Source organism: Pseudarthrobacter sp. 10T415, from assembly GCF_056394175.1.
This window is the reverse complement of the sequence record NZ_JBFTHJ010000001.1, coordinates 281,526-337,822: the sequence shown is the minus strand read 5'-3', so window position 1 is coordinate 337,822 and position 56,297 is coordinate 281,526. Positions and strand designations below refer to the sequence as shown.

The 56,297-nt window shown below is 65.8% G+C and carries 53 protein-coding genes and 1 tRNA gene (2 of these 54 cut by a window edge); 33 read left to right on the top strand and 21 right to left on the bottom strand.

Going from position 1 to position 56,297, the window contains the following annotated elements:
* The 3 genes from AC1DBN_RS01600 to glgC form a co-directional block, all read right to left on the bottom strand.
* On the bottom strand, nucleotides 1-345 hold the 5' portion of the coding sequence (locus AC1DBN_RS01600; RefSeq protein ID WP_091720189.1) for a pyridoxamine 5'-phosphate oxidase family protein. The gene continues 123 nt to the left of window position 1, outside the view; the window shows 345 of its 468 coding nt (coding positions 1-345); it begins with the start codon at nucleotides 343-345; its stop codon lies beyond the left edge, outside the window.
* A gap of 18 nt (nucleotides 346-363) precedes the next feature.
* Complete coding sequence (locus AC1DBN_RS01595) at nucleotides 364-1,815, bottom strand: SDR family NAD(P)-dependent oxidoreductase (RefSeq protein ID WP_091720191.1); 1,452 nt, start codon at nucleotides 1,813-1,815, stop codon at nucleotides 364-366.
* 98 nt (nucleotides 1,816-1,913) lie between these two features.
* Nucleotides 1,914-3,320 (bottom strand): glucose-1-phosphate adenylyltransferase, encoded by a 1,407-nt coding sequence (glgC, locus tag AC1DBN_RS01590; RefSeq protein WP_091720194.1) that lies wholly within the window; start codon nucleotides 3,318-3,320, stop codon nucleotides 1,914-1,916.
* Nucleotides 3,321-3,422: 102 nt separating this feature from the next.
* Between glgC and glgA the strand changes: the two genes are divergently transcribed.
* Nucleotides 3,423-4,628 (top strand): glycogen synthase, encoded by a 1,206-nt coding sequence (gene glgA / locus AC1DBN_RS01585; RefSeq protein WP_477722472.1) that lies wholly within the window; start codon nucleotides 3,423-3,425, stop codon nucleotides 4,626-4,628.
* 105 nt (nucleotides 4,629-4,733) lie between these two features.
* Here glgA and AC1DBN_RS01580 read toward each other — a convergent pair whose 3' ends face one another.
* Together AC1DBN_RS01580 and AC1DBN_RS01575 are read right to left on the bottom strand one after the other, a co-directional pair.
* Complete coding sequence (locus AC1DBN_RS01580; protein ID WP_477722471.1) at nucleotides 4,734-6,848, bottom strand: acyl-CoA dehydrogenase family protein; 2,115 nt, start codon at nucleotides 6,846-6,848, stop codon at nucleotides 4,734-4,736.
* 1 nt (nucleotide 6,849) lies between these two features.
* Nucleotides 6,850-7,611, bottom strand: a complete 762-nt coding sequence (locus AC1DBN_RS01575; RefSeq protein ID WP_390896720.1) for a TetR/AcrR family transcriptional regulator — start codon at nucleotides 7,609-7,611, stop codon at nucleotides 6,850-6,852.
* A gap of 19 nt (nucleotides 7,612-7,630) precedes the next feature.
* Here AC1DBN_RS01575 and AC1DBN_RS01570 point away from each other — a divergent pair, with 19 nt between their 5' ends.
* Genes AC1DBN_RS01570 through AC1DBN_RS01560 form a run of 3 tightly spaced genes read left to right on the top strand, consistent with a single transcriptional unit; the run spans nucleotide 7,631 to nucleotide 11,349 of the window.
* A complete protein-coding gene (locus tag AC1DBN_RS01570; protein WP_091720202.1) occupies nucleotides 7,631-8,992 on the top strand; it encodes an acetyl-CoA C-acetyltransferase in 1,362 nt (453 codons plus the stop codon).
* A gap of 9 nt (nucleotides 8,993-9,001) precedes the next feature.
* A complete protein-coding gene (locus tag AC1DBN_RS01565) occupies nucleotides 9,002-10,342 on the top strand; it encodes a 3-oxoacyl-ACP reductase (protein ID WP_091720204.1) in 1,341 nt (446 codons plus the stop codon).
* Nucleotides 10,315-11,349, top strand: coding sequence for a MaoC/PaaZ C-terminal domain-containing protein (locus tag AC1DBN_RS01560; protein WP_477722470.1), 1,035 nt, complete (start codon nucleotides 10,315-10,317; stop codon nucleotides 11,347-11,349). The genes AC1DBN_RS01565 and AC1DBN_RS01560 overlap by 28 nt, the downstream gene beginning before the upstream one ends.
* 9 nt (nucleotides 11,350-11,358) lie before the next feature.
* On the opposite strand, the gene AC1DBN_RS01555 is transcribed toward AC1DBN_RS01560, so the two are convergent.
* The 5 genes from AC1DBN_RS01555 to AC1DBN_RS01535 all read right to left on the bottom strand — a co-directional run bounded on the left by AC1DBN_RS01555 (nucleotide 11,359) and on the right by AC1DBN_RS01535 (nucleotide 15,980).
* The gene (locus AC1DBN_RS01555) at nucleotides 11,359-12,477 is read right to left on the bottom strand and encodes an FUSC family protein (protein WP_477722469.1); all 1,119 of its coding nucleotides are present in this window, start codon (nucleotides 12,475-12,477) and stop codon (nucleotides 11,359-11,361) included.
* Between the two features lie 73 nt (nucleotides 12,478-12,550).
* Nucleotides 12,551-13,660, bottom strand: coding sequence for a serine hydrolase domain-containing protein (locus AC1DBN_RS01550; protein ID WP_477722468.1), 1,110 nt, complete (start codon nucleotides 13,658-13,660; stop codon nucleotides 12,551-12,553).
* 30 nt (nucleotides 13,661-13,690) lie between these two features.
* Entirely contained in the window at nucleotides 13,691-14,776 is a 1,086-nt protein-coding gene (locus AC1DBN_RS01545) for a glutathione S-transferase family protein (protein ID WP_091720215.1), read from the bottom strand.
* A gap of 9 nt (nucleotides 14,777-14,785) precedes the next feature.
* On the bottom strand, nucleotides 14,786-15,526 hold the full coding sequence (locus AC1DBN_RS01540) for a M50 family metallopeptidase (RefSeq protein ID WP_477722467.1): 741 nt from the start codon (nucleotides 15,524-15,526) through the stop codon (nucleotides 14,786-14,788).
* Between the two features lie 151 nt (nucleotides 15,527-15,677).
* Nucleotides 15,678-15,980 (bottom strand): DUF4193 domain-containing protein, encoded by a 303-nt coding sequence (locus AC1DBN_RS01535; RefSeq protein ID WP_015937093.1) that lies wholly within the window; start codon nucleotides 15,978-15,980, stop codon nucleotides 15,678-15,680.
* Nucleotides 15,981-16,186: 206 nt separating this feature from the next.
* Between AC1DBN_RS01535 and AC1DBN_RS01530 the strand changes: the two genes are divergently transcribed.
* From AC1DBN_RS01530 to AC1DBN_RS01510, 5 genes are all read left to right on the top strand, one after another.
* Complete coding sequence (locus tag AC1DBN_RS01530; protein ID WP_091720220.1) at nucleotides 16,187-17,332, top strand: glycosyltransferase family 9 protein; 1,146 nt, start codon at nucleotides 16,187-16,189, stop codon at nucleotides 17,330-17,332.
* Nucleotides 17,329-18,303 (top strand): glycosyltransferase family 9 protein, encoded by a 975-nt coding sequence (locus AC1DBN_RS01525; RefSeq protein WP_091720221.1) that lies wholly within the window; start codon nucleotides 17,329-17,331, stop codon nucleotides 18,301-18,303. Before AC1DBN_RS01530 ends, AC1DBN_RS01525 begins: the two co-directional genes overlap by 4 nt.
* 57 nt (nucleotides 18,304-18,360) lie before the next feature.
* Nucleotides 18,361-18,597 carry a hypothetical protein gene (locus tag AC1DBN_RS01520; protein WP_091720223.1) on the top strand — a complete coding sequence of 79 codons (237 nt, stop codon included), beginning with the start codon at nucleotides 18,361-18,363 and terminating at the stop codon, nucleotides 18,595-18,597.
* Between the two features lie 165 nt (nucleotides 18,598-18,762).
* Complete coding sequence (locus tag AC1DBN_RS01515) at nucleotides 18,763-19,275, top strand: DUF805 domain-containing protein (protein ID WP_314216454.1); 513 nt, start codon at nucleotides 18,763-18,765, stop codon at nucleotides 19,273-19,275.
* 120 nt (nucleotides 19,276-19,395) lie between these two features.
* Nucleotides 19,396-20,208, top strand: a complete 813-nt coding sequence (locus AC1DBN_RS01510) for an alpha/beta fold hydrolase (protein ID WP_091720228.1) — start codon at nucleotides 19,396-19,398, stop codon at nucleotides 20,206-20,208.
* A gap of 3 nt (nucleotides 20,209-20,211) precedes the next feature.
* Here the strand turns inward: AC1DBN_RS01510 and uvrA are convergent, their stop codons facing one another.
* Nucleotides 20,212-22,743, bottom strand: a complete 2,532-nt coding sequence (gene uvrA, locus AC1DBN_RS01505) for an excinuclease ABC subunit UvrA (RefSeq protein WP_091720231.1) — start codon at nucleotides 22,741-22,743, stop codon at nucleotides 20,212-20,214.
* 158 nt (nucleotides 22,744-22,901) lie between these two features.
* Nucleotides 22,902-22,984, bottom strand: a tRNA-Leu gene (locus tag AC1DBN_RS01500).
* 170 nt (nucleotides 22,985-23,154) lie between these two features.
* Here AC1DBN_RS01500 and AC1DBN_RS01495 point away from each other — a divergent pair.
* Both AC1DBN_RS01495 and AC1DBN_RS01490 read left to right on the top strand, forming a co-directional pair.
* On the top strand, nucleotides 23,155-24,459 hold the full coding sequence (locus AC1DBN_RS01495) for a M20/M25/M40 family metallo-hydrolase (protein WP_091720233.1): 1,305 nt from the start codon (nucleotides 23,155-23,157) through the stop codon (nucleotides 24,457-24,459).
* An 11-nt stretch (nucleotides 24,460-24,470) separates the two neighbouring features.
* On the top strand, nucleotides 24,471-25,631 hold the full coding sequence (locus tag AC1DBN_RS01490) for an acyl-CoA dehydrogenase family protein (protein WP_477722466.1): 1,161 nt from the start codon (nucleotides 24,471-24,473) through the stop codon (nucleotides 25,629-25,631).
* Between the two features lie 18 nt (nucleotides 25,632-25,649).
* On the opposite strand, the gene AC1DBN_RS01485 is transcribed toward AC1DBN_RS01490, so the two are convergent.
* Nucleotides 25,650-25,883, bottom strand: a complete 234-nt coding sequence (locus tag AC1DBN_RS01485; RefSeq protein WP_015937102.1) for a DUF5703 family protein — start codon at nucleotides 25,881-25,883, stop codon at nucleotides 25,650-25,652.
* 39 nt (nucleotides 25,884-25,922) lie between these two features.
* Here AC1DBN_RS01485 and AC1DBN_RS01480 point away from each other — a divergent pair, with 39 nt between their 5' ends.
* On the top strand, nucleotides 25,923-26,186 hold the full coding sequence (locus AC1DBN_RS01480) for a hypothetical protein (protein WP_015937103.1): 264 nt from the start codon (nucleotides 25,923-25,925) through the stop codon (nucleotides 26,184-26,186).
* Between the two features lie 18 nt (nucleotides 26,187-26,204).
* Here the strand turns inward: AC1DBN_RS01480 and AC1DBN_RS01475 are convergent, their stop codons facing one another.
* Nucleotides 26,205-27,140 (bottom strand): aldo/keto reductase, encoded by a 936-nt coding sequence (locus AC1DBN_RS01475; RefSeq protein WP_091720239.1) that lies wholly within the window; start codon nucleotides 27,138-27,140, stop codon nucleotides 26,205-26,207.
* A 52-nt stretch (nucleotides 27,141-27,192) separates the two neighbouring features.
* Here AC1DBN_RS01475 and AC1DBN_RS01470 point away from each other — a divergent pair, with 52 nt between their 5' ends.
* A complete protein-coding gene (locus tag AC1DBN_RS01470; protein WP_091720241.1) occupies nucleotides 27,193-28,026 on the top strand; it encodes an undecaprenyl-diphosphate phosphatase in 834 nt (277 codons plus the stop codon).
* Nucleotides 28,027-28,041: 15 nt separating this feature from the next.
* Nucleotides 28,042-29,319: a cysteine--1-D-myo-inosityl 2-amino-2-deoxy-alpha-D-glucopyranoside ligase gene (gene mshC / locus AC1DBN_RS01465; RefSeq protein WP_091720244.1), complete on the top strand. Its 1,278-nt coding sequence runs from the start codon at nucleotides 28,042-28,044 to the stop codon at nucleotides 29,317-29,319.
* A gap of 75 nt (nucleotides 29,320-29,394) precedes the next feature.
* Here the strand turns inward: mshC and AC1DBN_RS01460 are convergent, their stop codons facing one another.
* Entirely contained in the window at nucleotides 29,395-30,300 is a 906-nt protein-coding gene (locus AC1DBN_RS01460) for a PAC2 family protein (RefSeq protein WP_091720247.1), read from the bottom strand.
* A gap of 151 nt (nucleotides 30,301-30,451) precedes the next feature.
* On the opposite strand from AC1DBN_RS01460, the gene AC1DBN_RS01455 reads away from it, so the two are divergent.
* The 18 genes from AC1DBN_RS01455 (at nucleotide 30,452) to AC1DBN_RS01370 (ending at nucleotide 51,073) form a co-directional block, all read left to right on the top strand.
* Entirely contained in the window at nucleotides 30,452-31,189 is a 738-nt protein-coding gene (locus AC1DBN_RS01455; RefSeq protein ID WP_091720249.1) for an HAD family hydrolase, read from the top strand.
* A gap of 26 nt (nucleotides 31,190-31,215) precedes the next feature.
* The gene (locus tag AC1DBN_RS01450; protein ID WP_091720252.1) at nucleotides 31,216-32,379 is read left to right on the top strand and encodes a site-2 protease family protein; all 1,164 of its coding nucleotides are present in this window, start codon (nucleotides 31,216-31,218) and stop codon (nucleotides 32,377-32,379) included.
* A 134-nt stretch (nucleotides 32,380-32,513) separates the two neighbouring features.
* Entirely contained in the window at nucleotides 32,514-33,578 is a 1,065-nt protein-coding gene (locus AC1DBN_RS01445) for a tRNA (adenine-N1)-methyltransferase (protein ID WP_091720255.1), read from the top strand.
* Between the two features lie 82 nt (nucleotides 33,579-33,660).
* Entirely contained in the window at nucleotides 33,661-35,412 is a 1,752-nt protein-coding gene (gene arc, locus AC1DBN_RS01440) for a proteasome ATPase (protein WP_091720258.1), read from the top strand.
* Between the two features lie 50 nt (nucleotides 35,413-35,462).
* Entirely contained in the window at nucleotides 35,463-37,082 is a 1,620-nt protein-coding gene (gene dop / locus AC1DBN_RS01435) for a depupylase/deamidase Dop (protein WP_314216467.1), read from the top strand.
* An 88-nt stretch (nucleotides 37,083-37,170) separates the two neighbouring features.
* Nucleotides 37,171-37,374, top strand: coding sequence for a ubiquitin-like protein Pup (locus AC1DBN_RS01430; protein WP_015937113.1), 204 nt, complete (start codon nucleotides 37,171-37,173; stop codon nucleotides 37,372-37,374).
* An 81-nt stretch (nucleotides 37,375-37,455) separates the two neighbouring features.
* Nucleotides 37,456-38,277: a proteasome subunit beta gene (gene prcB / locus AC1DBN_RS01425; protein WP_091720264.1), complete on the top strand. Its 822-nt coding sequence runs from the start codon at nucleotides 37,456-37,458 to the stop codon at nucleotides 38,275-38,277.
* A gap of 1 nt (nucleotide 38,278) precedes the next feature.
* Nucleotides 38,279-38,989 carry a proteasome subunit alpha gene (gene prcA / locus AC1DBN_RS01420; RefSeq protein WP_091720267.1) on the top strand — a complete coding sequence of 237 codons (711 nt, stop codon included), beginning with the start codon at nucleotides 38,279-38,281 and terminating at the stop codon, nucleotides 38,987-38,989.
* An 8-nt stretch (nucleotides 38,990-38,997) separates the two neighbouring features.
* On the top strand, nucleotides 38,998-40,362 hold the full coding sequence (pafA, locus tag AC1DBN_RS01415; RefSeq protein ID WP_091720270.1) for a Pup--protein ligase: 1,365 nt from the start codon (nucleotides 38,998-39,000) through the stop codon (nucleotides 40,360-40,362).
* A gap of 112 nt (nucleotides 40,363-40,474) precedes the next feature.
* Nucleotides 40,475-41,443: an FKBP-type peptidyl-prolyl cis-trans isomerase gene (locus AC1DBN_RS01410; RefSeq protein ID WP_091720272.1), complete on the top strand. Its 969-nt coding sequence runs from the start codon at nucleotides 40,475-40,477 to the stop codon at nucleotides 41,441-41,443.
* Nucleotides 41,444-41,520: 77 nt separating this feature from the next.
* Nucleotides 41,521-41,916, top strand: coding sequence for an FKBP-type peptidyl-prolyl cis-trans isomerase (locus AC1DBN_RS01405; protein ID WP_056079214.1), 396 nt, complete (start codon nucleotides 41,521-41,523; stop codon nucleotides 41,914-41,916).
* Nucleotides 41,917-42,036: 120 nt separating this feature from the next.
* The gene (locus AC1DBN_RS01400; protein ID WP_091720275.1) at nucleotides 42,037-44,028 is read left to right on the top strand and encodes a helix-turn-helix transcriptional regulator; all 1,992 of its coding nucleotides are present in this window, start codon (nucleotides 42,037-42,039) and stop codon (nucleotides 44,026-44,028) included.
* 10 nt (nucleotides 44,029-44,038) lie between these two features.
* Nucleotides 44,039-44,395 (top strand): hypothetical protein, encoded by a 357-nt coding sequence (locus AC1DBN_RS01395; RefSeq protein ID WP_091720276.1) that lies wholly within the window; start codon nucleotides 44,039-44,041, stop codon nucleotides 44,393-44,395.
* A gap of 32 nt (nucleotides 44,396-44,427) precedes the next feature.
* Nucleotides 44,428-44,700 carry a Sec-independent protein translocase subunit TatA gene (tatA, locus tag AC1DBN_RS01390; protein ID WP_045731378.1) on the top strand — a complete coding sequence of 91 codons (273 nt, stop codon included), beginning with the start codon at nucleotides 44,428-44,430 and terminating at the stop codon, nucleotides 44,698-44,700.
* 48 nt (nucleotides 44,701-44,748) lie between these two features.
* Nucleotides 44,749-45,543, top strand: a complete 795-nt coding sequence (gene tatC / locus AC1DBN_RS01385) for a twin-arginine translocase subunit TatC (RefSeq protein ID WP_091720279.1) — start codon at nucleotides 44,749-44,751, stop codon at nucleotides 45,541-45,543.
* 20 nt (nucleotides 45,544-45,563) lie between these two features.
* Entirely contained in the window at nucleotides 45,564-48,518 is a 2,955-nt protein-coding gene (locus AC1DBN_RS01380) for a DEAD/DEAH box helicase (protein WP_091720281.1), read from the top strand.
* A 66-nt stretch (nucleotides 48,519-48,584) separates the two neighbouring features.
* Nucleotides 48,585-50,240 (top strand): amidohydrolase, encoded by a 1,656-nt coding sequence (locus AC1DBN_RS01375; protein ID WP_091720283.1) that lies wholly within the window; start codon nucleotides 48,585-48,587, stop codon nucleotides 50,238-50,240.
* A gap of 92 nt (nucleotides 50,241-50,332) precedes the next feature.
* A complete protein-coding gene (locus AC1DBN_RS01370) occupies nucleotides 50,333-51,073 on the top strand; it encodes a polyprenol monophosphomannose synthase (RefSeq protein ID WP_091720284.1) in 741 nt (246 codons plus the stop codon).
* Nucleotides 51,074-51,154: 81 nt separating this feature from the next.
* Here the strand turns inward: AC1DBN_RS01370 and AC1DBN_RS01365 are convergent, their stop codons facing one another.
* The 5 genes from AC1DBN_RS01365 to AC1DBN_RS01345 all read right to left on the bottom strand — a co-directional run bounded on the left by AC1DBN_RS01365 (nucleotide 51,155) and on the right by AC1DBN_RS01345 (nucleotide 54,904).
* Complete coding sequence (locus tag AC1DBN_RS01365; RefSeq protein ID WP_013600997.1) at nucleotides 51,155-51,502, bottom strand: RNA polymerase-binding protein RbpA; 348 nt, start codon at nucleotides 51,500-51,502, stop codon at nucleotides 51,155-51,157.
* A 254-nt stretch (nucleotides 51,503-51,756) separates the two neighbouring features.
* A complete protein-coding gene (locus tag AC1DBN_RS01360; protein ID WP_091720286.1) occupies nucleotides 51,757-52,704 on the bottom strand; it encodes an SPFH domain-containing protein in 948 nt (315 codons plus the stop codon).
* A 33-nt stretch (nucleotides 52,705-52,737) separates the two neighbouring features.
* Entirely contained in the window at nucleotides 52,738-53,202 is a 465-nt protein-coding gene (locus tag AC1DBN_RS01355; RefSeq protein ID WP_091720288.1) for an NfeD family protein, read from the bottom strand.
* 124 nt (nucleotides 53,203-53,326) lie between these two features.
* Complete coding sequence (locus AC1DBN_RS01350; protein WP_477722465.1) at nucleotides 53,327-54,205, bottom strand: methyltransferase domain-containing protein; 879 nt, start codon at nucleotides 54,203-54,205, stop codon at nucleotides 53,327-53,329.
* Between the two features lie 18 nt (nucleotides 54,206-54,223).
* Complete coding sequence (locus AC1DBN_RS01345; RefSeq protein WP_477722464.1) at nucleotides 54,224-54,904, bottom strand: peptide deformylase; 681 nt, start codon at nucleotides 54,902-54,904, stop codon at nucleotides 54,224-54,226.
* Nucleotides 54,905-54,960: 56 nt separating this feature from the next.
* Between AC1DBN_RS01345 and AC1DBN_RS01340 the strand changes: the two genes are divergently transcribed.
* Nucleotides 54,961-55,428, top strand: coding sequence for a nuclear transport factor 2 family protein (locus AC1DBN_RS01340; protein ID WP_231994274.1), 468 nt, complete (start codon nucleotides 54,961-54,963; stop codon nucleotides 55,426-55,428).
* On the opposite strand, the gene AC1DBN_RS01335 is transcribed toward AC1DBN_RS01340, so the two are convergent.
* On the bottom strand, nucleotides 55,394-56,297 hold the 3' portion of the coding sequence (locus AC1DBN_RS01335; RefSeq protein WP_477722463.1) for an FAD-dependent oxidoreductase. 299 nt of this gene lie beyond the right edge of the window; the window shows 904 of its 1,203 coding nt (coding positions 300-1,203); its start codon lies off the right edge, out of view; it ends in the stop codon at nucleotides 55,394-55,396. The genes AC1DBN_RS01340 and AC1DBN_RS01335 overlap by 35 nt on opposite strands.

Genomic DNA, 56,297 nt, shown 5'->3' with positions numbered 1-56,297 from the left:
CGCCTGCCAGGGGAAGAGATAGAGCCGCGACGTGTCCAGGACGTCTTCGGCCCTCTTCACCACTTCGGCGGTTCCCTTGACCACCACGCTCCAGGCCAGTCCGCTCTCCGGATCGACGCCGTCGGCCTCCACGGCCACGGCCGCGTCTCCAGACGCGGCCGACAGCTTGGTGCCCTGGCCGGTGCGGAACACCACCGTGCCGCCGTCCACCGTGTAGTTGATGGGGAAGATATCCGGGCGGCCGTCAGCCACGACGGCCAGCCGGCCAACGGAGACAGTGCGCAGCAGGGCCCAGCATTCGTGGTGCTCGAGGTTCTGGACGTCAGGTGATGACTCGTTGCTCATGCCGTGAGCATACGCCTTTCACCAGGGGCTGGGCTTGTAATCCTTGAGGAAGACGCCGTACTGGTCTTCGCCGTTTTCACCCATGACAATGGGGTCGTAAACCCGGGCTGCACCGTCCACCAGGTCAAGCGGCGCGTGGAAGCCCTCCTCCATGAGGCGGACCTTCGTGTAGTGGGGCCGCTCGTCGGTGATCCAGCCGGTGTCCACGGCGGTCATCAGGATGCCGTCGGAATCCAGCATCTCCTGTGCGCTGGTCCGGGTCATCATGTTCAGCGCGGCTTTGGCCATGTTGGTGTGCGGGTGCCCGGCGCCCTTGTAGGCGCGGGAGAACTGGCCTTCCATGGCGGAGACGTTCACGATGTATTTGCGGTGTGCCGTGGACCGCTGCATGGCCCCGCGGAGCCGGCTGACCAGCAGGAACGGCGCCGTGACGTTGCAGAGCTGGACTTCAAGCATCTCCAGCGGGTCCACCTCGTCCACCACCTGCGTCCAGCTGTTGATGGTGGCCAGGTCCGGGACCAGTCCGCCGGCGTCGATGGCCGTTCCCGCCGCGATGCGTTCCAGTGAGGCGGAACCGGTGGACAGTGCCAATGACGTCACGGCATCCCCGGCGAGGACGGGGTGCTCGGTGACGGTGCCTGCGATGGCCAGCGGATGCTTGTCATGTGCGTGGCCGAACGTCAGCAGCTCCGGTCCGCCGTTGGCCTGCTCCAGGGCTGCGGGCAGCGGTTCGTCCTCGGCATCCACCAGTGGTTTGTAGGCATTGCCGGAGCGGCGGACGGTCTGGGCGGCGTTGTTGATGATGATGTCCAGCGGCCCGGCCTCGTTGAGGGAGTCGGTCAGCGCCATGACCTGGGACGGGTCGCGGAGGTCGATGCCGACAATCCGCAGCCGGTGCAGCCAGTCGGCGCTGTCCTCCATGGCGGCGAACCGGCGGGCCGCGTCCTTGGGGAACCGGGTGGTGATGGTGGTGTGGGCGCCGTCCCGCAGCAGCCGGAGGGCGATGTACATGCCGATCTTGGCGCGGCCGCCGGTCAGCAGGGCGCTGCGGCCGGTGAGATCGGTGCGCGCATCTCGCTTGCTGTGGCTGAAGGCCGCACATTCCGGGCACAGCTGATGGTAGAAGGCATCCACCTGGGTGTAGTGCTGCTTGCAGATGTAGCACGGCCGGGACCGGATCAGGTGGCCGGCCACTTCGCCGGTGGCCGAGGGGGCGAGCTTGTTTCCGCGCGTCTCGTCGTCGATCCGGTCCGGGGCGGCCGTGGCCGTCAGGGCAATGACGGCACGGTCGGCGTCGGCAATCAGGTCGCGCTTGGTGACCCTGCGGTGGCGTTTGACCGCTTTGAACATCTTGCCGGTGGCCCGGCGCACCGAGATGTAGTCGGGGTGCTCCTCGTCATAGACGTGGATGGTGTTCAGGACCTTGAGGCAGGCCTGGATTTCCTCAGGGGTCAGGTCGGGGGAGCTCATTGGGTCAATTTTACAGCGTGGAAACAGGGCATCATGACTGAAGGACCGGAGGCGCCGTGCAGGCGCCGCCGGTCCTTCGACCAGATGTCAGCGGTGGGTCAGGAGACTCGTGCTCCGGGGGAAGCTTCGGCTGCGGCGGCGTGGGTCCGGGCCACCTTGTCCACCGATTCGCGCACCTCCGGGTACTGGTCCGCCGCGGCCTTCACGGCATTGGGAACCAGGTGCAGGTTCTCGGCTGCCAGCTGGCGTTCGTGCTCGCCGGGCTCGGGGACTTCCTGGTACTTGGACAGGACCGTGATGCCCGATTCCGTGACCTTGAAGCCACGTGCCCGGTCGAGGTCCGGGTCCAAACCGATGGCGGCGCCGGCCGGCACCTTGACGTTCTTGTCAATGATGGCCCGGTTGATCACGGCACCCTCGCCGACCTGCACCTTGTCCATCAGCACGGAGTCGATCACCCTGCTGCTGGTTGCCACATACACGTCGTTGGAGAGGACGGAGCCCTCCACCACGCCGCCGGAGATCACCACGCCGCTGGACACGATTGAATCCAGGGCGGTGCCTACCGTGTTGTTGAGGCCTCGGACGAACTTGGCAGGCGGGGAGATGCTTTGCCGCGTGTAGATGGGCCACTCGGAGTTGTAGAGGTTGAACACCGGCAGCGGCGAGATGAGGTCCATGTGGGCGTCGTAGAAGGAGTCGATGGTGCCTACGTCGCGCCAGTAGGTGCGGTCGCGTTCGGTGGAGCCGGGGATTTCGTTGAGTGTGAAGTCGTAGACCCCTGCCTCGCCCTGGTTGACGAAGTAGGGGATGATGTCGCCACCCATGTCGTGCTTGGTGTCGAGCCGTTCGGCGTCCACGTGCAGGGCCGCAACCAGGGCGTCGGCGTCGAACACGTAGTTGCCCATGGAGGCGAGGAACTGGGACGGATCCGCAGCGAGGCCGGGCGTGGTGGCGGGCTTTTCAACGAATGCCGCGATCTTCTGCGGATCGTTCTGGTCCACCTCGATGACGCCGAACTGGTCGGCCATGCTCAGTGGCTGGCGGACGGCGGCAACCGTTGCCTTGGCGCCGCTGTGGACGTGCTGCTCCACCATCTGGGCGAAGTCCATGCGGTAGACGTGGTCTGCACCGACCACGACGACGATGTCGGGGTTGGCGTCATGAATCAGGTTCAGGGACTGGTAGATGGCGTTGGCGCTGCCCAGGAACCAGCTCTTGCCCACGCGCTGCTGTGCGGGGACGGACGCGACGTAGTTCCCCAGCTGGGTCGACATGCGCCAGGCTTCGGAAATATGCCGGTCGAGGCTATGGGATTTGTATTGGGTGAGGACCACAATTTGCAGGTAGCGCGAATTCACCAGGTTGGAAATCGCAAAATCGATAAGGCGGTAGCTGCCGGCGAAAGGCACCGCGGGCTTCGCCCGGTCAGCCGTCAGTGGCATCAGTCTGTTTCCCTCGCCACCTGCGAGGACAATGGCCAGGACTTTTTTATTCAACGGCATAGTGGTCGCTCCTGTACGCCTTCGTAACTCCCCAAGACAGTCCGGTACGCCCGGACTCCTTCACACTAGAACAGTTATGCGTGAAGGACTACCTTGGGTCTTGTGCGAATAGATATTGTGACTAAAGAGTTCCCGCCGGAAATTTATGGTGGCGCCGGGGTGCACGTCGCCGAACTGAGCAGGGTGCTTAGTAAGCACGTTGACCTGCAGGTTCGTGCCTTCGGTGCTCCACGCGACGCCGACTATCACGGGGCAGCGGTGACTTCCTACGCTGTGCCGGAAGACTTGGGCTCCGCCAACGCCGCCGTGCAGACGCTGGGCGTGGACCTGAGGATCGTTCCGGACATCGCGGGCGCCGACCTGGTCCACTCGCATACCTGGTACGCCAACATGGCCGGCCACCTGGCCTCGCTGCTGCACGGAATTCCGCATGTTTTGAGTGCCCACAGCCTGGAGCCCCTGCGGCCGTGGAAGGCGGAGCAGCTGGGTGGCGGCTACGCCCTGTCCTCCTGGGTCGAGAAGACAGCGTATGAGGCTGCCGCCGCCATCATTGCCGTGTCCGAGGGCATGCGGCAGGACATCCTGCGCAGCTACCCCGACGTGGATCCGGAGAAGGTCCGGGTGGTGCACAACGGCATCGATGTCGAGATGTGGACGCGTGACGAAAACGACGACGCCATCCGTGCGCTGGGCATTGATCCCGCCAGGCCAAGTGTCGTCTTTGTGGGAAGAAACACGCGGCAGAAGGGGGTTCCGTACCTCCTTCGGGCAGCCGCGAAGCTTCCTGATGACGTCCAGCTCGTCCTGTGCCTGGGCGCGGCCGACACCCCGGAACTGGCCGCCGAGACCGCCGCACTCATCGAGGACCTGCAGAAGCAGCGGACCGGCGTGGTGCTGATCGAGCGGATGTTGCCCCGCCACGAGCTCATACAGGTTCTGAGCCACGCCACCGCCTTCGCCTGCCCCTCCATTTACGAGCCGCTCGGCATCGTTAACCTCGAGGCCATGGCCTGCGGTGCCGCAGTGGTGGCCAGCGCCACGGGTGGCATTCCCGAGGTGGTGGAGCACGGCCGGACCGGGCTGCTGGTGGACCTTGAGCAGGTCACCGACGGTACCGGGACGCCGCTGGACCCCGAAAAGTTCGTCAGTGAATTCGCGGCCGCCCTCACGGAAGTCGTGTCCGATCCGGCCCGCGCGAGGGCCATGGGCCAGGCGGGCCGCGAGCGTGCCGAAAAGCACTTCTCGTGGGAGTCCATCACGGAGACCACCCTCGAGGTGTACCGCTCGGTGCTGCCCGCCGTCAGCTGACGTCCCCCAGCAGTACGACGACGGCGCCGCTCCCCGTGGAAGGGAAGCGGCGCCGTCGTCATGCCAGGACTTTGCTCTGGGGCGGTGGTGGGCCGCTGGCGGGCTTTAGGCTTTGCGGCCGCCGGCTTTGCGGGCCAGCAGCACCTTTTCGTCCACGGGGGTCTGTCCGCTGGCACGTTGGCTGCGGAAGTACGCGCGGGCCTCATCCTGGCGTACCTTTTCGGCGCCGGTGGCGATGGTGGCGCGGACGTGTTCGTCGCCGTACCCGAACGCGTCCACCAGGTCCAGTGCGTGCGGCCTGATCTTCTCGAGCAGCCTGTTGATGTAGCCGCCTACGGTACGCGCCCGCTGCATGGAGAGCCTGCCGTTCATGAGGTACCAGGAGAGGTTCTTCTCGATCAGGGACAGCCCGAAGAGGTCACGCAGCCAGGTCAGGACCTTCTTGGTGCCGGGGTCGCTGACGTCGGCGAGCGCCTCGGTGAAGGCCTCCCACTGCAGCAGTTCGGCGTGGGCCTGCGCAGCGTCGATCAGTTCGTTCTGGTGGCGGTTGAAGAGGGCCGCGCCCTTGTCCTGGGGGAGCCGGTTGCTGCCCTTGAGCGCGGTGGCGGCCTCAGCGACCATGGTCTGCACCCGGTCGGTGAGGAGGGCCCGCTGTCCTTCCTCGTCCCGCAGGGCGATCGCGGCCTTCTGCACGGAGCCGGTGTCGGTGATGAACTGTGCCACCTGGCGCAGGCCGGTGCGGTGGATCGCCGCGCCGGTGGCCTGCCCCACCACATAGCGGGCCAGGACACCGAAGTCCACGTTGCGGAACTCCTTGGCGTAGTCGGCCAGCAGCCGCTTGGCAACGAGCTGCAGCAGCACGGTGTTGTCGCCTTCGAACGTGGCGTAGACGTCCAGATCGGCCCGGAGCGAGGCGAACCGGTTTTCAATCAGGAACCCGGCGCCGCCGCAGGCTTCGCGGCATTCCTGCAGGGTGTCCAGGGCATGCCAGGTGCTGAGGGGCTTGAGGGCCGCCGCAAGGGTTTCGAGGTCCTGGCGGTCCGCGTCGGTGTCCGCGGCGCCGGAGAAGACGTCGTCGAACTTCTGCAGCAGCTGTTCGTGCGCAAACCCGGCGGCGTAGGTGGTGGCGAGCCGGGTGAACAGGCGGCGCTGGTGCCGCTGGTAGTCCAGCAGCACTTCCTCGTCCGTGTGGGACGAAGCGTTGAACTGCCGGCGCTCGGTGGCGTACTGGATGGCGGCTTTCAGCGCCACCTTGGATGCCGCCACCGCTGCACCGTCCAGGGACACCCTGCCCTGGACCAGGGTTCCCAGCATGGTGAAGAAGCGCCGGCCGGGGTTGGCGATGGGGGAGCTGTAGGTGCCGTCGGCAGCGACGTCGCCGTAGCGGTTGAGCAGGTTGGTGCGCGGGACCCTGACATTGGTGAAATGCAGCCGTCCGTTGTCGATCCCGTTGAGGCCGCCCTTGATTCCGTCGTCCTCACCGCCGATGCCCGGCAGGAATTCCTTGGTGTCCGGGTCGCGGAGGTCCACATAGAAGGCGTGGACCCCGTGGTTGACGCCCTGCGTCACCAGCTGGGCGAACACCACTGCGCCGAGTCCGTCCGTTGCGGCGTTCCCGATGTAGTCCTTCCAGGCAGCGCGGAAGGGCGTGTGGATAACGAATTCCGCGGTGCCGGGGTCGTAGGTGGCAGTGGTGGCGATGCTTGCAACGTCGGAGCCGTGTCCGGTTTCGGTCATGGCGAAGCAACCGGGGATTTCAAGGCTCATGATTCCGGGGAGCCACTTGGCGTGGTGTTCTGCTGTGCCAAGGTGCATGACGGCTGAGCCGAACAGTCCCCACTGCACCCCGGCTTTGATCTGCAGCGACGGGTCCGCAACCACCAGCTCCTCGAAGCCGGCGATGTTGCCGCCGTGGTCGTCGGAGCCGCCAAGCTCGGAAGGGAAGGCGCGGTGGACCGCCCCGTTGTCAACGAGGTACTGCAACTGCCCGAAGACCCTGGCGCGGTGGTCCGTGTGGGTCTCGCCCTCGACCTTGTGCAGTTCGGGACGGGCGGCGAGCTCCCGCGCCTGGCGGCGGACATCCGCCCACTTGCCCAGGAGGTGCCTGCCCAGCGCTTCGGTGTCGACGGCGGGCAGGGGGCGGTCCGTGTGGGCAGGGACCCGGGCGGTTCCGGCCGGCCCGGAGCCCTTGGCGGCGGGGCGGTCCACTACTTCAGTCATGTCAATGTCCTTCGTTGGTGCTGACAGGTTGCTTGGTGGTGCTCGGAGTAGACAGTTCGGGTGCGATGCCGACGCAGAGCCAGTCGGTGATTTGGCGGGCCATGGCGTCCTGGCCCGGTTTGGCGGGGGAGTCAGGGGTGCTGAGCCACTGTTCGCCGGCGTTTCGCACGAGGCCGATGGCGGCCTTGGGCCAGAACCCGATGACCGCTTCCTTCCCGTCACCCAAGTGGGAGCGCATGGGGGTGGCGATCATCTCGGCCACTGCGTCGAAGAAGTGCCCCAGGGCGCCGGAGACGGCCGCCGCGCCGGACGCCTCGGCGTGGCGTGTCACGAAGGTGTAGACGTTCGGGCTGGTGGACGCCATCTGCAGGTAGGCGGAGACCATCGCGAACAGCCCTTCCCGCGGCGTCACAGCGCTCTGAGCGGCCTCGCGGATACGCCGCTGCATCTGGTCCAGGACCACCTCGCCCACCGCCTGCTGCAACCCGGCCTTGTCGCCAAAGTAGCGGTAGAACACGGACTTGGACGTTCCGGCAGCTGCGGCGATGTCCTCCATGGAGGCGTCGCTGCCAAGTGCATGTACCGCCCGCCGGGCCTGCTTGATCAGCTGCCGCCGGCGTTCTTCACGGTGGGACTCCCAGCGGGACGACCTGCCGTCCGGACTGGCTGCAGGGGAGTGCCCGTCGGCGCGTGCTTCAGTTACTGCTCCGGGGATGTTCACGATACCCAGCGTATCAGGTACGCTGGGTATCGGTAACTGCATGCGACCAGAGGAGATACCCATGTCCATTGACGGACAGTCAGCCACCGGCCCCGAAGAGTCAGCCCGCCCAACCGCGGGGGCCACCGCGCTCCGCCGGGCAGTCGTTGTGGGCGGCAACAGGATTCCCTTCGCCCGTGCCGGAGGTGCCTACGCAAAGTCCTCCAACCAGGACATGCTGACGGCGGCCCTGGACGGACTCATTGCCCGCTTCGGCCTCCAGGACGAACGCCTGGGAGAGGTGGCAGCCGGCGCGGTACTCAAGCATTCCCGTGACTTCAACCTGACCCGCGAAGCTGTCCTCGGCTCGGCGCTGTCAGCCGAAACGCCGGCCTACGACCTCCAGCAGGCCTGCGCCACGGGCCTGGAAACCGTGGTGGGCCTGTCCAACAAGATCAAGCTCGGCCAGATTGACTCAGCCATCGCCGGCGGGGTCGACTCCGCCTCGGACGCCCCAGTGGTGGTCAGCGAAGGCCTCAGGGAGGTCATCCTCGACCTCAACCGGGCAAAGACGCTGCCGCAGCGGCTGCAGATCCTCAGCCGCCTGCGCCCCAAGGACCTGGCTCCGCTGGCTCCGGGTACCGCAGAACCGCGCACCGGCCTGTCCATGGGGGAGCACCAGGCCCTCACGACAGCCCAATGGAAGGTTTCCCGGGAAGCCCAGGATGAGCTTGCCCTCAACAGCCACCGCAACCTTGCAGCCGCCTACGAGGCTGGCTTCTTTGACGACCTCATCACCCCCTACCGGGGACTGTCCCGCGACGGCAACATGCGCGCCGATACCTCGGCGGAAAAGCTCGCGTCGCTGAAGCCCGTCTTCGGCAGGAACCTTGGCGCCGACGCCACCATGACCGCCGGAAACTCGACGCCGCTGACAGACGGCGCTTCAACGGTCCTGCTGGCCTCGGACGAATGGGCAGACGCCCGCGACCTGCCGAAGCTCGCTGCCGTGGTGGGCGCTGAGGCCGCGGCGGTGGACTTCGTCCACGGCAAGGACGGGCTCCTGATGGCTCCGGTCTTCGCGGTTCCCAGGCTGCTGGCCCGCCACAACCTGACGTTGGCGGACATCGACTACTTCGAGATCCACGAAGCCTTCGCGGCCACCGTATTGAGCACGCTTGCTGCGTGGGAGGACGAAGAGTTCGGCCGCACCCGGTTGGGCCTGGACGGTGCCCTCGGCAAGGTGGACCGCTCACGTTTGAACGTCAACGGCTCGTCGCTGGCCGCAGGACACCCGTTTGCGGCCACGGGCGGACGCATCGTGGCGTCGCTGGCCAAGTTGCTGCACGCCAAGGGCAGCACGGACGGGCGGCCGGCCCGCGGACTGGTGTCGGTGTGCGCTGCCGGCGGCCAGGGCGTCGTCGCAATCCTGGAATCGGTGTAGGAGGCGGGCATGGCAGACAAATACACGCAACTGGTCAACCAGGGGCTCGGTAAGAACGTCGCCAAGAGGCTTGGACTGCCCCAGCCGGCGCTGCTGCGCCGGTACAACCCGGGGCAGCCCCTGATATCGGGACCGGTCGTCATCCAGGGCGATTCCGCGGCGGCCGACAAATTGGGCGCTGAGCTGTTGTCCTGGGACCTGGACATCCGCCGGCACGCAGTTCCAGGCGAGAAGCTCGGGGCCATCATCCTGGTGCTGGACGAGGTGGAACGGCCGGAGGACCTCGGCAGGACCGTCCTGGGCGCGGCAGCTTCCCTTCGGGACCTCGCGCCAAGCGGCAGGGTCCTCACGGTGTCCCGGCCCGCCGCTGAAGCCGGTTCGCCCGCAGTTGCAGCGGCCCGTCAGGGAATCGACGGGCTCCTGCGGTCCCTCGCGAAGGAACTGCGTGCCGGCGCAACCGGAAACGGCATCCTCCTGGCGGATGGCGTGGACATCATGAGCCCCAGCGCCCTGGGCGCCGTGCGTTTCTTCCTTTCCGGACGTTCAGCGTTCGTGGACGGGCAGTTCCTGAAGATTTCCGACGCCGGAGGCACGCTGCCGCAGGACGCTGGTACACCACTGGCAGGAAAGATCGCAGTCGTCACGGGCGCTGCCCGGGGGATCGGCGCGCAGATTGCCCGCACCCTGCATCGGGACGGCGCCACCCTGGTGGTGGTGGATCTCCCCGCGGCCGGGGACCACCTGGCGGCCGTGGCCAACGAAGTCAAGGGAACAGCCCTGCAGTTGGACATCACCCGTGCGGATGCCGGGCAAAGGATCATCGACCACGCCGTTCAACGCCACGGCCGGCTCGATATCGTCATCCACAATGCCGGCATCACGCGCGACAAGCTCCTCGCCAATATGGATCCGGCCCGCTGGGACTCGGTCATCAACATCAACATCGCTGCCCAGCTTCGGATCAACGAGACGCTCCTCGCATCGGAGCACTTCAGCCAGTCACCGCGTATCGTGACTGTTGCGTCCACCAGCGGGATTGCCGGGAACAGGGGGCAGACCAACTATGCGGCCTCCAAGGGAGGAGTCATGGGCATGGTCAGGGCAACAGCGCCACTGCTGGCAGAAGCCGGCGGCACCATCAACGCAGTGGCACCGGGGTTCATCGAAACAGAGATGACTGCACGGATCCCCCTGGCCCTTCGGGAAACAGCGAGGCGCCTGAACTCGCTCAAGCAGGGCGGCCAGCCCGCGGACGTGGCTGAGACCATCGCATTCCTTGCCAGTGACTCCGCCGGAGGCATCAGCGGTGAAGTACTCCGGGTATGCGGACAGAACCTGGTAGGCGCGTAGTGGCGGCGCAGCCCCTCATCCTGGGAGAGATGCCGTCACTGTCCAAGCTCTACATCAACGCCGCCGCGCAGGCTGCCCGGCGGCGGCTCCTCGGCACAGCCGATTCCTCCCACCTGCCCGAGGAAAGCCACGAGGTGCGCGGCGTCGCGGTGGACGTCGCAAACCTGACCGCCTACCAGCACCTGTTGGGCGAGACCGCCAGCGATGTGCTGCCCGCGGGGTTCGTCCATGCCTTGGCGTTTCCACTGGCCATGAGCGTGATGAACCGGGACGACTTCCCGCTCCCTCTGCTGGGCATGATCCACCTGGGCAACCGGGTGGAACAGCGCGTGCCGCTCCTCTTCACCGAGGCCCTCGACATCACTGCGCGGGTAGAGAACCTGCGGGGGCACCGGTCCGGCACGCAGGTGGACGTTGTGGCAGAAGTCCGCAAATCCGGTAGTGATGCCGTTTGCTGGCTGGGAGTCTCCACTTACCTGGCGAAGGGGATCTTCCTGCCGGGGATCGATAAACCTTCGGCCCATCACGGCAAGCCCGACTTCCGTGCGCCCGATCCGACGGCACTCTGGCAGTTGGGTGTCGACGCGGGCCGGGCCTACGCCGCCGTTTCCGGCGACTTCAACCCCATTCACCTCAGCGTGCTGTCTGCGAAGGCGTTGGGCATGCGCCGGTCGATAGCACACGGCATGTACCTGGCTTCCAGGGCGCTCGCCGACGTCGGCCCTGCCCGCGGTGATTCCTTCATCTGGGAGGTCGGGTTCGAAGCACCGGTGTTCCTGCCGGCGCGGGTTGCCCTGGACATCAGCACTGAACAGGACGGCACAGGCGGCTGGCACCGTTCGGATTTCGTTGCCTGGAACCCGCGGTCCGGGCGGCGCCACTTCACCGGCTCAGTTGCGGCGCTTGAACGCACGGCCGCCGGCACGGGTAGCGAAGGGTCCGGCAAGGCCACTCCCGGCCCCGCCGAAACCGGCGTTTCAGGGCTGGTGCAGGAAGAACGGGTCTAGGAACGCCCGCTAGTCTGCCGTTCGGACGGCCCGAAGGATGCGGTGCAGGCTAAGCAGGATGGATTCCGAAGCGGGTACCGTTCCCTGCTCGGCTTCCCTGGTGGAGGTGGCAGCCATGCACGCGTCCACCGCTGCCTTCGCGGCATCGAAGCGGTCCTGGTGCCCCTGCTTGTCATCATCCCCGTAGGACGTCAGCAGGTCTCCGGCGGCCGTCATCGCCTCGGACAGGGGTTTGCTGTCCTGAACCGGCACCTCGTAGGGGACGTCGCTTTCCCAAATGACATCGGTGAGCACGTCGGTCATGTCCTGGATGTGGAACGTCACCCGCTCCAGCTCCCGCAGGTGCCTGTAGTCCTCGTCCACGTCGCGGGGATGGAACCTCCGCCTCGGATTGCCCCGGCGGCTGGCATCGGCTTCCCTGACGAGGTGGCGTACGGAGCGTGTGGCAGCTGCCAGTTCATCGGACCGGCGGGACCATTCGGCATGGGCGGGCGGCCACTCCTCCCGGAGCGCCTTCCCCATGTCGGTCAGCTGGGTCCCGAGTGCACGCCGCAGTTCGTCGAGGCTGGCTGCGGCTGCGTTGAAGTGCAGCGGTGGAAATATCACGAAGTTCACGCCGATGCCCACGGCCACACCCACACCCATCTGCACCAGGTAACCGAACGAAAAATCGTCGGGGTGGCTGTTGCCCACCAGCAACACGAGGAGGGCCGCCGTCGGAATCCAATCACTTCCGGATCCGATGCCGGGCAGGCCGCCCAGGAGGACGCCGATGCCCATGAAGATCGCCACGGTAAGGGGTGAGGGATCGGTAAAGGCCACGAGGACGAATGCCAAGCCGATGCCGACGGCGAGGCCGGCCAATGCCTGCAGCCCCTGGCGGACCGAGCCGGCGATGTTGTGGTACATCGCCACCAGGGCTCCCAGCGGAGCGTAGTAGGGGTAGTCCGCAGCTGCCCCGGGCATCAGGGGTGCAATCAGGAAGGCAAGCCCGGCTGCGATGGCCGCTTTGGCGGCCAGCTGGAGCCGCTGGGCGGCGAAGGCGGCCGTGAGTCCGGAGACCGCCCGCTTCAGGATCTCGGTTCCCCGGCCCCATATGACTTGCGTTCTGGCTTGCGGCGTGCTCATCCGCCCAACCTTAGGGTGGTTTTACCCGCAACCCCAAAAGGCGCAGGTCAGGGCGCCGGATGGCTTGTGCGTTCTACGCCAGTGCGGCCGCCGAGCGCCGTACTGCGGCCGCCAGCCGATGGGCCCTGCCGGGCGTCCGGCCGTCCTCGGCCCGCTGCGGAATGTAACCGAAACCGAGGGAGTAGGCCGGGTCCGCGAAGCCAAGCGCGGCGTTGGCGCCTTCATGGCCGAAGGCCCGGTGGCTGCCAAAGTTGCGGGAGGGGTGAGGTTTCATGAAGACCACGGCGAAGGCGTTGTCCAGGCCTGACGAACGGTCCAGTCCCCAGACCTGTTCGGTGGACATCCGGCGGACTGTGTCCTCGCCGAGGAATGGTTCTGAGTTGTCCGCGCCAGTGGTGGCCGCAGCGTACAGGCGGGCAAGGCCGTCCGCTGAGCCCACGCCTCCGGCGGCTGACATTCCGGCTGCGCGGACACTCCGGATGTTCGGGAGTTCCATGATGGTGCTGACCGGTGAATTCGAGTTCAGCCCGTCCAGGCTCAGTGGATCGAGCCATGGCTGGTCAGGTTCAGCGGTGTACAGGACGTCCCTGTAGCGGTGTTCCTCTTCGTCGGGCAGCCCCAGGAAGAAGTCCACACCATACGGGATCCGGATCCGACGGTCGTAAAGGTCCTGCAATGACTCTCCCGACGTCCGCCGGCAAAGCTCCTCCATCAGGATGCCTATGGTGAGTGCGTGGTAGCCGAACTGCCGTCCCGGTTGCCACACAGGCCGGGCTGAAGCCAGCCTGGCCGCAGCCCCGGCTGTTGTGAACTCGGCCAACCCAAAGCCACCTTCGATGCCCGGCAGCCCCGCCTGGTGCGACAGGGCCTCACGTACCAACAACCGGTCCTTGCCGTGCACCCCAAACTCCGGCCAATAAAAGGCCACGGGCCGGTCGAGGTCAAGGACGTTCTCTTGCACCAGGAGAGCGATCACCATGGCGGCGACGCCTTTTGAACATGAGTAAGCCCCGGTAACGCTGTCCGCGGCCATGCCCGGGCCACCGGTCAACCCCACCACCCGCACACCGCCGTGGTACGCCGAGAGCTGTGCGCTGTAGTTCGGGTCTTCTGCCAGGAAGGACTCAAATAGGTCCAGGACGTCTTCGAAGCCGGCGGCTACCGCGCCGTGGGAAATCTGCATCCCCACATTGTAGGGGAAACCGCTTTCCGCCTAGCGGGCCGCTCCGTGCCCAGGCTCTACTTCCTCGCCCTTCCTTACTGGCCCTGGTGGCGTTCCGTCGCCGAAGGGCCGTCCGCCGAGCGCTTCCCGGCCGTGCGCTTCGAGCCACCCGGACAGGTCCGGCCCGGCCGGGACGATGCCGGTGGGATTGATGTCCTCGTGAACGATGTAATAGTGCTGTTTGATCTGCACGAAGTCTGTGGTGTCCCCGAAACCGGGAGTCTGGAAGAGGTCCCGGGCGTAAGCCCACAGGGCCGGCATTTCGCTGAGCTTTTGCCGGTTGCACTTGAAGTGGCCGTGGTAAACCGCGTCAAAGCGTGCCAGCGTCGTGAACAGGCGGACATCCGCTTCGGTGATGGTGTCGCCAACCAGGTAACGCTGAGCGGTGAGGCGGTCCTCCAGCCAGTCCATGGCTGTCCAGAGCCGGTCGTAGGCGGCCTGGTACGCCTCCTGGGATCCTGCGAACCCACACCGGTACACGCCGTTGTTCACTTCGGTGAACACCCGCTTGTTCACGGTATCGATCTCATCGCGGAGCGGTTCCGGATAGAGGTCCGGGGCGCCCGGCCGGTGGAATTCAGTCCACTCCGTAGAGAAATCCAGCGTGATTTGGGGAAAGTTGTTGGTCACCACAGCGCCGGTGGGCACATCCACCAGGGCAGGAACGGTAATACCCCGCGGGTAGCCGGGAAAACGCTTGAAGTAGGCCTCCTGCAATCGCTCAATGCCCAGGACCGGATCCTTTCCGCCGGGATCAAGGTCGAACGTCCAGGACCGGGAATCATGCGTTGGTCCAGGCTGCCCAAGGGAGATAGCTTCCTCGAGGCCCAACAGCCTGCGTACGATGACTGTCCGGTTGGCCCAGGGGCAGGCCCGTGCTGCAACCAGCCGGTAGCGTCCTGCTTCGGCGCGCCAGCCTGGCTCGCCGTGGTCCCCGGGCCTGCCATCCCGGGTCACCCGGTCCTCGATGTAATTGGTGTCCCGCGTAAACTCCTGGCCGCCGGTGACGTAGGCGCCCCGGGTGCTGTGCTCCCCGGTTCCGCCGGCGGTCAGGGTGCTCTCCGTGTCGTGGCTCATCTGCCCAGCCTATGCGCCAGCAGACAGGACGGCGGTGACAGGCTGCAGCGCGACGATCCACGAGCCGGCCACGATAGCCGAAAAAAGGAGAATCCATACACCGGAGGGAACATGGGTGGCCCTGTACAGCAGGTAGGCGTCGGAGGTGGCAAGCTGGCTCCGCCTGCGCAGGTGCACGTGGGCCAGTTTGATGAGGTCCCGCACCGCCCCAACCAGCAAGGCCAGTCCAAGGATGACGGCGACGTGCCCAGTGAATTCCCTGGGCACAACGAGGATCATGGCCAGGGTGGCGCCAATCGCTGCCAGCGTGATGAGGAATCCGGCAAGGTTGCGCAGAAACACCAGCGTGGCTGCAAGGGCGAGGCCTCCGGCGGCGATGGCAGCCGGCCCCCAGCCGCTGAATCCGCACACCACAAACACCGCGCCGGCCGCCGCGGGCACAGGGTACCCCCAGAAGCATGACCACACAGTGGCCAGCCTGCTGCGGCTGTATGTGGTGGTGGTGCCGGAATGATCGAGGCGCAAATGGATGCCGGAGAGCCGCTGTCCGCTCGTTACGGCGGCAAAAGCGTGTCCGAGCTCATGCGTAGCCGTGGTCAGGAGGCCAAAGTACTTCCAGGAGCGCCGGGGTACGGACAGCGCAGTCGCGGCCAGTAACGCCAGCACAAGTTCGGTCAGGGTGACGAGGGGCGGCGCCGTGCGGGTGAAGGATGCCAGCAGGACCTGCCACAGGTCGGCGGTCCCGTTCATCCGGGCGTGCCACGTCTAATGATTAAGGTGCCGTCCATGGCTCCAACGCTACCGGGCCACGCTGGACGTCCCCTTTAAAGCCGGAAGGCACGCCGGGTGGCGTGCCTTCCGTTGCGGCCGGATCCGGAAGGATCCGAAGGGTTCCTGGTGCCTAGCCTTCGCACTCGGTGCAGTAGCTGTGACCATCCTTCTGGCGGGCTATCTGGGACCGGTGACGGACCAGGAAGCAGGAGTAGCAGGTGAATTCGTCGTCAGCCTGCGGAATGACCTGCACCACGAGCTCTTCGGCAACGAATTCGCCGCCCGGTACGCCCGCGCTGTCGAGCCCGTCAGCCTCATCCAGCTCAAGGACGACACTTCGCGCATCGGGAGCATTCGCTGACTGGAGCTGCTCGAGCGAGTTGTCCTGCGACTCCTTGACGTCGGAGCGCAGTTCATCATAATCGGTTGCCAATTTAGGTGCTTCTCTTTTCTTTGGTTGGCCTGTCGCGTATGAAACGTACAGCATCAAGGGGGTATTCCCCAAGAGAGGGAGTATATTTGCCGCCGCCTGGGTACAGGTTCCATGACGCGGCCGGCCCACCACCACTGGATGGTTTCCGCGCCGGAAGCGGTGGGCGCACCAGCAGTTGTGCGCCCAAAGGATCCGAAAGGACGCACGTGGAACTACTCACGGCAGGTTTTGGCGGTGCCGCCCAGGTAGCAACGGGCGTTGGGCCCGTATTGGAGAAATTCGACGGCATCTCGCGGATTGCCGTCCTTCGCGGCGGCGGGCTGGGTGACCTGATCTTCGCTGTTCCCGCGATGGCGGCACTAAAAGCGGCCTATCCGGAGGCAGCCCTGACGCTCCTCGGCACGCCGGTTCATGAGGCGCTTTTGGCTGCTGTCGAAAGCCCGGTGGACGATTTTTGTCTGCTGCCGTTTGCCGAAGGCGTCCGGCCCGGTGTTGAAGATCACTCAGAGCTGGAAGGCTTTTTTGACCGGCAGCGGGCACGACGGTTTGATCTCGCTGTACAGCTTCATGGCGGTGGACGGTACTCGAACCCCTTCCTGCTACGCCTGGGAGCACGCCACACTGTGGGTACCCAGACGGCGGATGCCGCAGGCCTGGAGCGGACCGTTCCCTATATCTACTATCAGCATGAGCCCCTGCGTGCCCTGGAGGTGGCAGGGTTCGCCGGCGCCGTACCCGTGGACCTTGAAGCGAGGCTTGTCCCCGCGGCAGGGGTGCGGGGCACACGCCACGCAACCAACGACGACGGCGCGCAGCCCCTCGTGGTGATCCATCCGGGCGCAACCGACCCCCGGCGTCGTTGGCCCGTTGAGCGCTTTGCCCAGCTTGCCGGCGCATGCGCCGCGGACGGCTGCCGCGTCCTGGTCATCGGCGACGACAGCGAACGGGAGCTGGGAGAACAGATCGCTGCGACAGCCGCCTCAACATCCGTGGAGTCCCTGGCGGGCAAGCTCTCCATGGCCGAACTGGTGGGCCTGCTGGCCGGCGCCTCGGTGGTGGTGGGCAACGACAGCGGCCCGCGCCATCTCGCCCAGGCGTTTGGTGTGCCAACGGTGGGCGTTTTCTGGGTGGGTAACGTCATCAACGCCGGTGCCCTGGGGAGGTCAATGCACCGTGTGCACCTTTCCTGGTTTACGGCGTGTCCCACGTGCGGGATCGATATAACGCAGGTGGGCTGGACGGCACCGCGGTGTGCGCATGACGATTCAATCGTCGCCGGGGTGGAGGTCAGGGGGGTCTACGAGGATGTGCGGAACCTGGTGGCCACTGCCGTACGAAAGTCACTCGCATGAACGGGGGAGCGGTGCCCGCGGACGCTGCGGGCAGTGGTAAAGCCGACAGGCCGGAATTGCTGGTGCTCCGGGCGCTGAAACTCGGCGACCTGCTAGTAGCCGTTCCGGCGTTGAAGGCCATCCGCCGGGCCTTCCCGGAGCACAGGCTCCGCTACGCAGCCCAAGGGTGGCTGTCCGAGGCACTGGGCCTGGTTGGCGGTTATGAGCTGCTGCCCACGCACGGGCTCGACGAGCCGCTGGCCCTTCGACCCGGAGTGGTGGACGTGGCAGTGAACCTCCACGGAAACGGTCCGGAAAGCGCCGGCAGGATCGAGGCGCTAAGGGCCCGGCGGACCATCGCCTACCGCAGTGGCAACCTTGACGGCCCGCCATGGCGGGCAGAACTGCATGAGCGCGAGCGCTGGGCACATCTGCTGTCCTGGCACGGGATCGAAACTGATCCCACAGATCTTCGGCTTGAACATCCGCAGGTTCCCAACCCGGCGCCGGGAGCAACCGTGGTGCATGTTGGTGCCGCCTACGGCAGCCGCCTCTGGCCAGCCGAAAGATTCGCCGCCGTTGCCGCGGAACTCGCACAGGCCGGCCACCACGTGGTCTTCACCGGCGGAGAGGGAGAACGGGACCGCGCACATGCTGTCTGCGGGCTGGCTGGTCTCCCGTCGGAATCCGTTCTCGCCGGCAGCCTGGGTTTGGCCGGGTTCGCCGCCGTCATTGCCGGCGCCAGGCTCGTCATTTCCGCCGACACCGGTGCCGCGCACCTGGCGTCGGCCTATGGCACGCCCTCGGTGGTGCTCTTCGGCCCGGCGCCGCCGGAAATCTGGGGTCCCCCACCTGGCCCGCACGTTGTGCTCACCAAGGCAAAGCTCCGCCGCGGGGATACCTTTTCCGACGTCCCGGACCCGGCCCTGCTGGCCGTGGAGGTTGACGATGTCATGGCGGCGGTAGGCGGCCTCGGCCTGCTGCCGGCTTGAGCAAAATTTGTGGATATGGGAAGCGCCGGGCGGCGTCGTCAATCCTAAAATGGAGTCATGGGCACCGAGATTGGCATTGCCTTGGTATTGCTGACAGCGTTCGCCTGGATGGCCGGGACGCTGGTAATCCTCTCCGCCATCGACCGGCCGGAACGCAAAGCCCGCCGCCAGGAGCGGCGTGACACCCGGGCTGGAGAGCACAGACGGAAAGTCGAGTACCGTCCCGTCGCAGCGGGCTCCCGCCCGGAGGGCCGCAGGAGACATCCCCGGACCCGGAAGCTGCGTCCGCACTGACGCACCCTGTGCGCTGTGTCACCAACGTGATCGCAGTCCACGTGGAGTCATGTGGGAAACACTTCGTAGAAATCCGGATGAAGTTTATCCATCGAACGGACTTTTGGCTCCTTTTACCCCTACGATGGTCTGGCATCACTCTGTCTACCATTCCGGGGGGAATAAATGAGCTATCCGCAATACCCTAACCAACAGCAGCAGCAGCAGCAGCAGGCGACGTCCTACCAGCCCGGCGGAGAGCCGCCGCTGTGGGCTCCGTACTACGGCGCCACGCTGCCCATTGCCGCCAAGCGGTTCTTCAAGAAGTACGCCACCTTCTCGGGCCGGGCCAGCCGGAGCGAGTACTGGTGGTGGGCCCTGATCGGCTTTGCCGTCAGCGTCGTCCTGAACATCATCATGCAGGTCGGCGGCGCGGCGGGTGCCACCGTCGCCGCGAACGGTTCCACTGTTCCCGGGCCGGGTTTCCTGGTGGGCTCCATCATCGCCTTCGTGTGGGGCCTGGCAGTGCTGGTGCCGTCACTGGCTCTCCTGGTCCGCCGCCTGCACGATGTCAACATCAGCGGCTGGCTGGTGCTGATCATCCTGGTCCCGTTCCTGGGGGCCCTGGCGCTCGTCGTCATTGCCATCCTGCCGTCCAACCCGGCCGGACAGCGGTTCGACCAGCCCACGGGCCACTAGCCACACGGCCTTGACGAAAGGGAGCCTGATCGTTTCGATCAGGCTCCCTTTTGTATGCAGGAAACCGTGGGGTTCCGCAAGCGTCACGCGGCGGCCTAGGCTGGCGCTGTGGAGTGTGAGGTGAGCGGTATTCCGTTGCATTACGAGGCATTCGGCGACGGCGTGCCGGTCCTGGTCCTGCACGGCGCCGGCGTGGACCATCGGGAGATGGCCGCCGTCTTTGAGCCGGTATTCGGCAGGCTGCCTGGCTACCGGAGGATTTACCCGGATCTGCCGGGCATGGGCCGCACGCCGGCGCCCGCAACACTTGCGGGTGCCGATGACGTGCTCGAAATTTTGCTCGGTTTCGTCGACGCCCTCATCGGCCCGGCGCCGTTCCGGCTCATCGGCCACTCTGCCGGCGCCCACTTTGCCCGTGCCATAGCGGGCAAAAGGGTGCGGCAGGTGGCCGGGCTCGGCCTGGTCTGTCCGCTGGAAGGGAACGCCAGGGACGTTCCGGAGCATAAGGTCCTGGTTGCCGCCGTAGAACCGGAAAAGCTGTTGGACACCGAAGAGGCCGCATCGTTTGGGGAGTACTTCGTGGTCCAGACGCAGGCAACGCTGGACCGCTATCAGGAGGCGGTGGCTCCCTCCCTGGGATTGGCGGACGAGGCGGCGCTGGACCGGATTTCGCGGCAGTGGGAGTTTCGCGGCACCGCTGCTGACAGCCAGCCGTATTCGGGTCCTGCGCTCATCCTTGCCGGCCGGCAGGACGCCACGGTGGGCTACACCGGCGCATGGGACCTCCTTCAGCTCTACCCCCGGGCCACTTTCGCCGTGCTTGACCAGGCAGGACACGCGCTCCCGCATGAGCAGCCGGACCTCCTCGAAGCATTGGTTACCGAGTGGCTGGGCCGTTCAGTCAGCCAGAAGCCGGTCCCGCCCGGCGCCTAGGCGTCAACGGCCGAGGGCTGCCGCCAGATACGGCGCGGTGCGGCTACCTGAGGCCTGCGCCACGTCTTCCGGCGAGCCGGTTGCCATGATCCGCCCGCCCTGGTCCCCTCCGGACGGCCCCAGATCGATGACCCAATCCGCGGCGGCAACTACCGACATCTCATGTTCGACCACTACCACTGTGTTCCCCGCGTCCACGAGGCCGTGCAACTGGGCCATCAGGAGCTGGACGTCCGCCGGGTGGAGGCCCGTGGTGGGTTCGTCCAGCAGGTACAGGGTGTGCCCGCGCTGGGCGCGCTGGAGCTCGGTGGCCAGTTTGATGCGCTGGGCCTCGCCGCCGGAAAGTTCCGTGGCCGGCTGTCCCAAGCGAAGGTAGCCCAGCCCCACATCCTGCAGGCATTTGAGGCTGCGGGCCGCTGCGGGGACCCCTGCCAGGAACTCTGCTGCGAGGTCCACTGTCATGCCCAGGACGTCAGCCACATTCCTGCCGAGGTATTCCACCTCCAGCGTGGCGGGGTTATAGCGGGATCCTTCGCACTCGGGGCAGGGTCCGTAGCTCCCCGGAAGGAACAGGAGCTCCACTGCCACAAACCCCTCGCCCTGGCACGTCTCACAACGGCCTCCCGCGACGTTGAACGAAAACCTGCCGGCGCCGAACCCCTTGGCTTGGGCGGCTTCAGTACCCGCGAATACTTTGCGGACAGCATCGAAGAGGCCCGTGTAGGTTGCCAGGTTGGAACGGGGCGTCCGGCCGATCGGTTTCTGGTCAACTGTGACCAGCCGGTCGATGGTGTTGCTCCCTTTGACCGCACGTATGTGAAGCGGCTCCGCCGGCCCGTCCTGTTCCCCTGCTGTCCTGTCAGTACTGAGTGAGGCAGCCACCACGTCGCCGAGAACGCGGCCAACGAGGGTGGATTTGCCGGAGCCTGATACCCCGGTCACGGCCGTCAGGACTCCGAGGGGAAAACGGGCGTCCAGCCCTTGCAGGTTGTGCTGCCTGACACCTTCCAGCTCCACCCACCCGGCCGGTTCACGCGGTTCATCGCTCCGGGACCGAGAAGACGGGACGGATGGCTGTGGCGCATCGAAGAGGAACGGGCGGGTCACGGATGCTTCAACCCCGGCCAGTCCTTCCACCGGGCCGCTGTACAGCACTTCACCGCCACCTTCTCCGGCGCGCGGGCCAACGTCCACCAGCCAGTCTGCCCTGCGGACAACGTCCATGTTGTGCTCCACCACGAAGACGGAGTTGCCGGAGGACTTCAGTTGCTCCAAAACTTCCAGCAACGGCTCCGCGTCTGCGGGATGGAGTCCTGCTGACGGCTCATCGAGGACATAGATCACTCCGAACAGTCCTGAGCGCAACTGGGTGGCGATCCGCAGCCGCTGCATCTCGCCCGGCGAGAGGGTGGGGGTTCCCCGGCCCAAAGCCAGGTATCCCAGCCCAAGGTCCAGGAGTACGTTGATCCGCTGAAGCAGGTCCCGTGTGATGGTGACAGCCACTTCGTTTGACTCACCGGAACGCTGGGTGCGCGAGGCTGTGCCGGCCTGGGCCAGTTCACTGGTCGGACGGACGATGTCCGCCAGGTCTGCCAGCGGGAGTGCGTTGAACTCCGCAATGGTCCTGCCGGCGAAGGTGACGGCCAGGGCCTCGGGAATCAGCCCGGTGCCCGAACAGCGCCGGCAGGGACCTGACTCCATGAATGCCAGGACCCGGTCCCGCATGGATGCGCTTTGCGAGTCGGCCAGAGTATGAAGCACGTAGCTCCGTGCGCTCCAGAACCGGCCTTTGTAGGGCTTGGCAACCCGGTCACGCTGCGGCGTTACCTCCACCACCGGTTGTTCTTCCGTAAAGAGAATCCAATCGCGGTGCTTCTTGGGCAGTTTGCGCCACGGGACGTCGATGTCGTAACCAAGGTGGGTCAGGATGTCCCGCAGGTTCTTTCCCTGCCACGCGCCGGGCCAGGCGGCAATGGCCCCGTCCCGGATGGTGAGGGACGGATCCGGGACCAGCGACTGTTCAGAAACCGTGTGGGCAACTCCGAGGCCATGGCATTCCCTGCAGGCGCCTGCGGCCGTGTTGGGGGAGAAGGAGTCCGAATCGAGCTGGCTGCTGCCTTCAGGGTAGGTGCCGGCCCGGGAAAAGAGCATGCGCACCGAGTTGGAAAGGGTAGTGACAGTTCCTACCGTGGAGCGGCTGCTCGCTGTGCCGCGGCGCTGTTGAAGCGCGACGGCGGGCGGCAGCCCGCTGATCAGCTCTACCTTCGGATTGTGGCCCTGTTGGATAAGGCGCCTGGCGTAGGGGGCCACGGATTCGAAGTAGCGGCGTTGGGCCTCGGCGTAAATTGTGCCGAAGGCCAAAGACGACTTACCGGAGCCCGAGACGCCGGTGAACGCAACGATGGCGTCCCGCGGAACGTCCACGCTGACGTTGCGGAGGTTGTTTTCCCGGGCACCGCGGACCCGGACAAAGCCGTCCGACTGGTGCGCGGGGGTGGTCAGCTGGGAATCGTCAGTGTGCTGTGCGTTCGGCATTGTCTTGACTCTAGTAGCGAAGCCGGGTGCTGGACGATTTGCCAGCAGGAAGCGAAGTGACCGAACTCATAGCCGAAACTGCAGCGTGACAAGGTTGCGCCAAAACCGGGGCACAAAAAAGCCCCGGAAAATCACTGATTTTCCGGGGCTTTCCCTTGTGCGCGGAGGGGGACTTGAACCCCCACCCCCTTTCGAGGACTAGCACCTCAAGCTAGCGCGTCTGCCATTCCGCCACCCGCGCAGGTGGTAATCCGGGAAGCGTGTCCGTCTTTCAACGTTTCGCGCCTCTCCGAAGCAGCGAGAAAAACTCTAACATGACTTTCCGGGAACAACGAATCGGGCCAACTGGGTAGGCTGAGGGCAACGCTTTCGCGTGTGCAAACCAGCCGATTAACCCAGCGAGGAGCCCCCATGCCTGACGTCCTGCCCGAGGATGAAGTTGTCCGGATCTGCCAGGAACTCATCCGCATTGACACGTCCAACTACGGGGACGGCTCAGGCCCCGGCGAACGGGCGGCGGCTGAGTACGTTGCAGGGCTCATTGAAGAAGTCGGGCTGGATGCCGAACTTTTCGAATCCGAGCCGGGCCGGGCCAACGTGGTCACGCGGATGGCCGGCGAAGACCCGTCGGCCAGCGCCCTCGTGGTCCACGGCCACCTCGACGTGGTGCCCGCCCTGCGCGACCAGTGGTCCGTGGACCCATTTGGCGCCGAACTGAAGGACGGGTTGATCTGGGGCCGCGGCGCCGTCGACATGAAGGACATGGACGCCATGATCCTTTCGGTCCTGCGCAGTTTTGCCCGCACAGGCACCAAGCCCAAGCGGGACATTATCTTCGCCTTCTTTGCGGACGAGGAGGCCGGCGGCGCACTGGGCGCACGGTACGCCGTGGAGAACCGCCCGGAACTTTTCGACGGCGCCACGGAGGCCATCTCCGAAGTGGGCGGGTTCTCGGCAACCATCGGTGGCCAGCGGACCTACCTCCTGCAGACTGCCGAAAAGGGAATCTCCTGGCTCCGGCTCGTTGCCCACGGCAGGGCAGGGCACGGTTCGCAGATCAACACGGACAACGCAGTGACCCGCCTGGCCGCCGCGGTAACCCGGATCGGCGAATACAAGTGGCCCATCGAGCTGACGCCAACCACGCGCCAGTTCCTCGACGGGGTCACCGAACTCACCGGCGTCGAGTTCGACGCCGAGAATCCGGACCTGCTCCTGGACCAGTTGGGCACTGTGGCGCGCTTCGTGGGGGCGACCCTCCAGAACACCACCAACCCCACGCTCCTCAAGGGCGGCTACAAGCACAACGTCATCCCGGAGTCCGCCGAGGCCCTCATTGACTGCCGGACCCTCCCGGGCCAGGAGCAGCAGGTCCTGGAAATCGTCCGCGAACTTGCGGGCAACGGCGTGGACGTCAGCTACGTCCACAACGACGTGTCCCTGGAAGTCCCGTTCGCGGGCAACCTCGTGGACTCCATGATCGATGCACTCCACTCGGAGGATCCGGGAGCGAAGGTCCTGCCCTACACGCTTTCCGGCGGCACCGACAACAAGTCCCTCAGCCGGCTCGGCATCACCGGCTACGGCTTTGCGCCCCTGATGCTTCCGGACGACCTCGATTTCACCGGCATGTTCCACGGCGTCGACGAACGCGTTCCCGCCGATTCGCTGAAGTTCGGTGCCCGCGTCCTGAACACCCTTCTCACCAATTACTGACAGGAAATCCCATGACCCCCGAGGACGTGCTGCCGGAACCGCTCCTGGAGAAGATCCGCGGGCGGGCCGCGGACTATGACAGGAACAACGGTTTCTTCCACGAGGACCTGCGGGACCTCGCGGAGGCCGGGTACCTCAAGCTCTTCGTGCCTGCGGACGACGGCGGCCTGGGCCTTGGCCTCGCTGCGGCGGCGCAGTGCCAGCGCAGGCTGGCAACGGCAGCGCCGGCCACCGCCCTTGCCATAAATATGCACCTGGTGTGGACCGGCGTCGCGCACGTCCTGAAAGCCCGCGGCGACAACTCCCTGGATATCGTCCTGGACGAGGCAGCCCAGGGCGAGGTCTTCGCGTTTGGAAACTCCGAGGCGGGCAATGACTCGGTGCTGTTCGATTCCCGGACCGTGGCGGCTCCGTTGCCCGGCGGGGGTTACTCGTTCACCGGCACCAAGATTTTCACCAGCCTTTCGCCCTCCTGGACACGGCTGGGGATCTTCGGCAAGGACGCAGCGGCAAGGGACGGCGCGGGGGAGCTGGTCCACGGCTTCATCACCCGCCAGGCGGAGGGGTACCGCATCCTTGACGATTGGGACACGCTGGGCATGCGGGCCAGCCAGTCCGCCACCACCGTCCTGGACGGTGTGGAAGTCCCGGCGGAGCGGATCTTCCGGAAGCTGCCTGTTGGCCCCAACGCCGACCCGCTCATCTTCGCCATCTTCGCCTGCTTCGAGACGTTGCTGGCAGCCGTCTACACCGGCTTGGGGGAGCGGGCGCTGACCCTGGGCGTGGAAAACGCCAAACGCCGCACGTCATTGAAGAACGGCGGCCGCAGCTACGCGCAGGATCCGGACATCCGCTGGAAGGTGGCGGACGCCGCCATGGCGATGGACAACCTGTATCCGCAGCTGGCATCCGTCACGGCGGATGTTGATGCGCTGGCCGAGCACGGAGCGCAGTGGTTCCCGAAGCTGGTGGGGCTGAAGGTGAACGCCACGGAAACCGCCCGGCGCGTCGTGGACCTGGCCATCAGGGTCAGCGGCGGGTCCAGCTACTTCCGCGGGTCCGAGCTGGAGCGGCTCTACCGCGATGTGCTGGCCGGGATGTTCCATCCGTCCGACGACGAATCCGCCCACAACACCGTGGCCAACGCCTGGTTGGGTCCGCTGGACGGCTAACCCGTCCGGAGCAGTGTCCTAGACGGTCCTCTGGACCTGCATGACCCGGCGGCGGAGCCAGAAGCGCCGGCCACCGCCCATGTACAGCTTGCTGCGCTCCAGTTCCCACTTGCCGTATTCGGAGTGTTCCACCAGGCGGCGGCGCGCCTCAGGCAGGGACTCGTTCGGACTTACGGTCAGCACGAGGTATTCGTACTGCCTCAAATAGTCCCGTTCCCGCTGGACCGAGCTGGTGAGAAATTGTTCCTTCATTGCTCTCCATTTTCGTCCTTTTCCCGCTAACGTGAAGTCATGAGCATCGATCCGCGTGTCGCGCTTTCGTCCCTGACCACCGCTTTGGAAGAACACCTTATAGCAGCATCGAACCGGCGCGGAGATGGTGATCCCTCCGTGGAGGCAGCCTTTTTTGCCGTGGCAGATGCCTTCGAAGTTTATGAAGACGCCCTCTACGAGGCCTACAACGAAGTGACCCCGCTTCAGGTCTTCGACGACGAGGACGACGAAGACGAAGACAGCGACGTGGACGACGAGGATCTGGAGATCGTCGAGGAGTAGCCCGGGGGCCGGCCCAGGTTATGACGCGGCGGACACGTCTTCCAGTGCCCGCGCAATCTCGGGCGGTAACGGAGACAGTTGGGCTTCGAGGATTTCCTTGAGCTGGACGGGCGTCCGGGGACCCACCACCGCGGTGGCAACTCCGTGTTGCGCCAGCAGCCAGCCCAGCGCCACGTCCTGCGGCGTCCGGCCCAGGCCCTTCGCTGCCGTGCATACTGCCTCCACTGTGCGCGACGGCCTTTCCGCCAGGTACTGCTCGACGGACGCGGACCCTGTTGCGGACGCGCCGCGTGAACCAGACGGAATGCTGCCCCGGTATTTCCCTGTGAGTACGCCCCGGCCAAGGGGTGCGCAGGCCATCAGGCCCATGCCTGCGTCCTCCACGGCCGGTATGAGTTCTGCCTCGGGACCGCGGTGCAGAAAGGAGTATTCGGCCTGCGCCGCCACGAGGGGGAAGCCGGCCAGGACCGCTGCCTTCGCCGCCTGCCATCCGGTGTAATTCGAGATGCCGGCATACCGGGCGCGGCCGCTGCGGACAGCAAACTCCAGGGCGGAGAGGGTCTCCTCCAGCGGAACGTTGCCGTCCCAGGCCTCGGCGAACCAGATGTCCACGTAGTCGGTGCCCAACCTCGCGAGGCTTGCGTCAAGGCCGGTGAGCATCGCATTCCTGGACGTGTCGATCCCGCGCCGACCGTCCGGCGTCGTCATTCCCGCCTTCGTGGAAATGGTCAGCCCGGTGCGGGAGACGACGTCGCCCAGCAGGGAGCCCAGCATCGCCTCGGACCGGCCCTCGGCATACGATGCCGCCGTGTCCACGTGCCGGCCGCCGGAATTCAGGAAGGTCCGCAGCAACTCCGAGGCGTCCTGTTCGTCGGTTTCCCCGCCCCACGTCATGGTGCCGAGCGATAAGGCTGAAACCCGCAATCCACTGTTGCCGACGTAACGCTGCTGCATAGCAGCAAGCTTACGGGCAGATGCACGCATGCCCATGCCGTAGGGTCTTAGCGTGAACTGGTTTGAGGCGGCCCTGCTGGGCCTTGTGCAGGGACTGACCGAATTTCTACCGATTTCATCAAGCGCGCACCTGCGGATCGTGGGGCAGTTCCTGCCCAACGCGGAAGACCCCGGGGCAGCATTCACGGCCATCACCCAGCTGGGCACTGAAACGGCCGTCGTTGTCTATTTCTGGCGGGACATTGTCCGCATCGTTAAGGCGTGGGCGGGTTCGTTGGCCGGAAGGGTGTCCCGGCAGGACCCGGATGCCCGGATGGGATGGCTGGTCATCCTTGGCAGCCTTCCCATCATCGTCCTCGGGCTGCTGTTCCAGGACCAGATCGAATCGGTGCTGCGCAGCATGTGGATCGTGGCCACCATGCTGATCGTCTTCGGCCTGATCCTCGCCGTGGCCGACGCCGTGGGAAAGCAGGAGAGGGACCTCACCCAGCTGACCTACAAGCACGGCATCCTCTACGGATTTGCCCAGGCGATGGCCCTCATTCCCGGTGTTTCCCGCTCCGGCGGCACCATTACCGCCGGCCTCCTCATGGGCTACACCCGCGAAGCGGCCGCCCGGTACTCCTTCCTCCTGGCCATCCCCGCTGTCTTTGGCAGCGGCCTGTACCAGCTCTACAAGGTGGTATCCAAGGACGGCATCACGGGCCCCTACGGATTGCCCGAGACGGCGTTGGCCACCGTCATCGCTCTCGTGGTGGGCTACGTCATCATTGGCTGGTTCCTGAAGTTCGTCTCCACGCGCAGTTACCGGCTGTTCGTCTGGTACCGGATCTTCCTGGGCCTGGCCCTGTACCTGCTGCTCGGTTTCGGCGTCATCAGCGCCTAGCACTAGGCTTGGTCTGTGAAATCCTGGACTTCCCGCCCCGTTCCAACCCTGCCCGGCACCATGCCTGCCATCCGCTTGTTCGACACCGCAGCAGGCCACGAGGTGGTACTGGAGTCCGGGGACCGGCCTTCGATGTACGTCTGCGGCATCACCCCGTATGACGCCACCCATATGGGCCATGCGGCCAGCTATGTCGCCTTCGACCTGCTGAACCGCGCCTGGCGGGACGCCGGCAAGGACGTGGACTATGTCCAGAATGTTACGGACGTCGATGATCCGCTCCTGGAACGCGCAACGGCCACCAACGTGGACTGGCGTGAACTCGCGCAGAGCCAAATCGATCTGTTCCAGACCGACATGGAAGCACTGAACGTCCTCTCACCTGACCACTACGTGGGAGCGGTGGAATCCATCAGCCTCATCGTGCCGGAGGTGGAACGGCTGGTCAGCCAGGGCCTCGCTTACACAGTTCCGGGAACCAACGGCGAGCCTGACGGAGACGTCTATTACGACGTCGAAGCGGCCGGAAAGCAGTCCGTCGCCCCCGATGCGTGGAGCCTTGGTTCCATCTCGGGACTGTCCGAAAGCGAAATGCTGGAACTCTTTGCCGAACGTGGCGGGGACCCCGGCCGGTCCGGCAAGCGACAGGCGCTGGATCCCTTGCTTTGGCGGGTGGCGCGGGACGGCGAACCCAGCTGGCCGGGCGCCAGCCTCGGCGACGGCCGCCCCGGGTGGCACATCGAGTGCACCGTGATTGCGCAGAAGTACCTGCCCGCACCTTTCACCGTCCAGGGCGGCGGCTCGGACCTGATCTTTCCCCACCATGAGATGGGTGCCGGTCACGCTTATTCGCTGGCCGGGGTACCCCTGGCCAAGCACTACGCGCACGCCGGCATGGTGGGCCTGGATGGCGAAAAGATGAGCAAGTCCAAGGGCAACCTGGTCCTCGTCTCCAAACTTCGTGCAGCAGGGGAGGAACCCGCTGCCATCCGCCTGGCGATCCTGGCCCACCATTACCGGTCGGACTGGTCCTGGACGGACGAGGGATTCGCCGCAGCCAAGGCAGACCTGGCCTCCTGGCGCCACGCACTGGATCACGCCCCGCAGGGGTCCGCGGCCCCCTTGGTGGAAGAGATGCGGGCAGCCTTGGCGGCCGACCTGGACGCCCCCGCGGCCGTCGCGGCGGTGTCGCGCTGGGCACGGCAGGCGAACGACGGCGGCGCTCCGGCCAGCGCCTCAGACCAGGCTTTGGTGAGGGACGCCGTCAACGCCCTCCTCGGGGTTCAGCTCTAGGCTTCTACGCACCGTTATTAACGGAAAAGGGGCCCTGCCGGAATGTATTTCCGGCAGGGCCCCTTTCGTCAGTGGTCAGGGTCTGTCCTGGCCCCGCCGTTTAAGGTAACGCTCGAATTCCCTGGCGATGGATTCGCCGGTGGCCTCCGGAAGGTCGGCCGTGTCCTTGGCCTCTTCCAGCTGGCGGACGTACGCCGCGATCTCCGGGTCCTCGGTGGCCAGTTCGTCCACGCCGCGCTCCCAGGCGTCCGCTTCCTCGGCCAGTTCGTGGGTGTCCAGCGGCACCTGGAGCAGTTCCTCGATGCGGTGCAGGAGTGCCAGCTGGGCTTTGGGGGATGGCGCCTGCGCCACATAGTGCGGGACGGCGGCCCACAGCGACACCGTGGGAAGCCCGGCCAGCAGTGCCACTTCCGACAGGACGCCGACGATGCCGACAGGCCCTTCATACTGCGACGCTTCCAGGTTCATGCGCTCCCGCAGCGGTGCGTCATCCGACGACGTGCTCACCGGTATGGGCCTGCTGTGTGGCACGTCGGCCAGCAACGCCCCCACCAGCACCACGTAGTCCACGTTCAGGGCTTCGGCGTGCACCAGCAGCTCAGCCGTGTAGGCCCGCCACTTGTAGGACGGCTCGGTGCCCTGGACAAAGATGACGTCCACGTTGGAATTGGGCGCACTGGCTTTATAGATACGGGTGGAAGGCCATTTGATCTTCCGTTCCCCTGCCGAGTTCCTGCGCACCGTGGGCCGGGTGAACTGGAAGTCGTAATATTCGTCGGCGTCGATGGACGCAACCTTTTTGCCGCCCCACAGCTTGTTGAGGTACCGCAGCGAGTCGCTTGCGGCCTCCCCGGCGTCGTTCCAGCCTTCAAAGGCGGCCAGCATCACCGTGACTCGCTGCCCCCCGGCAACTGGCTGCAGGAACCGTTCCCGCTCGGGTCCGGCACCCGTATCGGCGGTGTCTCCCTCGAAGCTATTCATTCCATCACCCTACGTCCAAGGAGTGCGGGCGTGCAGGGAATGAAGCGCCGCAACATCGGCAACCACCAGCCACAACAGGCCTTACCAGCCGCGTATTCGCCAAGGGCGTAGCCCTCAGGGACCGCCCAGCATGTCCCCGTAGACTTGGGACATGCAACTTCCAGGCCCCGAATCACCGCTCAAAGCCGTCCTCTGGGACATGGACGGAACCATCGTGGACACGGAGCCATACTGGATTGCCGCCGAACACGCGCTGGTTGAAGCCCACGGCGGCACCTGGTCCCACGAACAGGCCATGCAACTGGTGGGGCAGTCCCTGACCTTCTCCGCCGGACTCCTGCAGAAGGCCGGCGTTGCCCTCAGCATCCGGGACATCATCGACCACCTCACCGCCGAGGTAGTCAGCAGCGTGCGTCAAGAGGTGCCGTGGCGCCCCGGGGCCCGCGAACTCCTCGAAGACCTCCACCTCGCCGGTGTCCGGTGTGCCCTGGTGACCATGTCCGAAGGTCCGCTGGCCCGCCAGGTGGTGGACAGCCTTCCCCGCCCCTATTTCGAGTTCCTCGTCACCGGCGATTCCGTCAGCCGCGGCAAGCCACACCCGGAGGCGTACCTGACCGCCGTCGAACGGCTTCAGGAGACGGACCCGCACCTGCACCTTGGACACTGCGTGGCGCTGGAGGACTCGGCGCCCGGCGTGGCCGCGGCCGTTGCGTCAGGGGTCACCACAGTGGCCATTCCGCACATCGTCCCGTTGCCCGAGCACTCCCACTACACGCTGTGGGACACGCTGGCCGGACGTTCCCGCACAGACCTCGAGGAACTCCTCGCCGCCGCGGACAAGGCAAACCCTGCTGCCGGGCCGGCAACCGCCGTCGGGACCACACCGTGACGGCGCCGGCGCCCGGAGGACCCGGCATGCGGGAACCGGCAACCCCGGAAGCTGCGGCACCGGGCCGCCGTGAAGGGATTCCCCTGGGCCGGATCGCCGGTGTGCCGGTGGTCCTTGCATACTCGTGGTTCATCATCGCCGCGTTCACAGTCATTGTGTACGGGCCGGTGCTGCAACGGAATTACCCACATCTTGGGACCGGTGCCTTCATTGTCGCTTTCGGCTATTCGGTCCTTCTGCTCATTTCGGTCCTGGTGCACGAACTGGCCCACGCGCTCAGCGCCAGAGTCTACGGCTGGCCGACACAGAAGATCGTGCTCAACCTGTGGGGCGGACATACGCAGTTCGAGAGCTTTACTGCTTCCCCTGGACGTTCCGTAATAGTTGCCCTGGCCGGACCGGGGGTCAACTTCGTCCTTGCAGGAGCTGGCTGGCTACTTCTTCCGTACCCGCCGCCGGACAGTGCGGTTGGAATCCTCAACAACATCTTCATGTGGGCTAATTTCCTCATCGGCGCTTTCAACGTCCTCCCCGGTCTCCCGCTCGATGGCGGCCGCCTGGTCGAGTCAGCCGTATGGAAAGCGACCGGCAGCCAGGCGAAGGGCACGGTGGCCGCAGGCTGGGCGGGCCGCATCATCGTCGTGGCGCTGGTGGCCTGGTTCATTTTCCGGCCCATGTTAGCCGGGAGCGATCCGGACTTCATGATGGTGATAATCACGGTCCTGGTGTGCAGCTTCCTGTGGATGGGAGCCTCGGCGTCAATCCAGCAAGGCACCCTCCGGGCGCGCCTGCCGCTGGTAACTGCCGCGGGACTTTCCACGCCGGCCATGGCTGTGCCCGCCACGGCTTCTGTCCGGGACCTCCTGGGCTTCGGCGCGGCGGCCCACAAGTCGGTGGTTGTCTGCGGCCCCGACGGCCGGCCGCAGGGCGTTGTTGATCCGGCCGCCCTGGCCTCTGTTCCCGAAGCAGCGGCAGGATCCACTCCCGTCACCGCCGTCGCCTTTGCGCTGGCCCCCGGCGCCTACGTCCCGGAATGGTCGAAGGGGCAGGAACTCATCCAGTTCCTCGCCCAGGTTGAGGGCAAGCACTACGCCGTGGTTGACCACAACGGGGCGGTGACCGGACTGCTGACGCAGGACGCCGTCCTCGCCGCCATTACGGGGAAGAACCGCCGCACCCGCCAGGCCTAGGAGCCCGGGCAGCCCTCCCGCGAGCAGCGAAGGGGCCGGAACCGGTAGAGTTACCTGCCGGTGTGCCATGCCGCCGACGCAATCACCAGGCAGCCATGCGCAGGCACCACAGGTTTACAGGAGTGAGGAACATCATGAGCAGCGAAACTGCCGTCAACGACGCCACAGCAGCAGCCGGGGCCGGTGGCGCAGCCAGCGGTTCACAGCCGGTCGGAGCCGCACGGCGCCGCGGACCCTTCCGTGAAGGCGAACGCGTCCAGCTGACCGACGAGCGGGGCCGGATGAACACCGTCACCCTTGAACGCGGCGGGGCCTTCCACACCCACAGGGGCTTCCTGAACCACGACGAGATCATCGGCAAAATGGACGGCTCCGTTGTGGTGAACAACGTTGGCCAGCAGTACCAGACGCTCCGCCCGCTGCTCTCGGACTTCGTCCTGTCGATGCCGCGCGGCGCCGCCGTCGTCTACCCCAAGGACGCCGGGCAGATCGTCACCATGGCAGACATCTTCCCCGGCGCCCGCGTCGTTGAAGCAGGCGTCGGCTCCGGCGCCCTGTCCATCTCCCTGCTCCGCGCCGTAGGGGACCAGGGCTACCTGCACTCCTTCGAACGCCGGGAAGAGTTCGCGGACATCGCCCGCGGCAACGTGGAAACAATCTTCGGCGGCCCGCACCCGGCCTGGCAGATCTCCCTGGGCGACTTCCAGGAAGAGGTGGTCCGCAGCGAAGCCCCCGGCTCCGTGGACCGCGTGGTCCTGGACATGCTGGCACCCTGGGAATGCCTCGACGCCGTTGCCACCGTGCTGGCCCCCGGCGGCGTCTGGATCAACTACGTCGCCACCGTCACCCAGTTGTCCCGCACCGCTGAAGCCATCCGCGCGGACGGCCGGTTCACCGAACCGGACGCCTGGGAATCAATGGTCCGTGGCTGGCACCTCGAAGGCCTCGCCGTACGCCCGGACCACCGCATGGTGGCCCATACCGGGTTCCTGCTGGTCACCCGGCGGCTCGCCGACGGCGTCACCGGCATCTCCGTCAAGCGCCGGCCCTCGAAAACCGAGTTCAACGAAGAAGACGTCAACGCCTGGACCCCCGGTGCCGTGGGGGAGCGGGCCGTGTCGGACAAGAAACTTCGCCGCGCCGCCCGCGATGCGATTGCCGGGACCAACATCAAGGACACCCCCGAGGTCACGAACTAGTCCACATTTCGGGAGTCTCCATCCCTAGCTGCCCTCTTGGGACTAATGTCTTAAGAGAAGAGCAGGAAGGGGCTGATGCATCATGGAGACACCGAACCAGGACTCCGGACGTACACCGGCAGAGCAATTTGCCGCCAATGACCTCTCGGTTGCCGACCGCCAGGTCAACATCCTCCGGGACAAACTCAGGCACATCGACCGCCAGTTGGCTGCGGCAACGCAGAACAACACCAAGCTGGTCAGCATGCTTGAAACAGCGAAGGCGGAGATCCTCCGCCTTAAGAACGCGCTGGACCAGGAGGGGCAGCCACCTTACAGCTTCGGCACCATCCTGCAGCTGAACCCGCGGCGGCAACCGGCCCCGGGCAGCAGCGGGCAGGCGGCCACGGAGGAGTCAGCGGACATCTTCAACGCAGGCCGGAAGATGCGCGTCGGCCTCAGCCCCCTGGTGAACATCAACCAGCTTGCCGTGGGGCAGGAGGTCCTGCTGAATGAGGCCCTGCTGATAGTGGCGGGCCTGGGCTACGAACGTGCCGGCGAGCTCGCCACGCTCAAGGAAATGCTCGGGGCGGACAGGGCACTCGTGGTGGGCCGGGCCGACGAAGAACGCGTGGTCCGGCTCTCGGGTGCCCTGTTGGCACAGAAGCTCCGCGTGGGCGATGCCCTGTCCATCGATTCACGGACAGGGTACGCACTGGAGAAGGTGCCCCGCTCAGAGGTGGAGAACCTCGTCCTCGAAGAAGTTCCGGACATCACTTACGAGGACATCGGCGGCCTTGGCCCGCAGATCGAACAAATCCGTGACGCCGTGGAGCTGCCGTTCCTCCACCCCGACCTCTACCGTGAGCACGGCCTGAAGGCCCCCAAGGGCATCCTCCTCTACGGCCCCCCGGGCTGCGGCAAGACCCTGATCGCCAAGGCGGTGGCCAACTCGCTGGCAGCCCGCGCCGCCGAGCGCTCCGGCAACGTGGACCTGAAAAGCTACTTCCTGAACATCAAGGGCCCGGAGCTGCTCGACAAGTACGTGGGCGAAACGGAGCGCCACATCCGGTTGATCTTCGCCCGTGCCCGTGAAAAGGCGTCGGACGGCAGCCCCGTTGTGGTCTTTTTCGACGAGATGGATTCGCTGTTCCGGACCAGGGGCACAGGCATCTCATCCGACGTCGAGACCACCATCGTCCCGCAGCTGCTCAGCGAGATCGACGGCGTGGAACGGCTGGACAACGTGATCGTGATCGGGGCCTCGAACCGCGAGGACATGATCGATCCCGCCATCCTCCGGCCCGGCCGCCTGGACGTCAAAGTCAAGATCCACCGACCCGATGCCGAAGCGGCTGCGGACATCTTCAACAAATACATCACACCGGACCTGCCGTTCCACGAGTCTGACCTTGCCGAGCACAACGGCGACGTGCAGGCCACAGTGGACGCCATGGTGCAGCGGACCGTGGAGGCCATGTACTCCACCGACAAGTCCAACGAGTTCCTCGAAGTGACCTACGCAAACGGGGACACTGAGATGCTGTACTTCAAGGACTTCAACTCCGGCGCCGTCGTCCAGAACGTGGTGGACCGTGCCAAGAAGTACGCCATCAAGGACCTGCTCACCAGCCAGCAGAAGGGGCTTCGGATCGAGCACCTGCTGCGTGCAGTGGTTGATGAGTTCCGGGAGCACGAAGACATGCCCAACACCACCAACCCTGATGACTGGGCAAGGATCTCCGGCAAGAAGGGCGAACGGATCACCTACATCCGGACGATTGTCCAGGGCAAGGCCGGGCAGGAACCCGGCAAGTCCATCGAAACCACGCCCACCACCGGACAGTATCTGTGACGGCTGCACCGGACCCGGCGGGCGGGGGAGGCCTTCCCGCCGGCGGCGCCATGCGGGTCATGGGCGCAGAAACCGAATATGGGATCCACGCTCCGACTGCACCCACGGCCAACGCCACCATGATGAGTGCCCGGGTGGTCCAGGCCTACGCCCAGGTCACCCGGCAACGCGCGGCGGGCGGAGCGGAAACCCGCTGGGACTATACGGACGAGGAACCGCTGCATGACGCCCGCGGGTGGACCGTTGACCGGGAATCTGCCCATCCCAGCCAGCTCACTGACCAGCCACCCGTTCTTGACGCCGAAGCGGTGGCGTTGGCCTACGGCCGGGAGGACCTGGACCTCGATGGCCAGGACGAGTCCGGATCCCTCCTGATGAACATGGTCCTCGGCAACGGGGCACGCCTCTACGTGGACCATGCGCACCCCGAGTATTCCAGCCCCGAGGTCACGAACCCCCGGGACGCCGTGGCATGGGACGCTGCGGGGGACCTTGTGGCGCTGGCAGCGGTCCGCCGGCTCGCCGCTGACCCGGACCTGCCGCCCGTGAATCTTTACAAGAACAATACGGACAACAAATCGGTGTCCTACGGGTCCCACGAGAACTACCTCATGCCACGCTCGGTTCCCTTCGCCGACATTGTCCGGGGACTGACGCCCTTCTTCGTGAGCCGCCAGGCTGTGTGCGGCGCCGGACGCCTGGGCATTGGCCAGGACAGTTCGACAGCGGGTTACCAGATCAGCCAGCGCGCGGACTTCTTCGAGGCCGAGGTGGGGCTGGAAACAACCATCCGCAGGCCGATCATCAACACCCGGGATGAACCGCACGCCACGGCGGACAAGTACCGGCGGCTCCACGTGATCATTGGCGACGCCAACCTCAGCCAGGTCTCCAACTACCTCAAGTTCGGAACCACGGCAATGGTGCTGAGCCTCATTGAGGCCGGGCTGGCACCGAAGGTCGAAGTCCACGAGCCCGTGCGGGCGCTGCAGGCAATCAGCCACGACACGTCCCTGACTGCCACCGTGCGCCTGGCGGACGGCCGCCGGGTCACCGCCCTCGATTTGCAGTGGATGTACCACGAAGCGGCCGCCAAGCTGGCCCAGGAAACCGGCGTGGGCGACGCCGTGGATGGTGACGGCCATACCCACGAGGTCCTTGAGCGCTGGGCTGAAGTCCTCACGCAGTTGGACAGCAACCGGGCCGCCGCGGCGTCCTCGGTGGAATGGCTCGCCAAGCTTTCGCTCCTGGACGGCTACCGTCAGCGTGATGGCCTGGAATGGGATGATGCCCGGTTGGGACTGGTGGATCTCCAGTGGGCCGATATCCGTCCGGAGAAGGGCCTCTACTACCGGATGCTGGCACGGAACCGGATGCAGCGCGTGGTGGAGGACGCCGCCATCTCGGCAGCGGTGGGGCAACCGCCCGCTGACACCCGGGCGTTCTTCCGCGGCAAGTGCATCAGCAGCTTCGGCAAGGATGTAGTGGGGGCCAGCTGGGACTCCGTCATCTTCGATGTCCCGGGCTACGGGCGGCTGCAGCGGGTGCCCACCCGCGAGCCCCTTCGCGGTACAAAGGCGCTGACGGGGGCCCTGTTTGAGCGCTACCGCGAGGCCGGTCCGTTCCTCGGTGAACTGCTGGGACACAACACCGCTCCGCCTGCGGCATAAACCGCACGGGACGCCCCGGGGCGTGGCAGGATGGGCATATATTGGTGGATCGGCCGGATCCGCCGGCAACAAGAGGGAAGGGATAGCAATGGCAGGCCAGGAGCAGCAGCAGCCGCAATCACGCGACAGCCAGGTCGACGAAGACATTCCCGAGGCACCGCCCGCACCCCCGGAGGCGCAGGCCTCGGCATCGACCGAAGGCGTGGACGACCTGCTCGACGAAATCGACGGCGTCCTTGAATCGAACGCCGAGGAATTCGTCCGGGCTTTCGTCCAAAAGGGCGGCCAGTAACCCGGACCCCGGATGGTGGCGGAAGCCGCGGACGGCCGGAATCTGTACCGACGTTGAACACCACGTTTTAGGAGTGCATGAGTGCAGGAATCAACCGCCAACAAGGTAGCCGCGAACGCCACCTCGTCATTCACCGAACACCTTCAGCGCGACCGGCCGGAGCTTCTGCCGTTCAACCGCCCAGGGCAGGGCGGCGCTACGGCTGCCGCCCCGCCCCAGGTGCCCCATGCCACCACTATCGTTGCCATGAGCTACAGCGGCGGCGTGCTGATGGCGGGGGACCGGCGGGCCACCATGGGCAACGTCATTGCCAGCAGGCACATCGAGAAAGTGTTCCCGGCTGACCGGTACTCCGTCCTGGGCATCGCCGGCACCGCGGGCATCGCCATTGACCTGACGCGGCTGTTCCAGGTGGAACTGGAACATTACGAAAAAATCGAGGGAACCCTCCTCAGCCTTGAAGGTAAGGCGAACAGGCTGGGAGCCATGATCCGCGGGAACCTTCCCCTGGCCCTGCAGGGTTTGGCTGTAGTACCCCTTTTCGCCGGCTTCGACACCAGCGCCGGTGTCGGCAGGCTGTTCTCGTACGACGTCACCGGGGGCCGGTACGAAGAACACGAACACCACACGGTGGGTTCCGGGTCGGTCTTCGCCCGTGGAGCCCTCAAGAAACTTTGGCGCCCCAACCTCTCCGCAGAGGAAGCCGTCTCAGTCGCCATCGAGGCTTTATTCGACGCCGCAGATGACGACTCCGCCACGGGAGGCCCGGATACCGTGCGCAGGCTCTGGCCTGTGGTGTACACGGTGGACAGCACCGGCACCCGCCGCGTGGCAGAGGAACAACTCGCCGCGGCCTCACTGAGCGTCATCGAGGCCCGCACCGTTGCCGGACGGGAGGCCTGATATGACGCAGCAGTTCTATGTCTCTCCCGAACAGCTGATGAAGGACCGTGCGGACTTCGCACGGAAGGGCATCGCGCGCGGAAAGTCAGTGGTGGTGATCAGCTGCGAAGACGGCATCGCCCTGGTGGCCGAAAACCCCTCTCCCTCACTCCACAAAATCGGTGAGATCTACGACAAGATCGCCTTCGCCGCCGTCGGCAAATATAACGAGTTCGAAAGCCTGCGCCAGGCCGGAGTGCGCTATGCGGACGTTCGCGGCTACTCGTACGACCGCGAGGATGTCACCGCCCGCGGACTTGCCAGCGTGTACGCCCAAAGCCTTGGCGCCGTGTTTACCGCCGAACAGAAGCCGTTCGAAGTTGAACTGGCAGTGGCCGAGGTTGGTGCCACGCAGGCTGAGGATCATTTGTACCGGCTGACGTTCGACGGCTCAATCGCGGACGAACACAGCTTCGTGGTGATGGGTGGCCAGGCTGACCGCGTCGCCTCAGCCATTGACCAGGGCTGGCGGGCGTCACTGGGCTTCCCGGACGCCGTCCGCCTCGCCCTCAACGGCCTCGCTCCCGCACCCGAGGCTGAAGAAACGGCCAAGCCGGTCCCGGCACGCGCGATTGAAGTGGCGGTCCTTGACCGGCACTCAGAGGAAGTCCGCGGCGCCCGCCGCGCCTTCCGCAGGCTCAACGACGCAGACATCACTGCATTGCTGGCGTAGGAGGAGAGATGGACAAGAGAATCTTCGGCATCGAAACAGAATTCGGAATCTCGTATTCAAGCCCCGATTCGAGGCCTCTTGCCCCGGAGGAGGTAGCCCGCTACCTGTTCCGCAAGGTTGTCAGCTGGGGCCGTTCGTCCAACGTATTCCTCACAAACGGTTCCCGGCTCTACCTGGACGTCGGATCCCACCCCGAGTACGCCACGGCAGAGTGCGACGATCTTGCCCAGCTCATTGCGCATGACCGCGCCGGCGAACTCATCCTGGACGACCTCGTGGACGAAGCACAGGCCCGCCTCGCCGCCGAGGGCTTCAACGGCACGGTCTACCTGTTCAAGAACAACACCGATTCCGCCGGCAACTCCTACGGCAGCCACGAGAACTACCTGATTCCGAGGCGGGGTGAGTTCTCCCGGCTCGCCGAGATTCTGATCCCGTTCCTGGTCACCCGCCAGCTCATCGCCGGGGCCGGGAAGATCCTGAAGACACCGCACGGGGCAACCTACGCTTTTTCCCAGCGGGCGGACCACATCTGGGAAGGCGTATCCTCCGCCACCACCCGGTCGCGCCCCATCATCAACACCCGGGACGAGCCGCACGCGGACGCTGAGTTCTACCGCCGGCTGCATGTCATTGTGGGCGATTCCAACATGTCGGAGACCACCGCCCTGATGAAGGTTGGCACCGTCGACCTGGTCCTGCGGATGATCGAAGCCGGCGTCATCATGCGGGACATGCGGATGGAAAACCCCATCCGCAGCATCCGCGAAATCTCCCACGACCTCAGCGGCCGCGCACTGGTCAGGCTGGCCAACGGCCGCCAACTGACAGCACTGGAAATCCAGCAGGAGTACCTGACGAAAGTCACCGCGTTCGTGCGGGAACATGGTGCCCACAACCCCCACGTACCGCTGATCCTGGACTTGTGGGAGCGCACGCTCAAGGCCATCGAAAGCGGCGACACACGCAGCATTGACACCGAAATTGACTGGGCCATTAAGAAGAAGCTCATGGACAGCTACCGCGAACGCCACGGGCTGGGCCTGGATGCGCCGCGGATTGCCCAACTGGACCTGACCTACCACGACATCTCGCGGAGCCGGGGCCTGTACTACCTGCTGCAGTCCCGTGGAGCCGTCCGCCGCCTGGTGGACGACACCGTAGTCAAGGACGCCGTGGACGCACCGCCGCAGACCACCCGGGCCAAACTCCGTGGCGACTTTGTCCGCCGGGCGCAGGAGCTGGGACGTGACTACACGGTGGACTGGGTGCACCTGAAGCTGAACGACCGTGCCCACCAGACAATCCTGTGCAAGGACCCGTTCAGGAGTGTTGACGACCGGGTTGATGCCCTCCTGGACTCTATGGGCTGACACCCAGCTTCACGGGCTATTCTGGATAAGGCCCTTTTAAGGTGCCCGCAGCGATGCTGTCCGCTGCCATGCGGAACATCGCGTCCACCCTGCCCCGACGAAAGTTCTTTACGTGCGCCGACTACTAGCAATCCTCCTGCCCGGCCTGCTGCTGCTCACCGCCTGCGGAGGTTCCACCGCAGAGCCGGAACCCACCAGCCAGTCCGCTGGCGACACTGCCAAGTTCGACACCCTCAAGCTGACCGACAACGGGGAAAAGAAGGCCCCGGGCGTGGACTTCCCCAAGCCGTTCGAAGTGGCTGAGCCCACCGTCAAGGTTGTCACTGAGGGTACCGGTGACACCGTCAAGGCAAACCAGATCGCCAACATCTCGGTCCTCGCCCTCAACGGTGCAGACGGCTCCACCCTGGAAGACACCTTCCCCAGCGAGCCCGAACCCCTCGAACTCAACGACGACCTCAAGACCAACAGCGCCGTCATTTACAACGCTTTCGTGGGTGCGAAGGTCGGCTCCAGCATTGCACTTGCCGTGCCGGGACAGAAGAGTGCCCCCGCAGCCAGCCCCAGCCCCTCAGCCGGAGCCACCCCAGCGCCGAGCGCCCCGGCCAGCCCCACCCAGCTCTTGATCATCAAGGTGCTTTCCGCCGCTGACGCGACTCCTGCACTGGACAAGCCCCAGGGCGAAACCGTAACCCCGCCGGCAGGCCTGCCCACCGTGACGGAGAAAGACGGCAAACCGGAAATCAACGTTGAAGGCGCCGCAGCCCCCACCGCGCTGGTCTCCCAGGACCTCATCAAGGGCACCGGGGCGACCGTCAAGGAGACTGACACCCTGACGGTCAACTACGTGGGCGTCAACCTGGTGGGCGGCACCAAGTTCGACTCCAGCTTCGACCGCGGCGAACCGGCGAGCTTTGGGCTGAACCAGGTCATTAAGGGCTGGACGCAGGGCCTCGCCGGCAAGACGGTGGGCTCCCGTGTCCTCCTGGTGATCCCCAAGGACCTGGCCTACGGTGACGCCGGTCAGGGCGAAGCCAAGGGCGATCTTGTCTTCGTAGTGGACATCCTCGGCGCCAAGTAGCCACACTTACAGACGGGCCGCGGCCAGTCCGCGGAATTAACACCAACACCCCCACAGCACAGATCAAAGGAGCAAGCATGTCATTTGGACAGCGGGAGTTCGACCGCACTAAGCCTGAAATCGACTTCCCCCAGGGCGATGTCCCCACCGAACTCGTGATCACCGACCTCATCGAGGGCGACGGCCGCGAAGCCAAGGCCGGCGACACCGTCTCCACCCACTACGTGGGCGTTGCCTGGTCCACCGGCGAAGAGTTTGACGCCTCCTGGGGCCGCGGCGCCCCGCTGGACTTCCGGGTCGGCGTCGGCCAGGTCATCCAGGGATGGGACCAGGGCCTGCTCGGCATGAAGGTGGGCGGCCGCCGCCGCCTCGAAATCCCCTCGGAACTGGCCTACGGTTCCCGTGGCGCCGGTGGGGCGATTGCCCCCAACGAGGCCCTGATCTTCGTTGTGGACCTGGTGGGAGTCCGCTAGACCGGGCCGCAGACACACAGCGCGGTTTCGCCGTCGTAAGCGCGGCAGCAGGCAGGACATCAGTCCCGCGGGCTGCCGCGCTTTCTGCGTTCCGGCAAGGACTTTAGTAACGTACACAGGGTGTCCCTATCCCGAACTGAGCGCCTCCTGAACCTCCTGATCGCGCTGCTGAACACCCGTTACGGGCTTCGCCGCAGCGAACTGAGGCAAAAGGTCTACCACGACGAATCCGGCAACGACGTCGCCTTTGGCCGGATGTTCGAACGGGACAAGAACGATTTGCGCCAGTTCGGCTTCGACGTCGAAACCCTGACGGACCTGGGCTGGAGCGAGGACGACCCCGCCACCACCCGCTACCGGATCGGCAAGGAATCCAACCGGCTTCCCGACGTCGAACTCGGCCCGGAAGAGTGGACGGTCCTGCTGCTGGCCTCCCAACTGTGGGAACGTGCAGCCCTCGGCACCGCTGCCCAGAGCGCGCTCCGCAAGCTCCAGGCGTCCGGGCGGATGGCCGACGTCGAACTTCCCTCGGGCGTCCAGCCGCGCATCAGGCCGGCAGGCCAGGCATTCGATGACCTCGTGGCGGCCATGCACTCCCGGCACGCAGTGACCTTCCCCTACCTGGCCGGCACCACCGGCAAGGAAGAAGTCCGCACCGTTGAACCATGGGGCCTGGGCAGCCGCTTCGGGCAGTGGTACCTGATGGGTTACGACCGGGCGCGGCGGGAACCCCGGCACTTCCGCCTGTCGCGTTTCACGGGTCCCGTGACGACGCTGCCGAAAGAATCCTTCAAGCCGCCGGCCGACTTCAACATCCGGCTGGAGCTTGCCCGCCTCCCGGAACTGCCGCTCCGCACCGCCGTCGTGGATGTCCGGGAAGGACGCCTGCTGGCGCTGAGGGGCCGGGCAAAAGACGCCGGAACGGACCAGGATACCGCCGCCCCGGCGCCTGCCGAGGGCCACGAACGCTTGAGCCTGGACTTCCGCGACCCCGAAGTCCTGGCCGAGGAGCTCGCGTCCTACGGTCCCGACGCGCTGCCGGTAGCCCCCGCTGAACTGGTCCGGGCGGTGGAGCGCAGGCTGCGCGCGGCGGCAGCGTTCAGTGCAGCACCTGTTCCTGAGTATGCTTTCCCGGCCGCGCAGCCACGGAAAGTCCGCAAGGGGACATCGGAGGACCAGCTCAAACGCATGCTCCAACTGGTCCCGTTCCTGGTCCACAATCAGGGCCTGCACATCCACGACGTCGCGGAACACTTCGGGGTGAGCCGCGGGGAACTCGAGGAAGACCTGCGGATCCTCATCTGCTCGGGCCTGCCCGAGGGCTACCCCGATGACCTGCTGGACATCCAGTGGGAGGACGACCACGTCTTCATCACCCAGGACCTGGACCTGAAGAAGCCGGTTCGCTTTACCGTGGAGGAAGCCTGCGCGCTTCTCACCGGCCTCGAAACCCTGAACGGACTGCCGGACCTCGCCGAAGGCGGTGCCCTGGAGTCGGTGACGCTGAAGCTGCTGGCAGCGGCAGGGGAGGAGGGCCTGCGCGCCGCTTCCCTGTCCGGTCCGGAAGTTGCACCCGGCGACGCAACCACCCACGCAACGGTACGGGAAGCCATCGTTTCCGGTGCACAGCTCCACCTCACGTACCTGTCGCCGCAGCGGGACGCTGTGTCCGAGCGCGACGTGGACCCGCTCCGGCTCTATTCGTTGGATAACACCTGGTACTTCGAGGCATTCTGCCACCGGGTCAACGGGCTGCGGAATTTCCGGATGGACCGGGTGCAGGATGTCCGCCCGAACGGGAACCGTGTGGCAGGGGACAGGGCGCCCGCGGAGGGTGTTCCGGCCAAGCTCTTCACTCCGAACGACGACGACACCACGGTCACCGTGCAGCTCACCAGGCAGGGCCGGGGCCTGGCAGAGGATTACTACGCGGACCGCACGGCGGACCTTCCCGACGGCGGACTCGTGGCGGAGATACGCTTCGGAAACACCGGCTGGCTGCCCATGTTCGTGGCCCAGCATGGGGGAGCGGTCCGGATTCTCGAACCTGCCGGGCTTGCTGACACGGCCCGGGACTGGCTGGAAGCCGCCCTGGCCCGGTACGGCGGCTAGACTTCTCAGCATGCCTTGGTGGTTCTGGATCCTGTTATGGGTGGCGTTGGTTGCCGTGTCACTCCTCTTCTATTTCGTGCTGGGCGTTCGCCTGTTCCGTAAGTTCATGGCCACAGTCAAGGACCTGGGTGCCGCGGGCGACAAGTTGGGCCACATTGGCCCGCTCCCCGGGGTCGATCCCCATGATCACCAGGCCGGCATGGGGCGTCCGGCCGCCGGCTCTGCCATTTTTGCCTCGCCAGCCGACATGAGACATGATTACGAGGCATCCAAGTCCTCCCGCCGGGAAGAACGCCGCCTTCGGCGAGTGCAGCGCAAGAAGGACCGGGGCCAGCCGCAGGCTCTCACAGATCTCGACTTCACATAGAAGTAGGATGTTTTTAGAGGAAAGGATTTCCCATGGGAAGACTCTTTGATGGCCCCTGGCCCATCGTTATCATCATCGTTGTCGCATTGCTTCTCTTTGCCGCCCCCAAGCTCCCTGCCATGGCGCGCAGCCTTGGCCAGTCCATGCGGATCATCAAGTCCGAGGTCAAGGAAATGAAGAACGACGGCAAAACCGAGTCCACCGACGCCTCCGGCCCGGTGGAAGGCACCATCGTGAACCACCCCAAGGCGAAGCCGGGAGAGCCGACCGACGGCACTGACGTTCCGCCGTCGAACCGCGCCTAAACCCCAGTGGCACTGAAGCGGGCCCGTAAAGCCAACCCAGAGGGGCGGATGTCCCTCTGGGACCACCTCAAGGAGCTGAAAAACCGGCTGATCAAGTCGGCGATCGGCGTCGTCATCGGCGGCATCGGCGGCTGGATACTTTACGATCCGCTGCTGAAGGCCCTGGCAGAGCCCGTCAACCGTATTTCGGATCAGACCGGCGGCCTTGCCGCCATCAACTTCGGCAGCATCGCATCCCCGTTCGATTTCAAGCTCCAGATGTCGCTCCTCATCGGCGTGGTCATCTCCAGCCCCATCTGGATCTACCAGCTGTGGGCCTTCATCACCCCGGGCCTGACGTCGAAGGAGCGCCACTACACGCTGGGCTACATGGCTGCGGCGGTTCCGCTGTTCCTGGCCGGAATCTGGGCCGGCTGGCTGGTGGTACCCCAGGTGGTCCATGCCCTGACACAGTTCACGCCCGAAGGCTCCTCAAGCGTTATTGATGCGCGAACCTACATCGAGTTCGTCACACGCATGGTCCTGGTCCTGGGTATAGCTTTCCTGGTGCCGGTGGTACTGGTAGGCATCAACATGGCCGGCATCCTGTCCGGACGCACCATCCTCAAAGCCTGGCGCATCACTGTCTTCCTGGTGTTCGTGCTGGCGGCCATCGCCGCGCCTGGCGCCGATGCCATCTCCATGTTCATGCTTGCGGGTCCGCTGCTGGTGCTCTTCTTCGCAGCGATCGGTGTCTGCCTCATGAATGACAAACGCCGTGCGCGCCGCGAGTCCAAGGTGGCTGCCGAAACCGAGGCCACCGCAGACGTCGCAACCCCCAGCAGTGAACTGGGGAACCTCTAAGCTCCCATTAGGCTTGGTATATGTCCTCCAATACCGGGCCGTTCTCCACAGGCCCAACCACCAGCGGACCGTTCTCGCCGGGGCCGGGTGACGATGTCGAAGAACTCTCACCCGCCGAAAGGTACCGGGCCAGCGCGGAGCGGCGCGCGGAGGCCGCCACGGACCTCGGTGCCTTCATCCAGACCCTCGACTTCGAGCTCGACGACTTCCAGCGGCAGGCGTGCCGGTCCCTTGAAGGGGGCAAGGGCGTCCTGGTGGCCGCACCGACGGGTGCCGGTAAGACCATCGTCGGTGAATTCGCCATCTACCTGGCCCTCAAGCGCGGTCTTAAGGCCTTTTACACCACCCCCATCAAGGCGCTCAGCAACCAGAAATTCAGCGAACTGGGTGAAAAATACGGGGCCGAGAATGTCGGACTGCTGACGGGCGACACCAGCATCAACGGCGAGGCCCCGGTGGTGGTCATGACCACCGAAGTCCTCCGCAACATGCTTTACGCCGATTCGGCCACCCTGGACGACCTGGGGTACGTGGTCATGGATGAAGTGCACTACCTGGCCGACAGGTTCCGCGGCGCCGTGTGGGAGGAAGTCATCATCCACCTGCCAAGCGAAGTGCAGGTGGTCTCCCTCAGCGCCACGGTATCCAACGCAGAGGAGTTCGGGGCGTGGCTGGACACTGTCCGCGGCGACACGGACATCATCGTCTCCGAACACCGGCCGGTTCCCCTCTGGCAACACGTCATGGTGGGCCGCCGGATCATGGACCTGTTCGCCGGCGAAACCACTTTCGACGAAATCGCCCCTGCGGTGGATGCTGCCGAGGATGAACAGCCTAAAGCGGTCACCGGCAAAAACCGGAACAAAGACACCAACCGCGGCTTCGACGTCAACCCGGAACTCCTGACCGTTGCCCGCAACGAAGGCCAGCAGGGCTTGCGGAGCCGGCCCGGACGCGTGCAGCGCGGCCGCCGGGGCAACGACCGGCCGGCACGTCCTGCCGAGCAAACGGGCGTGCGGCGGGCCAGCCGCCCCCAGGTCATCGCCAGCCTGGACCGGATGGACCTGTTGCCCGCCATCACGTTCATCTTTTCCAGGGCCGGTTGCGACGCCGCAGTGGCCCAGTGTGTTGCTTCCGGTTTGTGGCTGACCACGGAAAAGGAACAGCGGATCATCGCCGAACGCGTCGATGAGGCCGGCCGTGACATTCCGCCGGATGACCTCGACGTCCTCGGCTTCTGGAGCTGGCGCGACGGCCTGCTCCGCGGTTTCGCCGCCCACCACGCCGGGATGTTGCCCACCTTCAAGGAAGTGGTGGAGAAGCTCTTCGCCGACGGAATGGTCAAGGCCGTCTTCGCCACGGAGACCCTTGCCCTGGGTGTGAACATGCCGGCACGGTCGGTGGTGCTGGAAAAGCTCGACAAGTTCAACGGTGAAGCCCACGTGGACATCACTGCCGGCGAGTACACGCAGCTCACCGGGCGGGCGGGCCGGCGCGGCATCGACGTCGAGGGCCACGCCGTGGTCCTGTGGCAGCCGGGAGGGGACCCAACAGCGGTGGCCGGCCTGGCCTCCAGGCGGACTTACCCGCTCAACTCCAGTTTCCGCCCCACGTACAACATGAGCATCAACCTGCTGGCCCAGTTTGGCCGCGCCCGGGCCCGGGAAATCCTCGAGTCCTCCTTCGCACAGTTCCAGGCCGACCGGTCAGTGGTGGGCCTGGCCAGGCAGGTGCGCAGCCGTGAGGAATCCCTTGCCGGCTTCGCCAAGTCCATGACCTGCCATCTCGGTGACTTCACTGAATACGCACGGCTGCGCCGCGAACTCTCTGACGTGGAAAACGCTGCGTCGCGCACCACAACCCGCGCACGCAAGTCGATGAGCGACGACTCCCTGGCCCGCCTCATGCCCGGCGACGTGGTGGATGTTCCCGGCGGCCGCGCACCCGGCCCGGCCATCGTCCTCAGCTCGGACCACAGCAGCAGGGAACCGAGGCCCGCTGTCCTGACCCTCGATAACCAGCTGCGCAGGATCGGCACGGACGACCTGGAGGGCCCCATCGCGCCCGTTACCCGGATCCGCATCCCCAAGTCCTTCAACGCCAAGGTCCCCAAGTCGCGCCGCGATCTGGCGTCCTCGGCCAGGAACGCCTTGCGCGAGAACCGGCCGCCCGCGCCGGGCCACAACCGCAACAACGACTTTGGCCTTGCCACCGCGATGCCGGACCAGGAGAAGCGCATCGCCGATCTCCGGCGTGCCCTCCGCGCCCACCCGTGCCACGGGTGCAGCGAACGGGAAGACCACGCCCGCTGGTCCGAGCGCTGGTGGAAGCTGCGGCGCGAAACAGACAACCTGGTACGCCAGATCCAGGGGCGGACCAACACCATTGCCAAGACTTTTGACCGGGTCTGCGACGTCCTGTCCGCCTACGGATACCTGGACGCCTCAACTGACGGGCGGCTGGCCATCAGCCCGGACGGGCAGCGGCTCCGGCGGATCTATGGGGAGAAGGACCTCCTGATTTCCCAGTCGCTCCGCCTTGGCGCCTTCGCCGACCTCGACGCCGTCGAGGTCGCCGCCCTGGCCAGCGTGCTCGTCTACCAGGCAAAGCGCGAGGACCGCGGGTTGCGCCCGCGGATGCCCAGCGTCTCCCTGGAAACGTCAGTAGACATCGTGGTCCGGGAATGGTCCGCGCTCGAGGACGTCGAAGAAGCGAACAAGCTGCCGCTCACCGGTGAGCCCGAGCTCGGCCTGGTGTGGCCCATCTACAAGTGGGCCCGCGGGCGCCACCTGCAGGATGTGCTGAGCGGCACCGACCTCGCCGCCGGAGACTTCGTCCGCTGGGTCAAGCAGGTGGTGGACCTGCTGGACCAGATCGCCAAGATTCCAGGCCTCGAACCACGGCTCGCGCGGCTGTGCGGCGAGGCCATCAACCTGATCCGCCGCGGCGTCGTGGCCTATTCATCTGTCCAGTAAACGCACCGTCCGCCCCATTGTGCCGGGGCTGTTCCGGCACGCCCCTATGCGAGGAGCCTTTCGCCAATGACCACGTCCGGTCCAGAGTCCAATACCCGTTCCAAGGCAGTGCTCTACCGCAACGGATCCGTCTACACGGCGGCCGATCCGTTTGCCACGGCCATGTTGGTGGACGGCGATACAGTGGCCTGGGTGGGGTCCGAGCAGGCGGCGTCCTCCATTGCTGATTCAAAGATGGACATCATCGACCTGCGGGGCGCCCTTGTCACGCCGGGGTTTGTGGATTCCCATGCGCACCTGACGGAAACCGGCATTGCCCTGGACTCCCTGAAGCTTGCATCCGTGAACTCCGCCCGTGAACTCCTGGACGCCGTTGCTGCGGCCGGCGGGAGCGGACCCGTCCTGGGCCACGGCTGGGATGAGACGCAATGGACCGACGCCACGTTGCCCACCACTGACGAACTCGACCGGGCGGCAGGCGGCCGGTCCGTTTACCTGTCGCGCGTGGACGTCCACTCTGCGCTGGTCTCCGGTGCCCTGGCGCGGGAGCCCGGCCTGCAGGACGCAGAGGGGTACGACGGCGGTGCGAAAGTCACGCGTGCGGCCCACACGGCTGCCAGGCGGTCCGCCCGCAGCCTGCCCGCCGACGTCCTTCGGAGATACCAGGCAAAGGCCCTGGCAGAGGCGGCAGCAAATGGCTACGTGGCCCTTGCCGAAATGGGTGCCCCGCACATTGGCGGCGCGGATGACCTGCGTCTTGCGGCGGCGTGGAACACCGCCGATCCCGGGTTGCCTGCACAACCGGAAATCCTGCCCTACTGGGGCGAGCTGGCAGCAACCGAGGAACAGGCACGCAGCCTCATTTCGCAGTTCGGCTTCACTATCCGCGGCCTGGCTGGTGACCTGAACATTGATGGTTCGATCGGTTCACGCACCGCAGCCCTGCGCTCCGGCTACAGCGACGCCCCCGAAGAGCGGGGCAGCCTGTACCTGGGCGTTGAGGAAGCCGCGGCGCACCTGGCAGCCTGCTCGCTGGCCGGCATCCAGGGCGGATTCCATGTGATCGGGGACGCCGGCCTGGACACGGCACTCGCGGCGCTGGACCTTGCTGCGGAACAGGTGGGAGAGCAGCGTGTGCGCGCGGCGGGCCACCGCCTTGAACATGTGGAAATGACGGACGCCGATGCGATAGCCCGGCTGGCCAAATATTCGGTGACCGTCAGCGCGCAGCCGGCGTTCGATGCTGCGTGGGGCGGACCCGGCGGGCTGTATGGCCAGCGCCTGGGGGAGCGGAGCGGGTCCATGAACCAGTTCGCGGCCCTGTACTCCGCAGGTGTGCCCGTGTGCTTCGGCAGTGATAGCCCGGTGACTCCGCTCCGCCCCTGGTCGAGCGTGCGTGCATGCCTGGAACACCACAACGACGGGCAGCGCATCTCCGCCCGCGCCGCGTTCCTGGGACACACCCGTGCCGGCTGGCGGGCCGCCAAGTACTCCGACCCAATGGCCGGACAGCTCGTACCGGGAGCACCGGCAAGCTTTGCCGTGTGGGAGGTCGAAGAGCTGATGGTCCAGGTGGCCGACGGCCGCGTCCAGTCCTGGAGTACCGATCCCCGGGCGCGCACACCGCTGCTGCCCGCACTGGACACCGGATCCGACCCCGCCTGCCTGCAAACGGTGCGGAACGGCGTCGAACTGTTCGCAAGCTCCGCCCTGCGATCCTGACCCAGCCACCCGCCCTATAATGGGGAGTTGCGCCAACAGGCAGCTAGCTTGCCGGCCGGTGCACCGACCGCTCCCACCAGGAAAGGCCCTCTGTGCGCGTCCTTACGATCATCCCCACCTACAACGAACTGGAATCGCTGCCCAAGACGCTCCAGCGCCTTCGGACCGCCGTGCCGGCGTCGGATGTGCTGGTAGTGGATGACAACAGCCCCGACGGCACCGGCCAGCTGGCCGATGCCAAGGCGGCCGAAGATTCCCAGGTCCACGTCCTGCACCGCAAGGGCAAGGAAGGACTCGGCGCCGCCTACATCGCCGGGTTCAAGTGGGGACTCGACGCCGGCTACGACGTGCTCGTGGAAATGGATGCCGACGGCTCCCACCAGCCCGAACAGCTGCCCCAATTGCTTGAGGCCGTGGAGCAGGGCGCAGACCTGGCCATGGGGTCGCGCTGGGTTCCCGGTGGCAGCGTGGTCAACTGGCCGCTGTACCGCCAGGCCATTTCCCGGGTGGGCAGTACGTACGCCCGCCTGATGCTGGGCCTGAAGATCAAGGACGTGACCGGCGGCTACCGCGCCTTCCGCAGGTCAACCCTTGAGAAGCTCAACCTGGACCAGGTGGATTCCGTGGGCTACGGCTTCCAGGTGGACCTGGCCTGGCGTGTGGCGCGGATGGGCCTGCGCATCGAGGAACGCCCCATCACGTTCGTGGAACGTGAACTGGGCGCTTCGAAGATGAGCGGCAACATCGTTGTCGAGGCCATGATCAACGTCACCAAATGGGGCCTGGCCGCCCGCTGGAACACCCTCACCCGCAAGGCCGGCGCGAAGCGGTAGCTTTCGGCTCCCTGAAGCAAAAAAAGGAACTGCCCCGGCACATGTGCCGGGGCAGTTCCTTTACGTGGTGGCTGGTGGAGCCTAGGCCGAGCGGCGCTCTCCGCGGCGTTCGCGCAGGATGGTCAGCCGGTCTTCCAGGATCTGTTCCAGCTCTGGCAGGGAGCGGCGTTCCAGGAGCATGTCCCAGTGGGTGCGCACTGCTTTGTCATTGCTGGTATCGGGGCGTTCGCCGTCGACCAGCAGCGCTTCCTTACCGGTCTTGGAAACCCACACCGGCGGGATCTCTGCCTCGGAGGAGAAAGTGACGAAGACCTGCTCGCCGTCCTCGCAACGGTATTCGACACGCTGGCGCGGAGCCGGCTCGACGCCTGACTCTGTCTCCATGCTCTGCGCGCCAAGGCGCATACCCCGCAGGCTGCGATCGCTCATGATTTCTCCCTCTGGTCGGTTCGCGGAATGAAAACCCGCGCCAGCCGGCAGCGTCGAAACGCCGCCGGACTACTGTTTGCTCTGTGCTGCATCATAAGATTCAACGCATTCCGAAGCTTTGTTGTTCCAGCGGAACAATACCTGCCGGACAAATACCCCATTATACGGGTTTCAGACACGGGGGACCAAAACAAGGGGAGGAACCCGTGAAAGTTCCTCCCCTTGTTGATCAGGCTCTGACGCCCCTGATCAGATCAGGATTCAGGCGTCTTGGCCGCTGTTTGATCGAACAGGCCGCCCGCTGCTGCGGGGTCCGGGTTGGTTCCGCCCAAAGCGCTGCCGATGCCCTTGAGCGCCTCGCCAACTTCACTGGGGATGATCCACAACTTGTTGGACGAACCTTCTGCCAGCTTCGGCAGGGTCTGCAGGTACTGGTAAGCCAGAAGTTTCTGGTCCGGGTTGCCCTTATGGATTGCGTCGAAGACCTTCTGAATGGCCTGGGACTCGCCATCCGCCCTGAGGATGGCGGCCTTGGCGTCACCTTCCGCTTTCAGGATGGCGGCCTGCCGCTGACCTTCAGCGGTCAGGATGGCTGACTGCTTGGTGCCTTCAGCCGTGAGGATGGCGGCCCGGCGGTCGCGCTCGGCGCGCATCTGCTTTTCCATGGAGTCCTGGATGGAGTGCGGCGGGTCAATGGCCTTGAGCTCCACCCGGGAAACCCTGATGCCCCAACGGCCGGTGGCTTCGTCCAGCACGCCACGGAGCTGTCCGTTGATCTGGTCGCGGGAGGTCAGCGCCTCCTCCAGGTTGAGTCCACCCACGACGTTACGCAGGGTGGTGGTGGTGAGCTGTTCCACGGCCTGGATGTAGTTGGCGATCTCGTACGTGGCAGCCCGCGCATCGGTGACCTGGAAGTAGACCACGGTGTCGATGCTGACCACGAGGTTGTCCTCGGTGATGACCGGCTGGGGTGGGAACGAGACCACCTGTTCGCGGAGGTCCAGCAGGGGGAGGAGGCGGTCCACGAACGGAATCAGGATGGTAAGCCCCGGGTTGAGCGTCCGCTGGTACTTGCCCAGGCGCTCCACGACTCCCGCCCGGGCCTGCGGCACGATGCGTACCGACCGCACCAGGACGATGATCACAAAGATGATCAGTACTACCAGCACGACGGCCAAGGCGGTACTGCCTGCGTTATCCATACATTTCCTTCTTCCCCAATTGATAAAGCTGTGTCAGGTACGGTCTTCGGCCGGAGGCTGCGCCGAAACAACGGCGGTGGCGCCATCGATGGCTGCGACGACCACCATCTGGCCGGCCGACAGGATGCCGGCCGCGGAGCGTGCGCTCCAGATGTCGCCGCCGATCTTCACCAGGCCGCCATCCGAGGTCACTGCCTCCATGACTACGGCATGCTCGCCGATGAGGCGGTCCACATTCGTCCGCTGCTCGGCGGGGCCCTTCTTCAGGTGGGACAGGGCCACGGGCCGGACGAAGGCGACCATGAGCAAGGAGACAACGCAGAAGATGACGATCTGCAGCCAGGGGTCTGCACCGGCGAAATCGGACACCAGGGCGGCCAGCGCACCGCCGCCCAGCATGATGAAGAACAGGTCGAGGGTGATCATTTCGACCACCGCGAACGCCAGGAATGCGGTCAGCCACACGGCCCACCAGTTTTCACCCAACCACTCGAACACTGTGTTCCCCCTTCGTTACAAGGTCCTGACGCGGACCTTTGAGTAACTGTGACTTCCATCCTAGTCGGGCACCACAGGCGGGGTGCGGGCCGGGAGCGGAAGACCGGGGATAGTGGCCAAGTCGTTACAGGCGGCTCTTTGGCCGGTACACCAGCACCTTGAACTTCGCGTCGGCTGCCAGGGGCTCGGGGCTGCTGTCCAAGCGGTCTGCGATGGCGTCCCGGCCCTGGTGGTGCCCGGCGGGTCCCATGAAGGCCAGGTCGGCGGCTTCCCGGCGGGTGAGGGACAGCAGGATATCGACGTCGGTACCGGACTCTGCGTCGAAGTGCTCCGCCATGGCCGCGGCCAGGCGGGAGTCCTTGCCTTCCTCGATCCCCAGCATGCCGGTCAGCGCGGCAAGGGTGGACAGGTGCCCGGCCCTTGGCGTGACAACGATCAGGCGGCCGTGCGGCCGGAGGACGCGGGCGAACTCCGGGGGGTTCCTTGGGGCGAAAATGACCGTCACCGCATCCACCGACCCATCGGCCAGGGGGATGCGCTTCCACACGTCCCAGACGAGGTTGACCGCCTCCGGGTTGAGCCGCGCCGCCCGCCGAAGGGCAAACTTCGAGATATCGAGCCCCACAGCGTTCACCGTCCGGCCCTGCTCCGCGGCAGCGTCCAGCACGGCCCTCAAATAGTGGCCGGTGCCGGTCCCGGAATCCAGGACGGCTGCATGTTCGCGGGAAAGGCAAGGTACGACGGCGGCTGCCACCTCGCGTGCCAGCGTTGCGTAGTGTCCCGCGCCAAGGAAGGTGGAACGGGCGTCGGCCATCGCAGCCGTGTCCGCTTCGAATGAAGTGCCCTTGCCCACCAGCATGTTGAAGTAGCCCTGCCGCGCCGCGTCGAAGCTGTGCCCGGAACCGCATGCCATTCGGGCAGGTCCGGCGGGTCGGGTATCGGCCGCCGCCAACGGCTTCAAACAGAGGGGGCACAACAGCGGCAGGTCACTGGGAAGGGGCATGGCCACTATCTTAAGCGGCTAGGGCACACTGATTTCCGCAGGGCCGTCATTGAAGCCCAGGCCCTCGCTTGCCTTGCCGATCCCCGGCTCAGCCCAGTGGGCAGCGTACTCCGCGTTGCTGCTCAACGATCGGAGCTGCGCCCGGTCCACGTAGAGGATGCCGTTCAGGTGATCCGTCTCATGCTGGACGATACGTGCCTGCCAGCCGGAGAACTCACGCTGCTCCGCGCCGCCGTCGGGCCTGACGTAGTCCAGCAGCACGGCCTGCGGGCGTGAAACCACCGCCTGCAGGCCGTTGAGGGAAAGGCAGCCTTCGTAGAAGGCGGCACGGTCAGGGCCTGCTGGGGTGTAGGCGGGGTTCAGGATGGCCAGGAATTCGAGCGGCGCGCGTTTGCGGAGGGCCGCTGCCTCGTGGTCCACGTGGTACTGGTCCTCCAGGACGGCCAGCTGCAGGGGAATGCCGAGCTGCGGCGCTGCAAGCCCCACACCGGGAGCCTCATGCATGACCTGCCGCATGAGCTCTATAAGCCGCGCCAGCTGGTCGGGACTTATTTGGCCGTCGAAGGGAGCAGCCTTCTGCCGCAGCGCCGGGTGGCCTGCCTGCACGATCGGCGGCAGGGTTCCGGCGGACAGGATGCGCTCCACAGTCTCGCGGATCTGCTCTGCGGTGAGGGCCGTGGGTGGTGCCGAGAGGGTCATGGTGAAAGCCTAACGGCCGGTCCAAGAGACTCCGGTCCTCCGCTAAGGTCTATTCCATGGCTGACGAAACCCCAGTGCCTGCCGCACCTGCTGTGCCTGTTGAACCCACCACGCCGGACGAAACCACGGCGGGCCCCAGACCGGTGGACCGCGTCCTCGAGTTCATCCGGATCCTGGAAGCCGGCGGGGGAGCGGCCGAGATCAGGCCCTACCTGGCTGATACTTTCACGCTCGTGGAGGCACCCCATCTGCTGGCGCCCGAGGGCTCCACCCGCACCCTCGCGGACGTGCTGGCAGGCGCCGACCAAAGTTCGGAGGTGGTGGCCAACCAGGAGTTCACCATCAGGAGGACAACCAGCGAAGGCGGACGCGTGGCTGTCGAGGCTGACTGGTCCGCAACCGTGCTGATGGACATCCGCTACTGGGACCGCGGTGAGACTATCCGGGCGCGGACCTCGTCGGTCTTCGAAGTCCGTGACGGGCTGATCGTCAGCCAGGACAGCTACGACTGCTACTTCCGCTGACAACGCTTGCATCGAACTCCTGCTGCATGGTGAACCGCCCGGCAACCCATTGATTGACTACAGGGGACGCCGCGGCCGCGCCGATCACGGAGTTCCGCAATGCCAGGACCGGGGCAGGCAGCGGCCGGCCCAGCAGCATATTGATTTCAGCCTGGCGCCGCGCCCGCAGGGCCGCCTGGTAGCGGCCGCGCTCGTAATCGCGGAAGTCCTCCGGGGTATGCCTGCCGGTGACTGTCTGGACGATCAGCGGGGCCAGTGCCTGGGCGTCGAGCCAGCCCAGGTTCATTCCCTGGCCGCCGATGGGGCTGATTTCGTGGGCGGCGTCGCCCACCAGGATCACGCGTCCGGACACAGTCCTGCGGGCGATCGATGATCTGACGCTGAAGGCGCTGAGCATGGTGTTGGTGGCGGCCTCCGGGTGAATTCCGGTGCGGTCCGCCACGAGCCGGGCCAGTGCCTCCGGTGTTGCGCCGCCGACGGGTTTTCCCAGCCGGACCACCCAGCGGCGGACGGCGCCCGGCAGCGGAAACGACTCGACGATGCCGCCGCTCTCAAGGAAGAGCACGGCCCGGTCACCAAATTCCGGGTGGTCCGCGAAGTCACCCATCACATAGTGGTCCGGGTAGGTTTTCCGCTGGATCGGGACGCCGATCAAGTCCCTGATCCCGGACCGTGGACCGTCCGCGCCGATCACTATCGACGCCCGGAACGTACTGCTCCCTTGCGCGGCACCCCCGGTGGGCGTTGCCGACACACTGGCGCTGCCGCCGTCGTGCGCTACGTCGAGTACCTCCATCCCCCTCACGAGCGCGCCGCTGTCCAGGGCGCGCACCTGCTCTTCCAGCAGCTGCTCGGTCCGGTACTGGGGC

Bases quoted from the DNA above. Each gene is read 5' to 3' on its own strand.
- AC1DBN_RS01595 (WP_091720191.1), bottom strand. From the start codon at position 1,815: ATGAGCTCCCCCGACCTGACCCCTGAGGAAATCCAGGCCTGCCTCAAG.
- glgC (WP_091720194.1), bottom strand. From the start codon at position 3,320: ATGCCGTTGAATAAAAAAGTCCTGGCCATTGTCCTCGCAGGTGGCGAG.
- AC1DBN_RS01580 (WP_477722471.1), bottom strand. From the start codon at position 6,848: ATGACTGAAGTAGTGGACCGCCCCGCCGCCAAGGGCTCCGGGCCGGCC.
- AC1DBN_RS01575 (WP_390896720.1), bottom strand. From the start codon at position 7,611: ATGCAGTTACCGATACCCAGCGTACCTGATACGCTGGGTATCGTGAAC.
- AC1DBN_RS01570 (WP_091720202.1), top strand. From the start codon at position 7,631: ATGTCCATTGACGGACAGTCAGCCACCGGCCCCGAAGAGTCAGCCCGC.
- AC1DBN_RS01565 (WP_091720204.1), top strand. From the start codon at position 9,002: ATGGCAGACAAATACACGCAACTGGTCAACCAGGGGCTCGGTAAGAAC.
- AC1DBN_RS01560 (WP_477722470.1), top strand. From the start codon at position 10,315: ATGCGGACAGAACCTGGTAGGCGCGTAGTGGCGGCGCAGCCCCTCATC.
- AC1DBN_RS01555 (WP_477722469.1), bottom strand. From the start codon at position 12,477: ATGAGCACGCCGCAAGCCAGAACGCAAGTCATATGGGGCCGGGGAACC.
- AC1DBN_RS01550 (WP_477722468.1), bottom strand. From the start codon at position 13,660: ATGCAGATTTCCCACGGCGCGGTAGCCGCCGGCTTCGAAGACGTCCTG.
- AC1DBN_RS01545 (WP_091720215.1), bottom strand. From the start codon at position 14,776: ATGAGCCACGACACGGAGAGCACCCTGACCGCCGGCGGAACCGGGGAG.
- AC1DBN_RS01540 (WP_477722467.1), bottom strand. From the start codon at position 15,526: ATGAACGGGACCGCCGACCTGTGGCAGGTCCTGCTGGCATCCTTCACC.
- AC1DBN_RS01525 (WP_091720221.1), top strand. From the start codon at position 17,329: ATGAACGGGGGAGCGGTGCCCGCGGACGCTGCGGGCAGTGGTAAAGCC.
- AC1DBN_RS01520 (WP_091720223.1), top strand. From the start codon at position 18,361: ATGGGCACCGAGATTGGCATTGCCTTGGTATTGCTGACAGCGTTCGCC.
- AC1DBN_RS01515 (WP_314216454.1), top strand. From the start codon at position 18,763: ATGAGCTATCCGCAATACCCTAACCAACAGCAGCAGCAGCAGCAGCAG.
- uvrA (WP_091720231.1), bottom strand. From the start codon at position 22,743: ATGCCGAACGCACAGCACACTGACGATTCCCAGCTGACCACCCCCGCG.
- AC1DBN_RS01495 (WP_091720233.1), top strand. From the start codon at position 23,155: ATGCCTGACGTCCTGCCCGAGGATGAAGTTGTCCGGATCTGCCAGGAA.
- AC1DBN_RS01490 (WP_477722466.1), top strand. From the start codon at position 24,471: ATGACCCCCGAGGACGTGCTGCCGGAACCGCTCCTGGAGAAGATCCGC.
- AC1DBN_RS01485 (WP_015937102.1), bottom strand. From the start codon at position 25,883: ATGAAGGAACAATTTCTCACCAGCTCGGTCCAGCGGGAACGGGACTAT.
- AC1DBN_RS01480 (WP_015937103.1), top strand. From the start codon at position 25,923: ATGAGCATCGATCCGCGTGTCGCGCTTTCGTCCCTGACCACCGCTTTG.
- AC1DBN_RS01475 (WP_091720239.1), bottom strand. From the start codon at position 27,140: ATGCAGCAGCGTTACGTCGGCAACAGTGGATTGCGGGTTTCAGCCTTA.
- AC1DBN_RS01460 (WP_091720247.1), bottom strand. From the start codon at position 30,300: ATGAATAGCTTCGAGGGAGACACCGCCGATACGGGTGCCGGACCCGAG.
- AC1DBN_RS01455 (WP_091720249.1), top strand. From the start codon at position 30,452: ATGCAACTTCCAGGCCCCGAATCACCGCTCAAAGCCGTCCTCTGGGAC.
- AC1DBN_RS01450 (WP_091720252.1), top strand. From the start codon at position 31,216: ATGCGGGAACCGGCAACCCCGGAAGCTGCGGCACCGGGCCGCCGTGAA.
- AC1DBN_RS01445 (WP_091720255.1), top strand. From the start codon at position 32,514: ATGAGCAGCGAAACTGCCGTCAACGACGCCACAGCAGCAGCCGGGGCC.
- arc (WP_091720258.1), top strand. From the start codon at position 33,661: ATGGAGACACCGAACCAGGACTCCGGACGTACACCGGCAGAGCAATTT.
- dop (WP_314216467.1), top strand. From the start codon at position 35,463: ATGCGGGTCATGGGCGCAGAAACCGAATATGGGATCCACGCTCCGACT.
- AC1DBN_RS01430 (WP_015937113.1), top strand. From the start codon at position 37,171: ATGGCAGGCCAGGAGCAGCAGCAGCCGCAATCACGCGACAGCCAGGTC.
- prcA (WP_091720267.1), top strand. From the start codon at position 38,279: ATGACGCAGCAGTTCTATGTCTCTCCCGAACAGCTGATGAAGGACCGT.
- pafA (WP_091720270.1), top strand. From the start codon at position 38,998: ATGGACAAGAGAATCTTCGGCATCGAAACAGAATTCGGAATCTCGTAT.
- AC1DBN_RS01405 (WP_056079214.1), top strand. From the start codon at position 41,521: ATGTCATTTGGACAGCGGGAGTTCGACCGCACTAAGCCTGAAATCGAC.
- AC1DBN_RS01395 (WP_091720276.1), top strand. From the start codon at position 44,039: ATGCCTTGGTGGTTCTGGATCCTGTTATGGGTGGCGTTGGTTGCCGTG.
- tatA (WP_045731378.1), top strand. From the start codon at position 44,428: ATGGGAAGACTCTTTGATGGCCCCTGGCCCATCGTTATCATCATCGTT.
- tatC (WP_091720279.1), top strand. From the start codon at position 44,749: ATGTCCCTCTGGGACCACCTCAAGGAGCTGAAAAACCGGCTGATCAAG.
- AC1DBN_RS01380 (WP_091720281.1), top strand. From the start codon at position 45,564: ATGTCCTCCAATACCGGGCCGTTCTCCACAGGCCCAACCACCAGCGGA.
- AC1DBN_RS01375 (WP_091720283.1), top strand. From the start codon at position 48,585: ATGACCACGTCCGGTCCAGAGTCCAATACCCGTTCCAAGGCAGTGCTC.
- AC1DBN_RS01365 (WP_013600997.1), bottom strand. From the start codon at position 51,502: ATGAGCGATCGCAGCCTGCGGGGTATGCGCCTTGGCGCGCAGAGCATG.
- AC1DBN_RS01360 (WP_091720286.1), bottom strand. From the start codon at position 52,704: ATGGATAACGCAGGCAGTACCGCCTTGGCCGTCGTGCTGGTAGTACTG.
- AC1DBN_RS01350 (WP_477722465.1), bottom strand. From the start codon at position 54,205: ATGCCCCTTCCCAGTGACCTGCCGCTGTTGTGCCCCCTCTGTTTGAAG.
- AC1DBN_RS01345 (WP_477722464.1), bottom strand. From the start codon at position 54,904: ATGACCCTCTCGGCACCACCCACGGCCCTCACCGCAGAGCAGATCCGC.
- AC1DBN_RS01340 (WP_231994274.1), top strand. From the start codon at position 54,961: ATGGCTGACGAAACCCCAGTGCCTGCCGCACCTGCTGTGCCTGTTGAA.